Source organism: Enterobacter sp. 301B, assembly GCF_003850715.1.
GTDB lineage: Bacteria > Pseudomonadota > Gammaproteobacteria > Enterobacterales > Enterobacteriaceae > Enterobacter > Enterobacter intestinihominis.
This window is the reverse complement of the sequence record NZ_PQTC01000011.1, coordinates 1-57,671: the sequence shown is the minus strand read 5'-3', so window position 1 is coordinate 57,671 and position 57,671 is coordinate 1. Positions and strand designations below refer to the sequence as shown.

The following is a 57,671-nucleotide window of genomic DNA, read 5'->3' as shown; positions in this document are numbered from 1 at the left end:
GGCTTTTGCGATGAATTTAGAAAAAATCAATGAGTTAACCGCGCAAGATATGGCGGGTGTGAATGCAGCAATCCTGGAGCAACTCAACTCTGACGTTCAGCTGATCAATCAGTTGGGCTATTACATCGTCAGCGGCGGCGGTAAACGTATTCGTCCGATGATTGCCATTCTGGCCGCACGCGCGGTTGGCTATCAGGGAAATGCCCACGTCACGATCGCGGCGCTGATCGAATTTATCCACACCGCCACCCTGCTTCATGACGATGTTGTGGATGAATCAGACATGCGTCGTGGCAAAGCCACCGCCAATGCCGCGTTTGGTAATGCGGCAAGCGTTCTGGTAGGGGATTTTATCTATACCCGAGCCTTCCAGATGATGACCAGCCTTGGCTCGCTGAAGGTGCTGGAAGTGATGTCAGAAGCCGTAAACGTTATCGCTGAAGGCGAAGTCCTACAGTTGATGAACGTCAACGACCCGGACATCACCGAAGAAAACTATATGCGGGTGATTTACAGCAAGACCGCACGTCTGTTTGAAGCCGCCGCGCAGTGCTCCGGCATTCTGGCAGGCTGTAGCGAAGCTCAGGAAAAAGGGCTTCAGGACTACGGCCGTTACCTCGGCACCGCGTTCCAGCTGATTGATGATTTGCTGGACTACAGCGCGGATGGCGAAACGCTCGGTAAAAACGTTGGCGATGACCTGAACGAAGGCAAGCCAACGCTGCCGCTGCTCCACGCGATGCGCAATGGCACACCAGAGCAGGCGAAAATGATCCGGGAGGCTATCGAGCAGGGAAATGGTCGCCATCTTCTGGAACCGGTACTGGAAACAATGGCCATCTGTGGTTCCCTTGAATGGACGCGTCAGCGTGCTGAAGAAGAAGCAGACAAAGCCATCGCCGCAATTCAGGTCATTCCCGACAGCCCATGGCGTGATGCGCTAATCGGCCTCGCGCACATCGCCGTCCAGCGCGACCGTTAATCCCCTCCTCATCTCCCTGCGATCTCGTAGGGAGGTTCCAGTACGCACCAATAAATTACATTTACGCGTAAGCTCATCAGGTTACAGGCCGTATGTATAAAGCCGTGCCTTATTCTGAATATTGCTTCTCGTAACATGAACTTTTTAGAACAGATGTTCGAAGTGAGTATAGTAATGCTGTCTTTTCACACGAAACGACGTGGACGATAACGAACACAAGGACAGCATTATGGATACAAAATTCATCGACTGGCATTCTGCTGACATTATTGCGGCACTGCGTAAAAAAGGGACATCGCTGGCTGCCGAATCACGTCGTCATGGGCTGAGCTCGTCGACGCTGGCAAACGCCCTGACCCGCCCATGGCCGAAGGGGGAACTGATTATTGCGACGGCGCTGGATACGCATCCGTGGGTGATATGGCCGTCACGCTATCACGATCCCATTACTCATGAATTTATCGACAGAACGCGCATGATGCGCCAGAGCAAAGCGAAGAAAGCACATCAGGACTGATGCACCCGGATTTACAGGAACAGCAATCCCCCGGCCTGTTCTGGCAGGGGGGTGCCGGAACGATTACTCGCCCTTCACACGCTCGATATTCGCACCCAGCGCGCGCAGTTTGTCTTCAATACGCTCGTAACCACGATCGATGTGGTAGATACGATCGACAACGGTAGTCCCTTCCGCAATACAACCTGCCAGTACGAGGCTCGCAGACGCGCGCAGATCGGTCGCCATCACCTGCGCACCGGACAGTTTTTCAACGCCGTGGCAAATGACCGTGTTGCTTTCAATCTCAGCATGCGCACCCATACGGATCAGTTCCGGTACGTGCATGAAACGGTTTTCGAAGATAGTTTCCGTGATGAAGCCTGTGCCTTCGGCCACCAGGTTCAACAGGGTGAACTGTGCCTGCATATCCGTCGGGAATGCCGGATGTGGCGCAGTGCGCACGTTAACGGCTTTAGGACGCTGCCCGTGCATATCGAGGCTGATCCAGTCTTCACCAATTTCAATGTCCGCACCCGCATCGCGCAGTTTCGCCAGCACCGCATCCAGGGTATCCGGTTGTGCGTTACGACAAACAATCTTACCGCCAGAAATGGCAGCCGCTACCAGGAAAGTACCGGTTTCGATACGGTCTGGCAGTACGCGGTACACACCACCACCCAGACGTTCAACGCCTTCGATGGTGATACGGTCTGTGCCCTGCCCGCTGATCTTCGCCCCCAGCGCGACCAGGAAGTTCGCGGTATCCACGATTTCCGGCTCTCGGGCGGCGTTTTCGATGATGGTAGTGCCTTCTGCCAGCGTAGCAGCCGACATGATGGTTACCGTTGCGCCCACGCTCACTTTGTCCATGACAATGTGCGCGCCTTTCAGGCGACCATTGACGGACGCTTTAACGTACCCCTCTTCCAGCTTGATCTCCGCGCCCAGCTTTTCCAGACCGAAGATATGCAGGTCGACTGGACGGGCGCCGATAGCGCATCCGCCCGGCAGTGAAACCTGTCCCTGACCGAAACGCGCAACCAGCGGGCCAAGCGCCCAGATGGAAGCACGCATGGTTTTCACCAGCTCATACGGCGCTGAGAAGTTGTTCACGTTGCTGGCATCGATCCAGACGGAACCGTTACGCTCCACTTTGGTGCCCAACTGGCCGAGCAACTTCATGGTCGTGTCGATATCTTTCAGCTTCGGTACGTTCTGGATCTCTACCGGCTCTTCTGCGAGCAGCGCAGCGAAAAGAATGGGCAGCGCGGCGTTTTTAGCGCCAGAAATTGTGACTTCGCCCTGGAGACGCGTGGGTCCCTGTACACGAAATTTATCCATCGTTTGCTCTCTTATAAATTCAACCGTGCTGCGGGCGCTTCGCCCTCAGCTCAAAAACCGTTTAGTTTGCGATCGCGTGCCCACTCCTGTGGGGTGAACGCTTTAATCGACAGGGCGTGGATGCGGTTATCCGCAATGTATTCCATCAGCGGCGCGTACACAGCCTGCTGTTTCTTCACGCGACTCATTCCGTCGAACATCTCACCCACAGCAATAACCTGGAAGTGACTGCCATCGCCAGAGACGTGGGCTTCCTGAAGGGAGAGTGCATTCATCAGCACTGTCTGGATTTCATTATTTTCCATGGGGTCTACATCATCTGATAGTGAAAACAAGCTCAACATCTTAGAGCAAAGTGGCGCGGTCTTAAACAAGCAAAAAGCCCCGACGCGTAAACTGTCGGGGCTTTCGGAAGTAACGTACTGAAAAAGTTAGCGAGGTAATACGTCTTCAGGCAAATTGTAAAGCTGTGCAAGGGTTACGACATTATCGCTTACCCCCGTCAGGGTGACGCTACTCCCCTGCTTTTTGCCCGTGGCCACCAGGTGCGCCAGCAGGGCGATACCGGCGGTATCTACCCGCGTGACGCCATGGAGATCAATCAACGTCACGCCCTGCATCGCGTTATGGCGAGCGTCCCACAGCGGGTTAAGCAGATCCTGATCCAGCTCTCCCGTCAGCGTCAACGTCTCGCCGTCACGCGCCCAGCTAAGCTGCTGTGACATTACTTCTTCTCGTCCAGGGTAATTTTCTGACGAGAGATGGACTGAAGCTGAGCCGTCAGGCCATCGATGCCTTTGGTGCGCAGCAGATCGCTCCACTCGTTCTGTTTAGTGGTGATCATGCTGACGCCTTCAGCGATCATGTCGTACGCCTGCCAGTTTCCGGTCTGGCTGTTTTTACGCCACTGGAAGTCCAGGCGTACCGGTGGACGACCGTTTGGATCGATAATCGTCACGCGGATAGGAATGATGGTGGCATCGCCCAGCGGCTGTTCAGGAGCAATCTGATAGGTCTGCCCGTGGTACATCGCCAGCGCTTGGCCGTAAGCCTGTTTCAGGTATTCACGGAACGCCGCAAAGTAAGCCTCGCGCTGCGCCGGGGTCGCGTCTTTGTAGTAACGGCCCAGCACCAGTGCGCCCGCGTACTTGATCTGCACATACGGCAGCAGCTCCTGATCCACCACATCACGCAGATAATCAGGGTTAGCGCGGATTTTGGGCTGTTCGTTTTTAAGACGGTCGAAGGTTTTCTTCGCGGCCTCATCCATCAGTTTGTACGGGTTACTCTGATCCGCAGCGTGCGCCGCGGTTAGAGGGGCAATGACCAGCATGGCAACCATTAACAGTCGTTTAAACATGAATGACTTCTCCTGAAATTAATTCGTCGCGCCTGGCGTCGGTTCGACGTTGGTGTGGTCTTTACTCTGCGCAGGGGCATCGTCAGACTTTTTATCATCCCCTTTACTGTTGTAAAGGAACTGACCAATCATATCTTCCAGCACCATCGCTGACTTGGTATCCTGGATTACGCTACCGTCTTTAAGGATAGACGTTCCCAGCTCAGGATCTTCAAAACCAACGTTAAGGGCCAGATATTGCTCCCCCAGCAGGCCAGAGGTGCGGATAGAGAGCGAGCTGGTGTCAGGAATGTGGTTATAGCGTTCTTCGATATCCATTGCGACGCGCGGCAGATAGGTTTTCTCATCAAGCGTAATGTCAGCGACACGTCCAATAACGACGCCACCAATACGGACCGGTGAGCGCGCCTTCAGGCCGCCGATATTATCGAAAGTCGCGTAGACGCGATACGTCGGCTCGGTGCGAACAGAGGTGATGTCCGCCGCTCGCAGGCAGATAAACAGTGCGGCCAGCAGCGCCAGAAGCAAAAACACGCCAACCCAAATTTCATTTTTTCTCGTTTGCATGAACTCAATTCCCAAACATCAGTGCGGTGAGCACAAAATCCAGACCTAAAACGGCCAGCGACGAATGTACGACAGTACGCGTCGTTGCACGGCTAATGCCCGCCGACGTCGGAATGGCATCGTAACCATTAAACAACGCAATCCAGGTAACCGTCACAGCGAAAACCACGCTCTTGATCAGACAGTTCACCAGATCCATCCGCAGATCGATGGCGTCCTGCATGGCAGACCAGAAGAACCCGGCATCAATGCCTTTCCAGTTGACGCCAACCAGCGCGCCTCCCCAGATACCTACCGCCACAAAGAGGATAGTCAGTAACGGCAAGGAGATAACCCCGGCCCAGAAGCGCGGCGAGATCACCCGGCGCAGCGGATCGACCGCCATCATCTCCATACTGGAGAGCTGCTCTGTGGCGCGCATCAGGCCAATTTCAGCCGTCAGCGCTGATCCGGCACGCCCGGCGAACAGCAGCGCTGCTACAACCGGCCCGAGTTCACGCAGCAGCGAGAGCGCCACCAGCATGCCAAGGCTGGTTTCCGCGCTGTAGGTTGTCAGCACCAGATACCCCTGCAACCCCAGCACCATGCCAATAAACAGACCCGACACGATGATGATAAGCATCGACAGCACGCCGACGTTATAAAGCTGCCGCACCAGTAACGGCGCATGCTTGCGGAACTCCGGTTTGCCAACCAGCGCGTTGAACAACATTAATCCGGCACGCCCGAACGTACTGATGGTTTTTAGGCCACGGTGTCCAAGACCCGCCAACGCATTTAACAGCATGAGTGGATTAACTCCCTATTCCCAGTAAATCGTCATGATAGTCGCCCGCCGGATAGCGGAAAGGCACCGGCCCATCTGCGATACCGTCCAGGAACTGCCGCACGCGCGGATCGCCATTCTCCTGCAACGCCTGAGCGCTGCCGTGGGCGACGATCTTTTTGTCAGCCACAATATAGGCGTAATCAGCAATGCTCAGCACTTCCGGCACGTCGTGGGAAACCACCACGCAGGTGACGCCAAGGGCGCTGTTCAGCTCCGAGATTAACTTCACCAGCACGCCCATGGTGATAGGGTCCTGCCCAACGAACGGTTCATCGAACATGATTAAATCGGGTTCCAGGGCAATAGCACGCGCCAGCGCGGCGCGGCGCGCCATCCCACCCGAGAGTTCGGACGGCATAAGTTTCGCAGCCCCCCGCAACCCCACGGCTTCGAGCTTCATCATCACCGTGCTGTGCAACAGCGCAGGAGGAAGATGGGTATGCTCACGCAGCGGATAGGCCACGTTGTCAAATACGTTCATATCGGTGAATAGCGCACCCGACTGAAAGAGCATGCTCATCCGTTTGCGAACCGTGTAGAGGCGCGAGCGAGACATCTCCGGGACGTTTTCACCGTCGAAGAGAATTTCGCCGCTATCAGGGGGGATTTGCCCGCCGATAAGACGCAGCAACGTCGTTTTACCGATCCCTGACGGCCCCATGATGGCGGTGATTTTACCGCGCGGCACGGTCAGCGAAATATCATCAAATATCACCCGGTTGCCGCGAGAAAAACTGACGCCCCGGACATCGACTATATTCGCCATCGTTTGGCTCATTTATGGTTCCTTACTTACCTTGCTTCACTGCTGGCATGAAGCGTAAATCAGCCCTAAACCCCGCATTTTTACAGAATATTCACTATTGGGGTTAGCGAAAGCTGGCATTTGTTTTACTTTTCCGGCGCATAAAGTCAAAATTAGGAATTCGTCACGTCTCAGACTTCATCTGGCGCTAAAATTCGTGCGCAGTGGACCAGCGAGTATACCTGAAGAAAGGACTTTTGATGCTTTTAGCAACAGCACTGTTAATAATTGGTTTACTGTTGGTGGTCTACAGTGCTGACCGTTTGGTCTTTGCCGCATCCATTCTCTGTCGACTCATTGGCATGCCGCCCATCATTATTGGGATGACGGTGGTCAGTGTAGGCACATCGCTTCCTGAAATCATCGTTTCTGTTTCAGCCTCGTTGCATGGCCAGGTCGACCTCGCTATTGGCACTGCGATTGGCTCTAACATCGTCAATATCTTGCTGATTTTAGGCTTAGCCGCATTACTGCATCCATTTCGCGTACATTCCGATGTTTTGCGTCGTGAATTGCCGCTAATGTTAGTCGTCAGTCTGCTGGCAGGCTATGTGCTTTATGACGGGGTGCTGAGCGTCGGTGACGGTATATTCCTGCTCGCCCTGGCCGTGATCTGGTTGCTTTACAGCGTGAAGATCGCACGTCTGGCGGAAAAACAGGGTAATGATAGCCTCACGCGTGAGCATCTCGCCGAGCTGCCACGGGAAGGGACCTTACCCGTCGCCCTGCTGTGGCTGGGCGTCGCGCTGATTATAATGCCAATGGCCACGCGGATGGTGGTCGATAACGCGACGGTGCTGGCGAACGCGTTTGCGATGAGCGAACTGACAATCGGTCTGACGGTCATCGCCATCGGCACCAGCCTGCCAGAGATGGCTACCGCCATCGCCGGGGCGCGTAAAGGGGAAGATGATATCGCCATCGGCAATATCATTGGCTCGAATATTTTCAATATCGCGATCGTGACGGGGCTGCCGGCATTAGTCTCACCGGGGCCGTTTAACCCTATGGTCTTCACGCGCGATTACGGTGTGATGCTACTGGTCAGCGTAATTTTCGCCCTGCTCTGCTGGCGGCGAAAAGAGCAGATCGGCAAAGGCGCGGGCGCGCTGCTGACGGGTGGATTTATCGTATGGCTGGCGATGCTGTACTGGCTCTCGCCACTTCTCTCTGGGTAAACGGAAACGCATTATGTCGCAAATAGAATTGCAGCCGGGTTTTGACTTTCAGAAAGCAGGCAAAGACGTTCTGGAGATTGAACGTGAAGGTCTGGCGCAGTTAGATCAGTACATTAATCAGGATTTTAGTCTGGCCTGTGAGAAGATGTTCTACTGCGCCGGTAAAGTCGTGGTGATGGGGATGGGCAAATCCGGCCATATCGGGCGCAAAATGGCGGCGACCTTTGCCAGTACCGGCACGTCGTCATTCTTCGTTCATCCCGGTGAAGCCGCGCACGGTGACCTCGGCATGGTTACGCCGCAGGACGTGGTTATTGCGCTGTCCAACTCCGGGGAATCGAATGAAATCCTGGCGTTGATCCCGGTGCTGAAGCGTCTGCACGTACCGCTGATTTGCATGACCAGCCGCCCGGAAAGCAGCATGGCGCGTGCGGCAGATATTCACCTGTGCGTGAAGGTGCCTAAAGAAGCCTGCCCGCTGGGGCTGGCGCCGACCTCCAGCACAACCGCCGCGCTGGTGATGGGCGATGCCCTTGCCGTTGCGCTGCTGGAAGCCCGCGGTTTTACGCCTGAAGATTTCGCTCTGTCTCACCCCGGCGGCGCGCTCGGGCGCAAACTGCTGCTGCGGGTCAACGATATTATGCACACCGGGGATGAGATCCCGCACGTCAGCAAAGAGGCCTCTTTGCGCGACGCGTTACTGGAGATCACCCGTAAAAACCTGGGCATGACGGTTATCTGCGACGATCTGATGAAGATTCAGGGCATTTTCACCGACGGCGACCTGCGCCGGGTATTCGATATGGGTGTGGATGTCCGAACGCTGGGCATCGCTGATGTAATGACACCAGGCGGGATCCGCGTCCGTCCGGGCACGCTGGCGGTAGATGTACTGAACCTGATGCAGTCCCGTCATATTACCTCAGTGATGGTTGCCGATGGCGACCAACTGCTGGGTGTGGTACATATGCATGATCTGCTGCGCGCTGGCGTAGTGTAATGAAGGATAAGACAATGAGTAATGCGGGTGCATCCCTTGCAACCTGTTATGGCCCGGTGAGCGCCCACATGATGGCAAAGGCGGAAAATATCCGCCTGCTGATCCTCGATGTGGATGGTGTGCTCTCCGACGGTCTGATTTATATGGGCAATAACGGCGAAGAGCTGAAAGCCTTTAACGTTCGCGACGGTTACGGTATCCGCTGTGCGCTCACGTCCGGTATTGAAGTTGCAATCATCACCGGGCGGAAAGCTAAACTGGTAGAAGATCGGTGTGAAACGCTGGGCATTACACATCTCTATCAGGGGCAGTCTGATAAGATGGTAGCCTTCCGGGATCTGTTGGGAAAACTGGCCATTGCACCAGAGAATGTGGCATACGTCGGGGATGATTTGATCGACTGGCCAGTCATGGCGGAGGTGGGTCTGAGCATCGCCGTGGCTGACGCGCACCCGCTGCTGCTCCCGCGTGCTGATTATGTTACCCATATTCACGGTGGCCGGGGCGCCGTCCGTGAAGTCTGCGATCTGCTTCTGCTGGCGCAGGGCAAGCTTGATGAGGCGAAAGGGCAATCGATATGAGTAAAACCAGACGTTGGGTTATCATTCTGCTTGCGCTTGTCGCCCTGGTACTGATTGGCGTAAACCTCGCCGACCGCGAAGATACGCAAGCGGAAGTGGTTAACACGAGCGACCCGACCTATAAAAGCGATCACAGCGACACCGTGGTCTATAGCCCGGAAGGCGCGCTGAACTATCGCCTCGTTGCTCAGCATGTAGAATATTTTTCAGATGACGGTACTTCGTGGTTTACCCAACCGGTCATGACCACCTTTGATACGGACAAAGTGCCGACGTGGTCTATCAAGTCTGACCGGGCAAAACTGACAAATGACCGTATGCTTTACCTGTATGGTCACGTTGAAGTCAACGCCCTGACCGCTGACGCGCAACTGCGAAAAATTACGACGGATAACGCCCAGATCAACCTGGTCACCCAGGATGTCACGTCGCAGGATTTAGTCACCCTGTATGGCACAACATTTAATTCCAGCGGTTTAAGAATGCGCGGGAACTTACGCAGCAAAAACGCCGAGCTGATTGAAAAGGTTAGAACCTCCTATGAAATTCAAAACAAACAAACTCAGCCTTAAAGTTGTTATCGCCAGCGCGCTGCTGGCGGCCAGTCTTCCCGCGCTTGCTGTGACTGGCGACACCGAACAGCCGATTCATATTGAATCCGATACCCAGTCTCTGGATATGCAGGGTAACGTCGTCACCTTTACCGGCAACGTGGTCATGACCCAGGGCACCATCAAAATCAACGCCGACAAAGTGGTCGTTACCCGACCGGGCGGCGAGCAGGGCAAAGAGATTATCGATGGTTATGGCAACCCGGCCACCTTCTACCAGATGCAGGACAACGGCAAGCCGGTGAAAGGCCATGCCTCGCATATGCACTATGAACTGGCGAAGGATCTGGTCATCCTGACCGGTAATGCTTACCTGGAACAGCTGGACAGCAATATCAAAGGCGACAAAATCACTTATCTGGTGAAAGAGCAGAAAATGCAGGCCTCCAGTGAAAAAGGCAAACGCGTCACGACCGTTCTTGTGCCTTCGCAATTGCAGGACAAGAACAACGGCCAGGCTCCGGCACAGAAAAAGAGTAACTAATTCGTTATGGCAACTTTAACTGCAAAAAACCTCGCGAAAGCGTATAAGGGCCGCCGCGTCGTCGAAGATGTCAGTCTGACCGTCAACTCCGGCGAAATCGTGGGTTTGCTTGGCCCTAACGGGGCGGGTAAAACCACGACTTTCTACATGGTGGTGGGCATCGTCCCGCGTGACGCCGGCAACATCATCATCGATGATGAAGATATCAGCCTGCTGCCACTGCATGCCCGCGCGCGTCGTGGCATCGGCTATCTGCCGCAGGAAGCCTCCATCTTCCGCCGCTTAAGCGTGTTCGACAACCTGATGGCCGTGCTCCAGATCCGTGACGATCTGACCAGCGAGCAGCGCACTGACCGTGCGAACGAGCTGATGGAAGAGTTTCATATCGAACATCTGCGTGACAGCCTCGGTCAGGCGCTGTCCGGTGGTGAACGCCGCCGCGTTGAGATTGCGCGCGCGCTGGCAGCAAACCCGAAATTTATCCTCCTGGATGAACCGTTTGCGGGCGTTGACCCCATCTCCGTTATCGATATCAAACGTATTATTGAGCACCTGCGCGACAGCGGGCTTGGCGTGCTGATCACGGACCACAACGTTCGTGAAACGCTGGCCGTGTGTGAGCGCGCCTACATAGTGAGCCAGGGCCATCTGATTGCCCACGGTACGCCGCAGCAAATCCTCGAAGATGAGCATGTTAAACGCGTGTACCTTGGGGAAGACTTCAGACTCTGATAGGGTAGAGGTTAAGTCACGCCGAACCGGAGAAAAACGCTCTGAACATGAAGCAAGGTTTGCAATTACGGCTCAGCCAGCAACTGGCCATGACGCCGCAGCTACAACAGGCAATCCGTCTGTTGCAGCTGTCCACGTTAGAACTCCAGCAGGAGCTCCAGCAGGCGCTGGACAGCAATCCGCTGCTGGAGCAAACCGATCTTCATGACGAGGTAGACGCTCAGCAGACGCAGGACACAGAAACGCTCGACTCCGTAGATGCGCTCGAACAGAAAGAGATGCCGGAGGAACTGCCGCTGGATGCCAGCTGGGATGAAATCTACACCGCGGGTACCCCTTCCGGGACGCGTGCAGACTACCAGGACGATGAACTCCCGGTCTACCAGGGCGAAACCACCCAGTCGCTTCAGGACTACCTGATGTGGCAGGTGGAGCTGACGCCTTTCTCCGATACCGATCGCGCCATTGCCACCTCGATTGTCGATGCCGTTGACGACACGGGCTATTTGACCGTGACGCTGGACGAGATTCTTGAAAGCATCGGCGATGACGAGATTGAACTGGAAGAGATTGAAGCCGTCCTGAAACGCGTTCAGCGTTTCGACCCGATTGGCGTCGCCGCGAAAGATCTGCGCGACTGCCTTCTGATCCAGCTTTCGCAGTTTGCCAAAGAGACACCGTGGATTGACGAAGCCCGGCTCATCATCAGCGAGCATCTGGATTTGCTGGCAAATCACGACTTCCGCACCCTGATGCGCGTCACGCGCCTCAAAGAAGAGGTGCTGAAGGAAGCGGTGAATCTGATCCAGTCACTCGATCCGCGTCCGGGGCAATCGATCCAGACCAGCGAACCGGAATACGTTATTCCTGATGTGCTGGTGAGAAAACACAATGGCCGCTGGGTCGTTGAACTGAACGCCGACAGCATTCCTCGCCTGCAAATCAACCAGCAATACGCCTCCATGTGCACCAGCGCCCGTAACGACGCTGATAATCAATACATTCGCAGCAACCTTCAGGAAGCACGCTGGTTGATTAAGAGTCTGGAAAGCCGTAATGACACGCTGCTGCGCGTCAGCCGCTGTATTGTCGAACAGCAGCAGGCATTCTTTGAGCAGGGCGAAGAATTTATGAAACCGATGGTGCTGGCGGACATCGCCCAGGCCGTCCAGATGCATGAATCAACCATTTCCCGCGTGACCACGCAGAAGTATCTGCACAGCCCACGCGGTATTTTTGAGCTTAAGTATTTCTTCTCCAGCCACGTGAACACCGAAGGCGGCGGCGAAGCCTCGTCAACGGCTATTCGCGCACTGGTGAAGAAGTTGATCGCCGCGGAGAACCCCGCGAAGCCACTCAGTGACAGTAAGTTAACCACCATGCTGTCCGATCAGGGTATTATGGTGGCACGCCGTACTGTCGCGAAGTATCGAGAGTCTTTATCCATTCCGCCGTCTAACCAGCGTAAACAACTGGTTTGACACAACCGATAAGGAAGACACTATGCAGCTCAATATCACCGGACATAACGTCGAAATTACTGAGGCTTTACGCGATTTTGTAAACGCTAAGTTCGCGAAACTCGAGCAGTATTTCGAGAGGATCAACCAGGTCTATGTTGTGTTGAAAGTGGAGAAAGTGACGCATATCTCGGATGCGACCCTGCACGTCAACGGAGGGGAACTTCATGCCAGTGCGGAAGGGCAAGACATGTACGCGGCTATCGACGGCTTGATTGATAAGCTTGCGAGACAGCTCAATAAACATAAAGATAAACTGAAACAACACTAATTGTCCGGGCAGTTAACGGGTGCAGGACGGCCTGTTGTGAAACACAACAGGCCATTTGTACAGTTAGCGCTTAGGTGAAATTATGATAAACAACGATTCCGCTCTTCAACTGAGCAATGTCCTTAACCAGGATTGTACCCGCAGTGGCGTTCACTGCCAGAGCAAAAAACGTGCGCTGGAAATCATCAGTGAGCTGGCCGCAAAACAGCTGGGTCTGCCGCCGCAGATCGTGTTTGAAGCCATTCTGACCCGTGAAAAAATGGGCAGTACCGGCATCGGCAATGGCATTGCGATCCCGCATGGCAAGCTGGAAGAAGATACGCTGCGTGCCGTGGGGGTGTTTGTGCAACTGGAAACGCCTATCGCTTTTGACGCCATCGATAACCAGCCTGTGGATCTGCTCTTCGCGCTGCTGGTTCCTGCCGATCAGACCAAAACCCACCTGCACACGCTGTCGCTGGTTGCCAAACGTCTGGCGGATAAAACCATTTGTCGTCGACTGCGCTCAGCTCAAAGTGATGAAGAGCTTTATCAAATTATCACTGAAGCAGAAGGCAATCAGGATGAGGCATAATCGGGAAAGGGCCTTCAGAACGGCTGCCCTGAGGAGAAACGGAACATGGTGCTGATGATCGTCAGCGGTCGTTCGGGGTCCGGGAAGTCCGTGGCCCTGCGCGCGCTGGAAGACATGGGATTTTACTGCGTAGATAACCTGCCGGTAGTGCTGTTACCCGATCTGGCGCGGACGCTGGCGGACAGGCAAATCTCTGCCGCCGTCAGTATTGACGTGCGTAACATGCCGGAATCGCCGGAAATCTTCGAGCAGGCAATGAACAGCCTGCCGGAGTGCTTCTCGCCTCAGCTCTTGTTCCTGGACGCTGACCGCAACACGCTGATCCGCCGTTACAGCGATACACGTCGTTTGCATCCGCTCTCGAGTAAAAATCTTTCGCTGGAAAGCGCCATCGATAAAGAGAGCGATCTGCTTGAGCCGCTGCGTTCCCGGGCCGACCTGATTGTCGACACTTCAGAAATGTCCGTCCACGAGCTGGCGGAAATGCTGCGTACTCGCTTACTCGGCAAGCGCGAGCGCGAACTGACGATGGTGTTTGAATCCTTCGGCTTTAAGCACGGTATCCCTATCGATGCGGATTACGTTTTTGATGTGCGTTTCCTGCCGAACCCACACTGGGATCCGAAACTGCGTCCGATGACCGGTCTGGATAAGCCGGTGGCGGCGTTCCTCGACCGACACACAGAAGTACACAATTTTATCTACCAGACGCGAAGCTACCTTGAGCTATGGTTACCTATGCTGGAGACAAACAATCGTAGCTACCTGACGGTGGCGATTGGCTGTACCGGCGGTAAACATCGTTCGGTCTACATTGCCGAACAGCTGGCCGATTACTTCCGCTCACGCGGGAAGAACGTTCAGTCCCGTCATCGCACGCTGGAAAAACGCAAAACATGACCGTAAAACAGACCGTCGAAATCACCAATAAGCTGGGCATGCATGCGCGCCCGGCGATGAAGCTGTTTGAACTGATGCAGGGTTTTGATGCTGAGGTGCTGCTGCGCAACGATGAGGGAACCGAGGCAGAAGCCAACAGCGTGATTGCGCTGCTGATGCTGGATTCTGCCAAAGGCCGCCAGATTGAAGTTGAAGCCACCGGCCCGCAGGAAGAAGAAGCGCTGGCGGCAGTAATTGCCCTGTTTAACGCCGGGTTTGACGAAGATTAACGTTCGCCACGTCGGCGGGTAGCGCTGCGCTTACCCGCTTTACATAAGATTATTTCGCTCCATAAACCCTTCCCCACCCAGCTGACGCATCTGGCGCATAATCCACGCCTGGCGGCTTCGCACGTAGCCTGACGGCGCGCTGGCCTTAAAACGCAGCGGGTTCGGCAGCACGGCGGCAAGCAGTGCCGCTTCGGACATAGTCAGCCTGCTGGCGGGCTTGCCAAAATAGCGCTGCGATGCCGATTCGACGCCAAACACGCCGTCACCAAACTCCGCGATATTCAGGTAGACGGTCAAAATGCGTTTTTTGCTCCACACCGTCTCGACGCCCAGCGTCAGCCCGGCCTCCAGCCCTTTTCTCACCCAGCTGCGACCGTCCCATAAGAACAGATTTTTTACCGTCTGCTGAGAAAGCGTCGACGCACCGCGGACGCGGTTTTCATGACGTTCATTATGATCCAGCGCCTTCTCGATAGCCGCCACGTCAAAACCCCAGTGCTCCGGGAATTTCTGATCTTCTGCCGCAATGACCGCCAGCCCCATCCACGGGGAGATTTCATCCATGCCGACCCAGTCTGAGTGGGCAACATAGCCAAAATCACCCGAGAGCCAGGCGCTAATCTGCCGCTCTGCCATCACGGCCGAGAACGGGACGGGCAGGATGCTGAACAGCGCAATGCCTCCGCCCCAAAAAACGGCCAGGACCAGCACAATACGCAGCAGGATCCGTTTTAACCACCCGCCAGGGGATAATTTACGGCTCATTCGGTAAGAACCAGCACTCTGTCCACCAGCTTTTCAATGCCTGCAGCAGCCTCGGCAATGTTCTGCGCCAGCATATACGCCGGCGTGGTGACGATTTTATTGTCCTCATCCACCACAATGTCGTCTACCGGGCATGGCACGTGTTCGCCGCCCATATCTTCGACAATTTCAGCAGTATCAATGTCGGTTCCGATCGTGAGCCGCAGCGGGAAATCAAAAATTTTCGGCAGCATGGCTGGCGCAATGCAGATAAAGCCCTGCGGCTTACCCGCCGCATGCATCGCCAGCGATAGCGCTTTCAAATCGGGCTCGACCTGACACGCCGCGCCTTGCGTTGCAAACGTGCTCAGATTTTTCGCCGCGCCAAAGCCGCCCGGCACGATGAGCGCATCTAGCTCAGCCGCATCGGCCTGTACCAGCGGATGAATATCCCCGCGCACAATACGTGCCGCTTCAATCAGCACGTTACGGCTTTCCGCCATTGGCTCGCCGGTAAGATGATTAACCACGTCTGCCTGCGTTTTATCCGGAGCGAAGCAGATAACGTCGGCCCCCTGACGCGATAATGCCAGCAGCGTTAATACGGTTTCATGTATCTCTGAACCATCGTAAACGCCACATCCGCTCAGCACGACACCCACTTTCTTCATTCTGACGATCCTTCTATGCAACTGGCTGAAGCACATTAAAAATTCTGATTAAAACGCTATGCTTCACACATTTCACTGATTCATGTAACAAACTGTTTAAGATTTGCTATCTTATCTGCGTGCGGCCTTAATTTTCAGGCGGCGTCCATGCGAAAACAACCCATAAAAATCAGGCGCAGCCACGATTTCCCTGGTGTTGGCGCAGTATTCGCGCACCCCGGTATAGCCGGGGTCATTTTTTTCGGGATTCTACCCAGGCTTTCAGCACTGCCACATCGTTTTGCCACTCTTGTTTCATCTCTTCAACCCAATCACCTACGTTATCTTCCCAGGCAGGTAAATCAGGCGACTGAATCTGTTGGCCCAATTGCTGGAGATGGCGTAACCCGACTGAACCAGCTGCGCCTTTGATTTTATGTCCCTCTTCGACGATGCCCTTCTGGTCACGCGCCGTCAGGTTGGATTCGAGCACGTTCAGATAGCCCGGCATCATTTTTTCGAACACGGCCAGGCCATCGGTGATCAGTTTGGGTCCCACCAGATCGATATACTGCTCCAGCATGGCGGTATCCAGTATCGTTTGGGTTTTAGCGCTATCAACAGACGTCATGGTGCTCTCCTCTTCATCACAGGTATCCCAGAACTTCTTGATCATCGCCGTCAGGGCAGGTACTGCCAGCGGCTTGCTGAGCACATCGTCCATACCGGCCTCGAGGTACTCTTTTTTATCTTTCAGCACGTTTGCGGTCAACGCAACCAGCGGCGGCAGCTCGTCAGGAGCATATTTGCGCGTCAGCTCGCGGGAGATATCCAGCCCGGTCATGTCCGGTAGCTGAATATCGAGCAGCACCAGGTCGTACTCGCCCGGCGTGAACATCTCCAGCGCGGCTTTGCCGGTCATCGCGACATCCACGCTGTTACCGAGTTTTTCCAGTACCGACCGGGCGACAATGACGTTCAGCTCAATATCTTCAACCAGCAGGACGTGCAGGGCTGGAAGCGGCATATCGTCGTTCTCAAACGTATCTTCCACTTCTTCAGCAACAGCAGGGGCGTGGACGGTAAGCGTAAAGGTGGAGCCTTTACCCGGCTGGCTGGCAACGGTGATATCCCCACCCATACTTTTCGCCAGACGTTTCGACACCGCCAGGCCAATGCCCGTGCCGGTCGCCGGTTTACCGCCGTGGCTGTCTTTAACCTGATAATACATGGCGAAGATCTTATCCTGCTCATCCTGAGGAATGCCGATACCCGAGTCCTCAACTTCAAAGTGCAGCATGTCCCCCTCATCATAGCGAATGCGCACCGCAACCTGTCCCTTCTGGGTAAACTTCACGGCGTTGCTGATGAGATTCCACAGGATCTGACGCAGACGCGTGCCGTCCGTCACCACTTTATGCGGCAGCGGCAGCGTCGGTTCCATCACGAAGCTCAACCCTTTCTGCTGGGCCTGCAAACCTGACAGGTTCTCCAGGTCTGCGAGGAAGCCGGTAAAATCAACCGGCTGGTTGTCGAGCTGAACTTTACGGCGCTCCATCTTATCCATGTCGATAATATCATTGAAGATATTGCCAAGCGTGACCGCCGAAACGTGGATCGTTTTGAGGTATTTTTCCTGCTCACTGGTCAGGTCGGTATCCAGCAGAATGCGGCTCAGCCCCACAATACCGTTTAGCGGCGTACGAAGCTCATGGCTGATGGTGGAGATGAAGGTTGTTTTATCCCGGCTGGCGCGCTCCAGCGCATCCTGATAGCGCTTACGCTCGGTGATATCACGGCCAAAGCCCATCAGACCATGACGTTTACCCACCCGATCGTAATAAGGCACTTTGCGGATTTCAAAGCAGGCTTTGCGCCCGTCGGGATAATCCAGCCACTGCTCATAGGTCAACGAGACGTTATGGCGGAAGACCTTTTCATCCGTCTCCATCACTTTTGCCGCCGCCTCTTCGGAATAGACATCCTGAGGTTTCAGGTGGATCAGCTGCTTTTCGCTTTTCCCGGTCAACAGTTCCATGGCCCGGTTACAGCCGGAGAACTCTTTATCTTCATTACGGTAGAACACCAGATCCGGCGACGCATCGAGGAACGAGCGCAGGAAAGAGGATTGCTGTTCAAGCTGGATCTGCGTGACCTCACGCTCTTTCATCTCAATTTTCAGCTGCTCCAGCGTGGTCTGACGCTCGGCTTCCGCCTTCTCACGGTCTGAAATTTCCTGATTCAGCTGGGCAATGTTGTCCTTGAGCTGAACGTTGAGTTTAAGATCGCGCTCGCGCATCTCTTCCAGCTTATCCACCAGTTTCGATAAACGCTGTCGGGACTCTTCCAGCTGCTCAACCACCACGGAGAGGAAATAGACCGCCCATGGGGTGATCAGCAGGCCAAAGAAAATAGAGCGGATCACGTCGATGCTCTCGACCTGACCATGCAGAACCATGGTCACGGCCATTTGCACGACGATGGCCAGAACGACCAGCGCCAGCGCCAGCAGCATGGAAAAACGCACCAGCCCGAGCTTCATCATCAGGTCGACGTAGTACTGGGCCAGCATTCGAATTTGCTTCATAGAGGATCCCTTCACGACTTTATCGCTCAATAATACTCAAATTCACGGCGAGGCGTTGAAGGTTGTGAGAAAAAGTGCGGGGTGAAACAGGAGATTAGCCTCGCCCCCGGGCAAGCGGGAGCGAGGAGGAAGGTTTATCAGGAGCGTTTTAGCAGCATCCAGAGGCTGATCAGGAAGAAACTGGCGCTCGGCAACAGCGCGCCGATAATTGGCGGAATGCCATACACCAGCGTCAGCGGACCAAAAATCTGATCGAGGACGTAGAACACGAAACCAAAGCTGATACCGGTTACCACGCGAACCCCCATCGGCACGCTACGTAGCGGTCCAAAGATGAACGACAGCGCCATCAGCATCATCACCGCCACGGACAGCGGCTGGAAGATTTTGCTCCACATGTTGAGCTGGTAACGCCCCGCATCCTGCCCGCTCGATTTCAGATACTTCACGTAGTTATGCAGACCGCTGATGGAGAGCGCATCGGGGTCAAGCGCCACGACGCCGAGCTTGTCCGGCGTCAGGTCGGTTTTCCAGGTACCGCTAACGGTCTGCGAACCGGTGATCTGTTTCGGGTTAGTCAGGTCAGATTCATCAACCTGGGATAACCGCCACAGCTTGTTGTTTGCATCAAATTTAGCAGAGGCGGCATAACGCACTGACTGCAAACGACGATCGTTATTGAAAGCATAGATACTCACGCCACCCAGCTCGTCATCCCCTTTCACGCGTTCGATATAGACGAAGTTCTGGCCATCTTTCGCCCATAATCCCTGCTGCGTGGAGAGCAGAGAACCGCCGTACATCGCCTGAGCACGGTAGTTACGCGCCATCTGTTCACCCTGCGGCGCGACCCATTCGCCGATCGCCATGGTCAGCAGCACCAGCGGGATCGCGGTTTTCATCACCGACAGCGCAACCTGCATACGGGTAAAGCCCGATGCCTGCATCACCACCAGTTCGCTACGCTGAGCCAGCATCCCCAGGCCCAGCAGCGCACCCAGCAGGGCCGCCATCGGGAAGAAGATCTGCACATCTTTTGGTACGCTGAGCAGGGTGTACATCCCGGCGCCCAACGCGTCGTAACTCCCCTGCCCGGCTTTTTTCAGCTGGTCGACAAATTTGATAATGCCCGAGAGCGACACCAGCATGAAAAGGGTCATCATGATGGTGGTAAAAATTGTTTTACCGATATAGCGGTCAAGTACGCCAAACGCCTGCATTAGATGGCTCCTTTACGCGTAAACCGGGCACGAAGACGACGCACAGGCACCGTGTCCCACAAGTTGAGTCCGACTGCCAGCAGCAGATACAAACCATTCACGACCCAGGTCCAGATCATCGGGTCAATTTTACCTTTCCCGCCGTTAGACTTGATTGAGGTTTGCAGCAGGAAGAACACCAGATACAGCAGCATCGCTGGCAGCATCGACAGCACGCGGCCCTGGCGCGGGTTTACCACGCTCAACGGAACCACCATCAGCGCCATCATAAATACGGTGAATACCAGCGTGATACGCCAGTGCAGTTCAGCACGCGCACGATCGGTATCAGTATTCATTAAGGTGCGCATATCCATCTGCTCGGTATCCGTTGGATCGAGCGCGACGGCCTGGTGACCAATAATGGCCTGGTAGTTCTGGAAATCGGTGATACGGAAGTCACGCAGCATAGCCGTGCCTTCGAAACGCGTTCCTTTGTTCAGCGTGACAACCTGAGAGCCGTCTTTACGCTGCGCCAGCTGACCGGAGTCCGCCACTACCACAGAAGGGCGAGCGTTACCTTTCGGGCGCAGTTGAGCAAGAAACACGTCATTGAAGCGGCTGCCATCGACGCTTTCGATAAACAGCACGGAGTTACCGTCGGTCGCCTGCTGGAACTGCCCCTGCGCCAGCGCCGCCAGCCCCGGGTTAGCTTTTGCTTCCGCCAGCACCTCATCCTGATGACGGGACGAGGTCGGCCCCGCCCACATGACGTTAACCGCGGCAACAATGCCCGTAAACAGCGCCAGCACCATGGCTGCCTTTACCAGTACGGCCTTACTGAGGCCGCAGGCATGCATCACGGTGATTTCACTTTCGGTATAGAGCTTACCCAAGGTCATCAGCAGACCAAGGAACAGGCTTAACGGCAGGATAAGCTGCGCCATTTCCGGCACGCCAAGCCCGAGCAGGGAAAGCACCAGATTCGTTGGGATTTCGCCATCAACTGCCGCGCCGAGGATCCTGACCAGCTTCTGACAGAAAAAGATCAGAAGGAGGATAAAGAGGATCGCCAGTTGGCTCTTCAGCGTCTCCCGAACCAGATATCTTATGATTATCACTTTAAATACGCCCGTTAAAACTCGTCTTATGCAGGAATTTAGCTTGTTTCATGGCTTAAACGTCATTTATTCTCTTGAGTCGTCGAAATCATCGCTAAGATTAAAAAACCCGGCGGATTCGCGCTTCATGACATTTATTGACGTGTCGAAACCGTAGTAACGTAAGATTAACACGAAGTCACCACAACGGCGGACATGAGTTACGAAAGGTTTCAATTCTATCCGTAGCCGCCGCCGTTGTCTTTAAGATTCAGGAGCGTAGTGCATGGAGTTCAGTGTAAAAAGCGGTAGCCCGGAGAAACAGCGGAGTGCCTGCATCGTTGTGGGCGTCTTTGAACCACGCCGACTCTCCCCGATCGCCGAGCAACTCGATAAAATCAGCGACGGCTATATCAGCGCCCTGCTGCGCCGTGGCGAACTGGAAGGCAAACCAGGGCAGACCCTGTTGCTGCACCACGTTCCAAACGTCCTGTCCGAGCGTATTCTGCTGATTGGCTGCGGTAAAGAACGTGAGCTTGATGAGCGCCAGTACAAGCAGGTTATTCAGAAAACCATTAATACACTGAATGATACTGGTTCGATGGAAGCCGTCTGCTTCCTCACGGAGCTGCACGTTAAGGGCCGCAACACGTACTGGAAAGTACGCCAGGCCGTCGAAACCGCAAAAGAGAGCCTCTACAGCTTTGATCAGTTGAAGACCACCAAAAGCGAGCCGCGTCGCCCGCTGCGTAAAATGGTCTTTAACGTGCCGACCCGTCGCGAGCTGACCAGCGGCGAGCGCGCCATTCAGCACGGTCTGGCGATTGCTGCCGGTATTAAAGCGGCAAAAGATCTTGGCAATATGCCGCCAAACATCTGTAACGCCGCGTACCTGGCGTCACAGGCGCGCCAGCTGGCTGACGCCTACAGCAAGAACGTCATCACCCGCGTTATCGGCGAACAGCAGATGAAAGAGCTGGGGATGCACTCTTATCTGGCGGTCGGTAACGGCTCCCAGAACGAATCCCTGATGTCGGTCATCGAATACAAAGGCAATCCGTCTGAAGACGCGCGTCCGATCGTGCTCGTTGGCAAAGGGCTGACCTTCGACTCCGGCGGTATCTCCATCAAGCCTTCAGAAGGCATGGATGAGATGAAGTACGACATGTGTGGCGCGGCGGCGGTTTACGGCGTCATGCGCATGGTCGCGGAACTTCAGTTGCCCATCAACGTGATCGGCGTGCTGGCGGGCTGCGAAAACATGCCTGGCGGCCGCGCTTATCGCCCGGGTGATGTGCTGACTACCATGTCCGGCCAGACCGTTGAAGTGCTGAACACCGACGCCGAAGGCCGTCTGGTGCTGTGCGACGTGCTGACCTACGTTGAGCGTTTCGAACCTGAAGCGGTTATCGACGTAGCTACCCTGACCGGCGCCTGCGTGATTGCGCTGGGGCATCACATCACCGGCCTGATGTCGAACCACAATCCGCTGGCGCATGAGCTGATCGGCGCGTCCGAACAGGCTGGCGACCGCGCGTGGCGTCTGCCGCTGGGGGACGAGTTCCAGGAACAGCTGGAGTCTAACTTCGCGGACATGGCGAACATTGGTGGTCGTCCTGGCGGCGCAATTACCGCAGGCTGCTTCCTGGCGCGCTTCACCCGCAAGTACAACTGGGCGCACCTGGACATTGCGGGGACCGCATGGCGCTCCGGTAAAGCCAAAGGCGCGACCGGACGTCCGGTGGCGCTGCTGTCGCAGTTCCTGCTCAATCGCGCGGGTTTTAACGGCGACGAGTGATGAAAAACGCCGGGTAGCGGCTTCGCCTTACCCGGCCTACAACGTCACTCAACCGTAGGCCGGGTAAGCGTAGCGCCACCCGGCTTTGCATTTAAATCCACGACAAGAAACCCCATATATGAAGAATGCAACGTTCTACCTTCTGGACAATGACACCCATCAGGATGGCCTCAGCGCCGTTGAACAACTGGTGTGTGAAATTGCCGCAGAACGTTGGCGCGCAGGTAAACGCGTCCTGATTGCCTGTGAAGATGAGCAGCAGGCGATTCGTCTGGATGAAGCGCTATGGGCGCGCCCGCCGGAGAGTTTTGTTCCGCATAACCTGTCGGGCGAAGGTCCACGCGGCGGGGCACCGGTGGAGATTGCCTGGCCGCAAAAACGCAACAGCAGCGCGCGCGACATTCTCATTAGCCTGCGGACAGACTTTGCAGATTTTGCCACCGCTTTCACAGAAGTGGTAGACTTTGTCCCTTACGAAGAATCTTTGAAACAACTGGCGCGCGAACGCTACAAAGCGTACCGCCTGGCCGGTTTTAACCTGAATACGGCAACCTGGAAATAATGGAAAAGACATATAACCCACGCGATATCGAACAGCCGCTTTACGAGCACTGGGAACAGCAGGGCTATTTCAAGCCTAACGGCGACGAAAGCAAAGAGTCCTTCTGCATCATGATCCCGCCGCCGAACGTCACCGGCAGTTTGCATATGGGGCATGCTTTCCAGCAGACCATCATGGATACCATGATCCGCTACCAGCGTATGCAGGGTAAAAACACCCTGTGGCAGGCGGGGACTGACCACGCGGGTATCGCGACCCAGATGGTGGTGGAGCGTAAAATTGCCGCTGAAGAGGGTAAAACCCGCCACGACTACGGTCGCGACGCGTTTATCGACAAAATCTGGCAGTGGAAAGCGGAATCCGGCGGCACTATTACCCGTCAGATGCGCCGTCTCGGCAACTCCGTGGACTGGGAGCGTGAGCGCTTCACCATGGACGAAGGCCTGTCCAACGCCGTGAAAGAAGTCTTCGTGCGCCTGTACAAAGAAGACCTGATTTACCGTGGCAAACGCCTGGTCAACTGGGACCCGAAACTGCGTACCGCCATCTCTGACCTGGAAGTGGAAAACCGCGAGTCTAAAGGCTCCATGTGGCACATCCGCTATCCGCTGGCCGACGGTGCAAAAACCGCAGACGGTAAAGATTACCTGGTGGTGGCGACCACCCGTCCGGAAACCCTGCTGGGCGATACCGGCGTGGCCGTTAACCCGGAAGATCCGCGCTATAAAGATCTGATCGGCAAATTTGTGGTGCTGCCGCTGGTGAACCGCCGTATTCCGATTGTGGGCGACGAACACGCCGACATGGAAAAAGGCACCGGCTGCGTGAAAATCACCCCGGCGCATGACTTTAACGACTATGAAGTCGGTCGTCGCCATCAACTTCCGATGATCAACATTCTGACCTTCGACGGCGATATCCGCGAAAGCGCAGAAGTGTACGACACCAAAGGCAACGAATCCGACGTTTATTCCAGCGACATCCCGGCTGAGTTCCAGAAGCTGGAGCGCTTTGCCGCGCGTAAAGCCGTCGTAGCCGCCGTGGACGCGCTCGGCCTGCTGGAAGAGATTAAACCTCACGATCTGACCGTGCCGTACGGCGACCGTGGCGGCGTGGTTATCGAGCCAATGCTTACCGACCAGTGGTACGTGCGTGCCGACGTGCTGGCGAAACCGGCTGTGGAAGCGGTTGAGAACGGCAGCATTCAGTTCGTGCCGAAGCAGTACGAAAACATGTACTTCTCCTGGATGCGCGATATTCAGGACTGGTGTATCTCCCGTCAGCTGTGGTGGGGTCACCGTATCCCGGCGTGGTACGACAATGAAGGCAACGTCTACGTTGGCCGCACCGAAGAGGAAGTGCGTCAGGAAAACAACCTGGGCGCTGACGTTGCGCTGCGCCAGGACGAAGACGTGCTGGATACCTGGTTCTCTTCCGCGCTGTGGACCTTCTCGACCCTCGGCTGGCCGGAAAACACCGACGCGCTGCGTCAGTTCCACCCAACCAGCGTGATGGTCTCCGGCTTCGACATCATCTTCTTCTGGATCGCCCGCATGATCATGATGACCATGCACTTCATCAAAGACGAAGATGGCAAGCCGCAGGTTCCGTTCCATACCGTTTACATGACCGGCCTGATCCGCGACGACGAAGGCCAGAAGATGTCCAAATCCAAGGGTAACGTTATCGACCCGCTGGACATGGTTGATGGTATCTCTCTGGAAGAGCTGCTGGAAAAACGTACCGGCAACATGATGCAGCCGCAGCTGGCGGAGAAAATCCGCAAGCGTACCGAGAAGCAGTTCCCGAACGGGATCGAATCTCACGGTACCGACGCCCTGCGCTTCACCCTGGCGGCGCTGGCCTCCACCGGTCGTGACATCAACTGGGATATGAAGCGTCTCGAAGGTTACCGTAACTTCTGTAACAAGCTGTGGAACGCCAGCCGCTTCGTGTTGATGAACACCGAAGATCAGGATTGCGGCTTTAACGGCGGCGAAATGACCCTGTCTCTGGCAGACCGCTGGATCCTGGCGGAATTTAACCAGACGGTGAAATCGTTCCGCGACGCGCTGGACAGCTACCGCTTCGACATCGCGGCAGGCATCCTGTACGAATTCACCTGGAACCAGTTCTGTGACTGGTATCTGGAGCTGGCGAAGCCGGTCATGAACGGCGGCACTGAGGCAGAGCTGCGCGGTACGCGTAATACGCTGATTACCGTCCTGGAAGGTCTGCTGCGCCTTGCGCACCCGATCATTCCGTTCATCACCGAAACCATCTGGCAGCGCGTGAAGGTGATTGCCGGTATTAACGCCGATACCATCATGCTCCAGCCGTTCCCGGCATTCGATGCCGCGAAAGTGGATGAAGCCGCGTCTGCGGATACCGAGTGGCTGAAACAGGCGATCGTTGCGGTACGTAACATCCGCGCGGAAATGAACATCGCTCCGGGTAAACCACTGGAGCTGCTGCTGCGCGGTTGCAGCGAAGCTGCCGTTCGTCGCGTCACCGAGAACAACACCTTCCTGAAAACCATGGCGCGTCTGGAAAGCATCACCGTGCTGCCTGCCGATGATAAAGGTCCGGTTTCCGTGACCAAAATTATCGACGGCGCGGAGCTGTTGATCCCGATGGCGGGCCTGATCGACAAAGACGCTGAGCTGGCTCGTCTGGCGAAAGAAGTGGCGAAAGTCGACGTGGAAATTGGCAAAATCGAAAGCAAACTGGCGAACGAGGGCTTTGTGGCCCGCGCGCCGGAAGCGGTCATCGCCAAAGAGCGTGAGCGTCTGGTTGCCTTCGCCGATGCGAAGACCAAACTGATCGAGCAGCAGGCGGTTATTGCAGCCCTGTAATGCTTTTACCCCTTACGCTTCAGGGCGTAAGGGGTATCCTTCCTGAAAACTCCTCGCTTGCACTCCCCTTTCTGCGGTGCTATTAACAGCAGTTGTGTGTCAATTTTTGTCATGAGTAATGCTATGAGCGTGATTACCCCCGTCGCGACGACAATGCGTCGGATCACTGAGCAGGACAACCCGGCTATCGCCGCCGTTATCCGCACGGTATCGGCCGAATATGGCCTGACCGCCGACAAAGGCTACACCGTGGCCGATCCCAATCTGGACGAACTTTTTCAGCTGTACAGCCAGCCGGGCCATGCCTATTGGGTCATCGAGCAGGACGGCCAGGTCGTGGGCGGCGGCGGCATTGCCCCCCTGCTCTGCAGCGAGCCGGATATCTGTGAACTCCAGAAAATGTATTTCCTGCCAACGATACGCGGACAAGGCCTGGCGAAAAAGCTGGCGCTGGTCGCCCTGGAACATGCACGCTCACAGGGCTTTAAACGTTGCTACCTTGAAACCACCGCTTTCCTTAAAGAGGCCATTGGCCTGTATGAGCATCTGGGCTTTGAGCATATCGATGCCCCACTGGGCTGCACGGGCCACGTGGACTGCGAAGTCAGGATGCTGAAAAGTCTGTAAGTTTTGTTCCTGCCGTCTTCTGTTAAGCGTCTGTAAACTGAATGCTCTACACTCACAGTTCACACCAAAACAGGGGAAACGCGATGTCGAAGATAAAAAGCTACGCCGCACCGCAGGCGGGTGCAGAACTTGAGCTGTACGAGTACGATGCGGGCGAACTAAAAGCGGAAGACGTCGAAGTACAGGTGGATTACTGCGGGATCTGCCATTCAGACCTCTCGATGATCGACAATGAATGGGGCTTTTCCAGCTATCCGCTGGTTGCCGGGCACGAAGTCATTGGCCGCGTCGTGGCGCTCGGCAGCGCCGCGCAGGACAAAGGGCTGAAAGTGGGCCAGCGCGTGGGTATCGGCTGGACGGCACGCAGCTGCGGCCACTGCGACGCCTGTATTAGCGGTAACCAGATCAACTGCCTTGAGGGCGCTACGCCGACCATCCTGAACAAGGGTGGTTTCGCCGATAAACTACGCGCCGACTGGCAATGGGTTATCCCGCTGCCGGACAGCATTGATATTGAATCCGCAGGTCCGCTGCTGTGTGGCGGTATCACCGTATTTAAACCGCTGCTGATGCATCACGTAACTGCCACCAGCCGCGTGGGCGTGATCGGTATTGGCGGGCTGGGGCATATTGCCATCAAACTGCTGCACGCGATGGGCTGTGAAGTGACGGCGTTCAGCTCTAACCCGGCGAAAGAGCAGGAAGTGCTGGCGATGGGTGCGGATAAAGTGGTGAACAGTCGCGATCCCGAGGCGCTCACCGCTCTGGCAGGTCAGTTTGACCTGATCATCAACACCGTCAACGTCGATCTCGACTGGCAGCCGTACTTTGAGGCCCTGGCCTACGGTGGTAACTTCCACACCGTGGGTGCGGTGATGAAGCCGCTGCCGGTTCCGGCGTTTACCCTGATCGGCGGCGATCGCAGCGTATCCGGATCTGCTACCGGCACGCCATATGAGTTACGCAAGCTGATGAAGTTTGCCGGACGCACAAAAGTGGCGCCGACCACCGAACTGTATCCGATGTCAAAAATCAACGAAGCAATCCAGCACGTGCGCGACGGTAAAGCCCGCTACCGCGTAGTGTTGAAAGCGGATTTCTGATGTGAGTTTGCCGGGTGGCGGCTTCGCCTGACCCGGCCTACTTTCACTGCCGCACCAATACGTTAAGTACTTCTGCCACCGCGACCGCTCCCGGATCCATCACCCCATCCAGGTTCTCTTTATTGACATACGACGAGCGTCCCGCGCCGGCTTTCGCCATTTTTGCCGTTGCTTCGGCGCCCTGCTGCGCAGCCTGCGCCGCCGTCCGCAGATCGCTATCCCTTAACGCCTCCAGCGCCGGTTGCAGGGCGTCGATCAGCGTGCGATCCCCAAGATCTGCACCGCCATACTGCTTCATCTGCGCCAGTCCGCTCAACAATGCTTCTGGTAGCGGCTGTCCATCGTGAAGCTTTTGTCCTGCCGCCGTGAAGAAGATCGACATCAGCACCCCGCTCGACCCGCCCATTACCGTAGCCAGCCGCTCCCCCACCAGCAGGAGTAATGTCGGCACGTCGTTAAGGGGCAGGTTGTTCTCCTCAAGTCGCTGCGCAATATCCCGCGCCCCTTGCGCAAAGGTGGAGCCCGTATCGCCATCGCCTACTTTGGCATCCAGCGCGTTGAGGCGGTTTTCCAGCTGGATCAATGTCTTCGTTACCGAAGCGACGGCCTCGCTCACCTGCGGATTGTCCGATGGGGTATATTCCACGCGGTCACGAAGGGCGCTATGGGGGACGGTACGCAGGGGCGCGAACGCGACGGGCTTCTGCCAGCCCAGCGTCTCGACCTCGGCGTGAATAGCCTTCTCGAAGAAATCGTTGAGCTTCAGCAGCGTCAGAGAAAAGCCTTTCATATCCAGCGCACTCACCAGCGGCGCCGGGCCAATCAGATACGCTATGTTCTCTTTCAGCGCCGAATGCGCCAGCTCTTTGGTGAGCAGAGCCATCTCCAGCGCTGACACGCCGCCGAGGTTGTTGATCAGCACCGCAAAGCGCCCGTCCCCCGCCTGCGCGCGTAACGGCGTCACCAGCGTGTCGATAATGGCTTTGCTGTTTTGCGTATCCACGACGGAAGCTCCCGGCTCGCCGTGAATGCCCAAACCCAGCTCGACATGGCCTTGTTTTATGCGCCCCTCTTCATCATCGCTGCCCGGCAGGTTGCACGTTTGCATCGCCACGCCCAGGCTCCAGAGGTTATCGCAGGCCTGTTGCGCTATATCCCGCACGTCGTTTAGCGATTTCCCCTGCTCTGCCGCATATCCCGCAATCTTATGCACCAGCGCCGTTCCCGCGATACCACGCGGCTGCTTGTTATCCGGCAGGGCAATATCATCCGCGACGATAACCATCTCCACCTTCAGGCCGTAGCGTTTGGCTTTTTCCGCCGCCAGGCCAAAGTTAAGCCGGTCGCCGGTGTAGTTTTTCACAATCAGCAGGCAGCCACGATCGCCCGTCACCGCCACAATGGCATTGAGGACCGCATCCACGCTTGGGGAGGCGAACAAATCGCCACACACCGCTGCGGTAAGCATGCCTTTACCGACGAACCCGGCATGTGCCGGTTCATGGCCGGAGCCGCCACCGGAGATCACCGCCACGCGGCTTTTATCCCAGTCGCCGCGTGCCACCACGCGGATGGCCGGATCGATATCCAGTTTGACGAGATTACCGTGCGGCGCGGAGAGAAGTATGCCTTCAATGGCATCGTTGACAAGCTGTTTGCGGTCGTTAAAAAAGAATCTGGACATAGTTTCCCAAAATTTTGTTTACCGTATGCAAAAGCATAGTCCGCACTGGATAATGCGCCGCAAAGTGAGGAATTTACGCAGACATTTTGCCGTCAGGTTGCCTATACTCCACCCAGGACTACGAGAGGACGTGCATCATGAGTACACCATTGTTAATCGCCAGGACGCTGGAAAAAGAGCTGTTTTTACTGCCCGCGATGGCGAACCGTCATGGCCTGATCACCGGCGCGACCGGGACGGGAAAAACCGTCACCCTGCAAAAGCTGGCTGAGTCATTGTCCGAGGCTGGCGTGCCGGTTTTTATGGCTGACGTGAAGGGCGATTTAACCGGGGTGGCTCAGGAAGGCACGGCGTCAGAAAAACTGCTCGAGCGCCTGAAAAATATCGGCATCACGGACTGGACGCCGCACGGTAATCCAGTGGTGGTCTGGGATATCTTCGGCGAAAAAGGGCATCCGGTGCGCGCCACCGTCTCCGACCTCGGCCCTTTGCTGCTGGCCCGTCTGCTTAATCTTAACGACGTGCAGTCCGGGGTGCTGAACATTATCTTCCGTATCGCCGACGATCAGGGCTTACTGCTGCTCGACTTCAAAGATCTGCGCGCCATCACCCAGTACATTGGCGATAACGCCAAATCCTTCCAGAACCAGTACGGCAATATCAGCAGCGCCTCGGTGGGCGCCATTCAGCGCGGGCTCCTGACGCTGGAGCAACAGGGCGCCGAGCATTTCTTCGGCGAGCCAATGCTGGATATCAAAGACTGGATGCGCACCGACAGCAGCGGCAAAGGCATCATCAACATTCTGAGCTCAGAGAAGCTCTACCAGATGCCGAAGCTCTACGCCGCCAGCCTGCTGTGGATGCTCTCTGAACTCTACGAACAACTGCCGGAAGCAGGCGATCTGGAAAAACCCAAACTGGTGTTCTTCTTTGACGAAGCGCACCTGTTGTTTAACGACGCGCCGCAGGTGCTGCTGGATAAAATTGAACAGGTTATCCGCCTGATCCGCTCCAAAGGCGTCGGGGTCTGGTTTGTGTCGCAAAACCCGTCGGATATTCCGGACAACGTACTGGGGCAACTGGGTAACCGCGTGCAGCATGCCCTGCGCGCCTTTACGCCAAAAGATCAGAAAGCGGTGAAAGCCGCGGCGCAAACCATGCGTGCCAATCCGGCCTTTGATACCGAAACCGCCATTCAGGCGCTGGGCACCGGTGAAGCGCTGATTTCGTTCCTCGATGCAAAAGGCAGCCCGACAGTTGTCGAGCGCGCGATGGTGATTGCGCCCTGCTCGCGCATGGGGCCAGTAACGGACGATGAACGCAACGGCCTGATCAACCACTCCCCGGTGTACGGGAAGTATGAAGACGAGGTGGATCGCGAATCCGCGTTCGAGATGCTGCAAAAAGGGGTGCAGGCGACTGCCGAATCGCAGAATGCGCCTGCCGCCAAAGGGCAATCTGTAGCCGTGGACGACGGCATTCTCGGCGGGCTGAAAGATATTCTGTTCGGCAGCACCGGGCCGCGCGGCGGCAAACGCGATGGCGTGGTGCAGACCATGGCAAAAAGCGCGACGCGTCAGATTACCAACCAGATAGTGCGCGGCATGCTGGGAAGTCTGTTAGGCGGCCGTCGCCGGTAGCGGTGGAACCCACGGGCGGCCAAGCGCCGACCCCTGTACGCCGTTCTCCTGTAGATAGCGGTCGATTTCCAGCATCCCCGTCCAGCGGTTCTCACACCAGAGCGGTGCCAGAAGCGTTGGGCGGCGGGCGCTTGCCGAGATGCGGTGGTAAACAATCTCCGGCGGCGTGTGGCGAATCATCTCCCCCGCCGTCACCGTATAGTCGTCGAGTTCGATGCCACTTAACCGCCCCGCTTCCCAGGCTTTCGCCATAATGCTTCCCGTAACGATATGCAGCGGGTGCAGCTTAATGCCATCCACGCCGGTCTCGACGACTTTTTCCAGCGTTTCAAGGCCATGCTGCTGCCCTTCTCCCGGCAAGCCGACAATCAGATGCGAGCAGACTTTTAATCCACGCTCGCGGGCGAGACGCGTGGTGCGCTGGTAGCAGGCAAAATCATGCCCGCGATTGATACGGTGCAGGGTTTTGTCGTGCGCGGTCTGCAAGCCCAGCTCCAGCCAGATCTCGTAGCCCTTCTCTTTGTACTCGCTAAGTAAATCCAGCACGGCGTCCGGCACGCAGTCCGGACGCGTCCCCACGCACAGCCCGACAATGTTCGCTTGAGCAACCGCCTGTTGATACATAGCGCGCAGCACCTGCACCTCCGCCCACGTGCTGGTGTAGGCCTGGAAATAGGCCAGATATTGCTTCGCGCGGTTCACCAGACTCGCCTGATGGGCGAGCTGTTCAGCGATAGATTTATGCTGTTGAGCTTCATCAGCAAACGAGGCCACGTTACAGAAGGTGCAGCCACCACGCCCGATGGTGCCATCGCGGTTCGGACAGCTAAAGCCGCCGTGCAGCGTCAGTTTGTGAACCTTTTGTCCGTAGCGCTGCAAAAGATCCCCACCAAACATATTGACTAATTTCTGTAACTGCATAATCTGATAGACCGTCCCGAAGAAAGGGGACAAGCCTGCCATTTTTAGCCTCTGTCGGCGATGACCTGGATCAATCGCCCTGGACGGCCTTTATCTATTTGAATAAATAATCACGATTACCGAGATTTCATTCACCTTGCACGTAATTACTTTTCCTTATGTTCTGATGGTTTTTTTCATTTATAGCGCCAGGTCTGAAAAACAGTGATTTTATGCGGGTTTGAATGCCACCCCAGATTATTATTCTGCTATAAATCTGCATTTCAGCACGCTGCATTGATAATACCGCTTTCATATAGTGAGTCAGATCACACTCCCCTGCACCTTCCCGGCGCTTTAAGTGGTTGTAAAAATAGTGAAATCATCAATAAAAACAACAATATGACCACTCTTTAGCACATTTTTGTATAAATAAGATTGCCATTTGACCTGTGTACCAATTCCCGATAAGTTGGAAATCCGCTGGAAGCTTTCTGGATGAGCGGCCTGCTCATCATATTTATGCAGTAATTGAGATTCCCTCTGAAGCAAGTCCTCAAACTTGTTTACCTGCGCGAAAGGATGAAAAAGAGGGCGAATGCGAGGTCCGCGTATGAAACGCTAACCCCGTCGCCATGCTCTTTCTGCGCCTGTGCGCCACGGTAAAGTTCAGTGGGAAGCCCGACGAGCCTGGGGAGGTTCACTGATATGTTGTACGATAAATCCCTTGAGAAGGATAACTGTGGTTTCGGCCTGATCGCCCACATAGAAGGCGAACCTAGCCACAAGGTAGTGCGTACTGCTATTCACGCACTGGCCCGTATGCAGCACCGTGGCGCCATCCTTGCCGATGGTAAAACCGGCGACGGTTGCGGTCTGCTGCTGCAAAAACCGGATCGTTTCTTCCGCATCGTGGCGGAAGAGCGCGGCTGGCGTTTAGCCAAAAACTACGCTGTCGGTATGCTGTTCCTGAATCAGGATCCTGAAAAAGCTGCCGCGTCACGCCGCATCGTTGAAGAAGAACTTCAGCGTGAAACCCTGTCGATTGTCGGCTGGCGCGATGTGCCAACCAACGAAGGGGTGCTCGGTGAAATCGCCCTCTCCTCGCTGCCTCGTATTGAACAGATTTTCGTCAACGCGCCTGCGGGCTGGCGTCCGCGTGATATGGAACGCCGTCTGTTTATTGCCCGCCGCCGCATTGAAAAACGTCTTCAGGACGATAAAGAGTTCTACGTCTGTAGCCTCTCTAACCTGGTGAACATCTATAAAGGTCTATGCATGCCGGCTGACCTGCCGCGCTTCTACCTGGACCTGGCGGATCTGCGTCTGGAATCGGCCATTTGCCTGTTCCACCAGCGCTTCTCCACCAACACCGTTCCACGCTGGCCGCTGGCTCAGCCGTTCCGCTACCTGGCGCACAACGGTGAGATCAACACCATCACCGGTAACCGCCAGTGGGCCCGCGCCCGTACCTATAAGTTCCAGACCCCGCTGATCCCGGACCTGCACGATGCCGCGCCGTTCGTGAACGAAACCGGCTCGGACTCCAGCTCAATGGATAACATGCTGGAACTGCTGCTGGCGGGCGGGATGGATATCGTGCGCGCCATGCGTCTGCTTGTACCGCCGGCCTGGCAGAACAACCCGGATATGGACCCTGAGCTGCGCGCGTTCTTTGACTTTAACTCCATGCACATGGAGCCGTGGGATGGCCCGGCAGGCATCGTTATGTCCGACGGACGTTTTGCCGCCTGTAACCTGGACCGTAACGGTCTGCGTCCGGCGCGCTATGTCATTACCAAAGACAAGCTCATCACCTGTGCCTCTGAAGTGGGTATCTGGGATTACCAGCCAGACGAAGTGGTCGAGAAAGGCCGCGTCGGACCGGGCGAGCTGATGGTGATTGACACCCGCGGTGGGCGTATTCTGCACTCTGCTGAAACCGACAACGATCTGAAGAGCCGCCATCCGTACAAAGAGTGGATGGAGAAAAACGTGCGTCGTCTGGTGCCGTTTGAAGATCTGTCAGACGAAGAAGTGGGTAGACGCGAGCTGGACGATGACACCCTCGCGAGCTTCCAGAAGCAGTTTAACTACAGCGCGGAAGAGCTGGACTCGGTTATTCGCGTGCTCGGCGAAAACGGCCAGGAAGCGGTCGGCTCAATGGGTGACGATACCCCGTTTGCTGTGCTCTCCAGCCAGCCACGCATTATTTACGACTATTTCCGTCAGCAGTTTGCGCAAGTCACCAACCCGCCAATCGATCCGCTGCGCGAAGCCCACGTCATGTCGCTGGCCACCAGCATCGGCCGTGAGATGAACGTATTCTGTGAAGCCGAAGGTCAGGCGCACCGTCTGACCTTTAAATCACCGATCCTGCTGTACTCCGATTTCAAACAGCTCACCACCATGACCGAGGAGCACTATCGCGCCGACACGCTCGATATCACCTTCGACGTGACCGAAACGAGCCTCGAAGAGACGGTGAACGCGCTGTGCGACAAAGCCGAGCAGATGGTGCGTAACGGCACCGTTCTGCTGGTGCTGTCTGACCGCAACATCGCGAAAAACCGTCTGCCGGTGCCTGCACCCATGGCGGTGGGGGCTATCCAGACGCGTCTGGTGGACAAGAGCCTGCGCTGCGATGCCAACATCATCGTTGAAACTGCGAGCGCGCGCGACCCGCACCACTTTGCGGTGCTGTTAGGCTTTGGCGCCACGGCGATCTACCCGTATCTGGCCTACGAAACACTGGCCCGCCTGGTGGATACCCGCGCGATCGACAAAGACTACCGTGCTGTGATGCTGAACTACCGTAACGGCATCAACAAAGGTCTGTACAAGATCATGTCCAAAATGGGCATCTCGACCATCGCCTCTTACCGCTGCTCGAAGCTGTTTGAGGCGGTCGGTCTGCATGACGACGTTGCCAACCTCTGCTTCCAGGGCGTGATCAGCCGTATTGGTGGCGCAGGCTTTGCTGACTTCCAGCAGGATCTGGTGAACCTGTCAAAACGCGCCTGGCTGGCACGTAAGCCGCTGGAACAGGGCGGTCTGCTGAAATACGTTCACGGGGGTGAGTATCACGCTTATAACCCGGACGTGGTGCGCACACTGCAACAGGCGGTGCAAAGCGGCGAGTACAGCGATTATCAGCAGTATGCTGATCTGGTGAACAACCGTCCGGCGGCGACGCTGCGCGATCTCATTGCCCTCAATCCGGGTGAGGAAGCGGTCAGCATTGACGAGGTTGAACCCGCATCTGAACTGTTCAAACGTTTCGATACCGCGGCGATGTCCATCGGCGCGCTGAGCCCGGAAGCCCACGAAGCGCTGGCGGAAGCCATGAACAGCATCGGCGGCAACTCCAACTCCGGCGAAGGCGGTGAAGATCCTGCCCGTTACGGCACCAATAAAGTGTCCCGTATCAAGCAGGTAGCGTCCGGCCGTTTCGGCGTAACGCCTGCGTACCTGGTTAACGCCGACGTGATCCAGATTAAGGTCGCGCAGGGGGCAAAACCGGGTGAAGGCGGTCAGCTGCCGGGTGATAAAGTCACCCCGTACATCGCTAAGCTTCGCTACTCGGTGCCGGGCGTGACGCTGATCTCCCCGCCGCCGCACCACGATATTTACTCTATCGAGGATCTGGCGCAGCTGATTTTCGACCTGAAACAGGTCAACCCGAAAGCGATGATCTCCGTGAAGCTGGTTTCCGAGCCGGGCGTTGGCACCATCGCTACCGGCGTGGCGAAAGCCTATGCGGATCTGATCACCATCGCCGGCTACGACGGCGGCACCGGCGCAAGCCCGCTCTCCTCCGTAAAATACGCGGGTTGTCCGTGGGAGCTTGGCCTGGTGGAAACCCAGCAGGCGCTGGTCGCCAACGGCCTGCGTCACAAGATCCGTTTGCAGGTAGACGGCGGGCTGAAAACCGGCCTCGACATCATCAAAGCGGCGATTCTGGGTGCGGAAAGCTTCGGCTTCGGTACCGGCCCGATGGTTGCGCTCGGCTGTAAATACCTGCGTATTTGCCACCTGAATAACTGCGCAACGGGCGTTGCTACCCAGGACGAAAAGCTGCGTAAGAATCACTATCACGGCCTCCCGTTCAAAGTGACTAACTACTTTGACTTCATCGCCCGTGAAACCCGCGAGCTGATGGCGCAGCTGGGCGTGAAGCGTCTGGTGGATCTGATTGGCCGTACCGACCTGCTGAAAGAGCTTGAGGGCTTCACGGCCAAGCAGCAGAAGCTGGAGCTGTCTAAGCTGCTGGAAACCGCTCAGCCGCATCCTGGCAAAGCGGTTTACTGCACCGAGAACAACCCGCCGTTCGACAACGGCGTGCTGAACGCGCAGCTGCTGCAACAGGCGAAGCCGTACGTGGACGAGAAGCAGAGCAAAACGTTCTGGTTTGATATCCGCAACACCGATCGTTCCGTGGGTGCATCCCTCTCCGGTTACATCGCGCAAACGCACGGTGACCAGGGCCTGGCATCGGATCCGATTACCGCGCACTTCAGCGGTACCGCGGGTCAGAGCTTCGGTGTGTGGAACGCGGGCGGCGTTGAGTTATACCTGACCGGTGATGCCAACGACTACGTCGGAAAAGGCATGGCGGGCGGTCTGCTGGCGGTGCGTCCTCCGGTTGGTTCAGCCTTCCGCAGCCATGAAGCAAGCATCATCGGCAATACCTGTCTGTACGGTGCAACCGGCGGTCGTCTGTTTGCCGCGGGCCGTGCGGGCGAGCGTTTTGCGGTGCGTAACTCCGGTGCCATCACCGTGGTGGAAGGCATCGGCGATAACGGCTGTGAATACATGACGGGCGGAATTGTGTGCGTCCTGGGTAAAACCGGCGTGAACTTTGGCGCGGGCATGACGGGCGGTTTTGCCTACGTCCTGGATGAAGACGGTGAGTTCCGCAAACGCGTGAACCCGGAACTGGTGGAAGTGCTGGACGTTGATACGCTGGCCATCCACGAAGAACACCTGCGCGGCTTAATTACCGAACACGTGCAGCATACCGGTTCTTCGCGCGGCGAAGAGATCCTGGCCAACTGGCCGGCGTTCTCTGCGAAATTTGCGCTGGTTAAGCCGAAGTCCAGCGATGTTAAAGCCCTGTTGGGTCACCGTAGTCGTAGCGCAGCAGAGCTGCGCGTGCAGGCGCAGTAAGGAATTCAGATGAGCCAGAACGTTTACCAGTTTATCGACCTTCAGCGTGTTGATCCGCCAAAGAAACCGCTGAAGATCCGTAAAATTGAATTTGTTGAAATCTACGAGCCGTTTTCAGAAGGCCAGGCCAAAGCACAGGCAGACCGCTGCCTGTCCTGCGGTAACCCTTACTGCGAATGGAAGTGTCCGGTCCATAACTACATCCCGAACTGGCTGAAGCTGGCCAACGAAGGGCGTATTTTTGAAGCCGCCGAGCTGTCTCATCAGACCAACACCCTGCCGGAAGTGTGCGGCCGCGTGTGCCCTCAGGATCGTCTGTGTGAAGGCTCCTGTACGCTGAACGACGAGTTTGGCGCGGTGACCATCGGCAACATCGAACGTTATATCAACGATAAAGCGTTCGAAATGGGCTGGCGGCCGGATATGACCGGTGTGCGTCAAACCGACAAGCGCGTGGCGATTATTGGCGCGGGCCCGGCAGGCCTTGCCTGTGCGGACGTGCTGACCCGTAACGGCGTGAAAGCGGTGGTCTTTGATCGCCACCCTGAGATTGGCGGCCTGCTGACCTTCGGTATCCCGGCCTTCAAGCTGGAGAAAGAGGTGATGACCCGCCGCCGCGAAATCTTCACCGGCATGGGCATTGAGTTCAAACTGAACGTGGAAGTGGGCCGTGACGTGCAGCTCGACGACCTGCTGAAGGATTACGACGCCGTGTTCCTGGGCGTGGGTACTTATCAGTCCATGCGCGGTGGCCTGGAGAACGAAGATGCGCCGGGCGTGTACGACGCGCTGCCGTTCCTGATTGCCAACACCAAGCAGATCATGGGCTACGGTGAGACCGCCGATGAGCCGTTCGTCAGCATGGAAGGCAAACGCGTGGTGGTGCTGGGCGGCGGTGATACCGCGATGGACTGCGTGCGTACCTCCATTCGTCAGAACGCGGCGCACGTCATCTGCGCCTACCGTCGTGACGAAGAGAACATGCCGGGCTCTAAGCGCGAAGTGAAAAACGCGCGTGAAGAGGGCGTGGAGTTCCAGTTCAACATCCAGCCTCTGGGTATTGAGGTGAATGCCAACGGTAGAGTGAGCGGCGTGAAGATGGCGCGCACGGAGATGGGCGCGCCGGATGCGAAAGGCCGTCGTCGCGCGGAGATCGTGGCCGGTTCTGAACACGTGATCCCGGCTGACGCCGTGGTGATGGCGTTTGGTTTCCGTCCTCACAGCATGGAGTGGCTGGCGAAGCACAGCGTAGAGCTGGACTCTCAGGGCCGCATAATTGCGCCGGAAGGCAGCGACAACGCGTTCCAGACCAGCAACCCGAAAATCTTCGCCGGTGGCGACATCGTTCGCGGCTCTGACCTGGTGGTCACGGCGATTGCCGAAGGCCGTAAAGCGGCTGACGGGATCATGAACTTCCTGGAAGTGTAAGCCCCTCTGACTCCCCGGCAGAAGCATAAAGCGGAACGCTGGGGAGCCTGTTTTCAGTAGCCTGCCCTTAAGTTAATGATACCTTTTTAAGCAAAAAAGCAGCATGAATCCCGACGTAAACGTTTGCTTTCATGAAAAAAATGTATATTATGCGGCGGATTTTTTGGCCAAAATTCAAGGAGGCGTTGTGTCGCAAGATAACAATTATAGCCAGGGCCCCGTCCCTCTGGCGGCGCGGAAAGGCGTGATTCCACTCACTTTTGTGATGTTAGGGTTAACCTTTTTTTCCGCCAGTATGTGGACCGGAGGTACGCTCGGTACCGGTCTTTCCTATAATGATTTCTTCCTCGCAGTTCTCTTCGGCAATCTCCTCCTCGGTATCTACACTGCTTTTCTTGGCTACATTGGCGCAAAAACCGGCCTCTCAACCCATCTTCTTGCGCGTTACTCGTTCGGTATAAAAGGTTCCTGGCTTCCCTCCATGCTTTTAGGCGGTACGCAGGTAGGATGGTTTGGCGTCGGCGTAGCGATGTTTGCCATCCCGGTGAGTAAAGCCACGGGCATCGACGTCAATATCCTGATCGCGGTATCCGGTCTGTTGATGACCATGACCATCTTCTTTGGTATCTCAGCGCTGACGATTCTGTCGATCATCGCCGTTCCCGCGATAGTTATCCTCGGCAGCTACTCCGTCTGGCTGGCGGTGGACGGCGTGGGCGGGCTGGATCATTTAAAAGCGATGGTGCCACAGACCCCGCTCAATTTTTCAGGCGCGCTGGCGCTGGTCGTCGGCTCCTTCATCAGCGCCGGAACGCTGACCGCCGACTTCGTCCGCTTTGGGCGTAACGCGAAAGGCGCCGTGGTGGTGGCAATGGTGGCGTTTTTCCTTGGCAACTCGCTGATGTTTATCTTCGGTGCGGCAGGCGCCGCGGCAGTTGGACAGGCGGATATATCGGACGTGATGATCGCTCAGGGGCTACTGCTGCCCGCCATTATCGTTCTCGGCCTGAACATCTGGACAACCAACGACAACGCGCTCTATGCGTCGGGTCTGGGCTTTGCCAACGTGACCGGCCTTTCCAGCCGCACGCTGTCGGTGGTTAACGGTATTATCGGCACGCTCTGCGCGCTGTGGCTGTACAATAACTTTGTCGGCTGGCTCACCTTTCTGTCGGCGGCGATCCCTCCCGTCGGTGGGGTGATTATCGCCGACTATCTGATCAACCGCCGCCGCTACGCCAGCTTCCATAGCGCTACCTTTGTGCCGGTCAACTGGGTAGCCATTCTTTCGGTCGCGCTCGGCGTGGCTGCCGGGAATATTATTCCCGGTATAGTGCCGGTGAATGCGGTCCTCGGTGGCGTATTCAGCTACCTTCTGTTAACCCCCTTAGTCAGACGTACCTTTGCTACCGCCCCGGAGGCTCCCCATGCAGAATAATACCCTCACCATTCGTCAGGCCCGTTTACAGGGGCAAGAGGGGTTATGGCAGATCGCAATTGAAAACGGGCGCTTTAGCCGTATTGAACCGCAGGACGCGGCATCGTCACCGGTGGGCCAGGTGCTTGATGCTGAAGGCGGGCTGATCATTCCCCCTTTCGTTGAGCCGCATATCCATCTGGATACCACTCAAACGGCTGGTGAACCGAGCTGGAACCAGTCTGGTACCTTATTCGAGGGGATTGAGCGCTGGGCTGAACGTAAGGCGCTGCTCACCCACGAAGATGTTAAGACCCGCGCAATGCAGACGCTGAAATGGCAGATGGCCAACGGCATTCAGCATGTGCGTACTCACGTTGACGTCTCCGATCCCACGCTGACGGCGCTGAAAGCGATGCTGGAAGTGAAGCAGGAGGTCGCCCCGTGGGTCGATCTGCAAATCGTGGCGTTCCCCCAGGAGGGCATTCTTTCTTATCCCAACGGTGAAGCGTTGCTGGAAGAGGCGGTGCGTATGGGGGCGGACGTTATTGGCGCAATTCCGCACTTTGAATTTACCCGCGAGTATGGTGTGGAGTCGTTGCACAAAACCTTCGCACTGGCGCAGAAGTACGACAGGCTGATCGACGTACACTGCGACGAAATCGATGATGAACAGTCGCGCTTCGTGGAAACCGTCGCCGCGCTGGCGCACCGTGACGGGATGGGCGCGCGCGTTACCGCCAGCCATACCACAGCGATGCACTCCTATAATGGCGCCTACGCGTCCCGCCTGTTTCGTTTGCTGAAAATGTCGGGCATCAACTTCGTCGCCAATCCGCTGGTGAACATCCACCTTCAGGGCCGTTTCGACACCTATCCTAAGCGCCGCGGCGTAACGCGCGTGAAAGAGATGCTGGAGGCGGGGATCAACGTCTGCTTTGGGCATGATGACGTTTTCGATCCGTGGTATCCCCTGGGCACCGCCAATATGTTGCAGGTGCTGCATATGGGTTTACACGTCTGCCAGCTGATGGGGTACGGGCAGATTAACGACGGGCTGAATCTGATCACCACCCACAGCGCGAAAACGCTCAACCTGCAGGACTACGGCGTGAAGGTGGGTAATTCTGCGAACCTGGTTGTTTTACCGGCCGAAAGTGGCTTTGATGCGGTTCGTCGCCAGACGCCTGCGCGTTATTCTGTTCGTCACGGGCGGGTTATCGCCGAGACGGTACCCAGCCAGACAACGCTGCATCTGACGCAGCCGGAAGCGGTGACCTTTAAACGGTAATTATCGCTTCAGGAAATCTCATCCGGAGACGTATCAGCCTGTTTACGCTTTATCAGGTCTACAAATCGCAGCCTCTTTGCAGACCTGGTAAGCGCGGCGCCAGTGGTGAACTGGCGCGTCTATTTTCGATATTCTTTTACAGAAAAGAGATTATAAATAGACCAGCGTAATCACCGCCTCGCCGTCCAGCTTGATCTCTTGCCCGCTGCCAAGCCCGTTGGCGACAGCGGCGCTCACCTGTAGCGGAACAACCGCCGATGAGATCGGCTGCGGAATATCCGTGCCTTTTTGCACAAACGTATAGAAAAAGTCCTGCTGGGTCGGCAAGGGCAATAGCGTCGTGCGCGTCCATGGACCATTTTTGGTCGCGGCCCCGGCGATCTCCACCTGAACAGCGGCACTTTCGTCGGCTGCCGTCACGCCTGCCGCGTTAATTTGCACCCCATAACTGCCAATCGGCTTCTGCTCGCTGGTCAATCCTAAACCAAACAGGCGGGTCGTATCACGCACATAGGCACCGTTATTTATCTGGAATTTTACCCCTTCTTGCCCGGATTTATCTTTGCCAACGACCACGGAACTTGCGCGGGTATCACGCGCGGTAATCGCAACTCCCGTAGAAGATTCACACGTCACCGATAGTGTAAGATCGCGAGTACCAAGCTGTGTGAATGCGCTGGAGGAGAGCGACCCCGCATAGCGCGTGCCGAAATCTGCCACACCGCCATTGCTCAACGCCGGTGTACAGGCGGCAGCGTCAACGGTGACATCCACATCAATATTGACCGTATCAGTTGCCCATACCGCTGAAGCGGCAGACATTCCGCAGAGTAATAGCGCTATACGCTTTTTCATTGTACATCCATCCTTACGCGTAAATTTCCGCGCCACACTTCTCTGTCCGTAATATGGTTACTTTTGAAGCGCGGTTTGATGGTAAGCGTGACAGACGCCGTTTTTCCCCGCAGCTCCTGACCGTTGATAAACGCAATCCCTTCGTTAAGCGCTGGCGCGATCTCTCTCACGCCGCCATTGGTAACCCACGGGTCGCCGGCATGGATAGCCGCCAGATTGACTGTACGATCGTCCACCGTTGCCTGCGCGGCAGTAATGCGCATGACGCCGTTATCACCAAAACCAAATTCATGCCCTTTCGGTACGTTACTGCCCAGAAAGAGACGAATACGCGACGGTTCATCACATATCACGTTCAGGACAATCTGTTTCTCCGGCATCTCAATCAACGTGTTCCCTTCCGCCTGGCGCTCTGCGGCACTCATACGGCCATAGCTGAGTTTTTGCTGGCTTGATACTAACTGGCAGTCAGCCATAGCATGTAGAGAAAACGCCATTGCGCACACGGCTAAAATAAGCGCCTTCATTTACACACCTCATTGACAGTTTCATAGAATGTATCGGTATTTGCCTCTTTCGGAAGCTTCAGACCAAATGCACAGGTGCCGTTATCCAGTTTTGCCACCACCTGTTGAGCAGGTTCAACATCGTTAAAAAAGACCACGCCGTCATCCACTGAGGTCGTAAGATAATTTCCGTGCGAATCCTCAAGGGCGATCCCTTTCGGCAGCTTTTTACCGTTTGCCAGGGTAACGTTCACCAGTGCACGTCGCTGGGTTAACGCAGTAAAATCAAGATGCCCTACCGCTCCTTTGCCAAGCGTGACGACACGGGTTCCATTCCCGATATCCATATTTTTCGGCAATGTTTCCGTGTCCACTTCTACCCGCGCTGGGCGCCAGGCTCCCACTGACGGTACCACTGCCTGACCACGGAAGTCGGTCCATACCGGCCCCTGGGGCGTGTCAATCCTCACACCGGAGACGGGTTTATCCAGAGCAGCGATCGCGAACGTGTCGCGGATCGCCCATGGAGAGAACGTAACGCCTTGTCCATGAACCGCGATGCCCCCCTGTAGCGATCCTGAATAGCTGCGGCTATTCTCGTTATCCGAACTGGCGCTCAGGCCAAGCTGCGTATAGTGAAGGTTGCTGCTTATCCCACCGTTTACATTATCGCGATTCGTGGCCTGATCGTGTTCAGCTCCCAGCGACCAGGATGTGGTATCACTTACAACGCCAAGCGCAGAGGCGCCATACCGCGTTTTATGGTCATCATGACGGCTGTACAGGCTAACGCTATTGCTGGCACCAAAAGGAATACTGAGGTTGACGTAGAACAGATCGCCATCATCCTCATTCTCCTCATCTGCACTCAACTGATGTTGCCAGTTCATGGAAATCGTGGCGTACTTGAATGACTTGTTCCAACCCGCAGAGATGAAGCGGGAATCATCTGACTTATCATAACCCTGCGTTTGGTAGTAGCTGGTGCTAAGCGTGCCTAAGTAGGGCACACTCCAGGTCAGCCCGGCGGAATACTCATTTTTATTACCGCTGTCGAAATCATCATCCAGTGCTTCAAAAAGTTCGCGATAGTCTTGCGATTTATGCGTAACAGAGGCGTTAGCCCCCATGCCAAATGCGGGGTCAGAACTCCATGTTGCCGATAGCGTGTACCTCTGCCCTTTCAGTGAATCTTTCGAATCGTTGGACTGGTTCGCCTGGAGTGAAACAAGCCAGGCTGGTAGCGGCACGGTATCAAGGCTGGTGGCGACAGCCTGGTAATCTTCGCCTACGATTGAGCCTGCGTTGACATTCACCCGTTCGCTTAGTTTCCAGCCTCCAGAAAGGCTGGCTACCCATGGCGTTTCACTATAGCTATCGCTCACTCGTCCCAGCGCGAAGTGATATCCTGAAGGCGCCCCTGCGCTCTGGTTATACAGCGCTGCGGGCACCACATAGCTGTGCTGGCTGCCATCGGTTTCCACTACCGTCACGTTCAGATCGCTAACGCCGTTACGTACCGGCACATCGGTGAGATTAAACGGCCCGACCGGCACCAGTGTGCTGTACACCAGAACATTTTGCTGACGCACTTCAATACGGGCCTGAGGCGTATTGGCGATACCGGACACGCTCACTCCGCTACCGCCCTGTTGTAAGGCGCTCTCCGGTGAAAGCTCGATACCATAGATTCCCGTTCCCTGAAGAAGGGAGTTATTGATATTGACCTCGCCCGCCCTCAGGGTACTTTTCAGGGGGACAAAAGTATGCTGCAAATAGGTCGACGAGTTATTACTCTCGAATTCTCCGTCGCTCCGGCTCAGCAGTTGCTGAGTACGTAAGATCCAGTCGTCGAAATTGACCCCACCGTCCAGCATGGCCTGTGAATAGTCAGAGTGCCCGTCACCAAACTCATTGCGCGAGGAGAGAAGAGAATAATTCAACAGCGCAGCAGTGCCACCGGAAGTATAAGCTCCGATATCCGATTCGCTGTTTGCTACCCGATCCGCCGGTACAACCAGACTTAGAGATTCTTGCGCAGGCGAAGCCTCCACAATAGCGCTCGGGATATGACCGGTATAATCGTAGCAGCCGGACTCATAGTCAGAGGGAACTTTTAATCCTGCCTGCTCCATAAAAGGTTTGTCGAAACAGAGATCGCCGTTGTTGTCGAAACGAGCAATAACGTTGCCTTTATTATCACCATTCACCTTCAGGGCGACGGAAACGCTACCCGGTAAATACTTCGTCTTGCGAGAGAAATAATTTGATACGTCCGGGTTTATCCCCAGTGAACGAAGCGTTTCCTGATCAAAATTAATGGCAGCAGTCTCCATCTGCTGAGCCATCGCCTGGCCAGAACAGACCAGGCCAATGAGACAGGCGAGTAACGTTTTTTGCTGCATATCCTTTGCTGTCCTTATAGAGGCTTACTTCAAATCTGTAGTAAAGCGATCCCCTTTATAGCCGTAACGACTCGCCGGATAGAATTCAACTTTATTATCAGAGAAATTTGGTAATGTTGTTTTTATCGAGGTGTGAGGAAGGATGTAGGTCTTATCCAGCACACCCGCTTTTCCTGAGGGTAATGTTTTAAAGGATGCCGTTATACGAACAACGTAATCGCTGGGATTGTTGATAACCAGGCCATCACCCTTTTTGTTCCATGTCAAAAATTTCCATGGCTGCGTCTCCTCAGGTAGACCCGCAGGATGAATTACAACAGGAAGATCCTGGCGGATAGTCAACGCAACTTTATCTTCTCCTTTCTCCTTTGGAGGAATGCCTTCGAACGTGACGCGTTTAAGTTCTTCATACTTCATGGGTTTGCTGGTTTGCAGCAGAAAACGCATTCGCTGTGTTTCCCCGGCGTCGACACGGACTACAGGTTGAGAAACGATTAAACGAATAGATTTATCGCTATCAGGTAAATCTACAATGTTTGTATAAAGCAATGCAGGCTGCGAATCCGTATTTTTAACATTCATACTGGCTTCGCCTTTTTGTGCATCGACTAATAAAACCGATGTTTCTGGAACCATACCGGTGGCACAACACTTTGTCGCTACAGCCAACAACGCAAGATATAGAATTTTCTTCATGACTTTCCACTCACATAAATAAATAAAAATCATACCGGCATTATTTTTATTATTCTTGCGGCAGAGAAAGCTATTTTAATGCAAAAAAAGCGTGACAATGGCTTTTAAATACTCTAACCATTGCCACGTTAATTAAGCGTTAAATTATTAGAGATATACCAGACTAATGGTTGCGTTACCGTCCAGCGTAATTACGTCAGTCGTACCTAATACCGAGTTATCCTGCACTGCAGAGGTAACCAGCAACGGCACGCTAAGCTGTTTGAAGGCTTTTGGCTGCGTGGTTCCGGCTGTTGCTACGGTATTCGCTTTTTGGTAGCCCGTGCAGCCATTAAGCGAGCAGAGGTAACCCAGGCCTGGCGCAACTTTCTCCCAGGAACGCTGGCCTTCAGTGATGCTCCCTGTTACCAGGGTGTCAACATTCGCGCCATCCGCTGTGACCGCTTCAGTATTGATGGCAACGGTGTAAGCACCAATGCTCACGCCAGCGGTGGTTTTACCCAGACCAAAGGCACCAGCGGTGTTGCTGAAGTCTGATTTATCCGTACCGCTACCTGCGATAAACGCGGTTGAAGACAGGTTAACGCGACTGTCCAGGCGGTTATCGGTGGAGGTAAAAGCAACGCTCATGTTGCTTTCGCAACTGATATTTAGCGTGATGCTTTTCTGCCCCAATTGTACCAGCTTGTTTGTCGCACCGGTCGGTGCAATATTTTGGTTCAGTACCGTTCCATAATCTACAACGCCGCCATCAGGCAGGGTCGGCGTACATGCAGCCGGGTTAATCGTACCGACAACTTTCAGCGTAACATCGTTAGCGGCCTGGGCAGCAAAAGCGGATAAACCGAAGGCTACGGCGACGGTTGCTGCCGAGAGTACTTTTTTAAATTCCATTATTTTCATTTCCCGATTTATTTTCTACAGCATTTAGCAATAACGAATATCAAAGATAAACAAGGCTCAGCGTGGCATTACCGTCAAGCGTGATAGTATCGCCTGTACCCAATACAGTGTTGTCCTGAAGCGCAGTTGTAATGCGTAACGGCATATTCATAACTTTAAAAGCTTTTGGTGTGGTGGTTCCCGATGCAGCAGCCGTAAAGACACGTGTCTGGCCTGTGCCACTGTTAACTGGTGCAAAAGCACCCGTACTGGATTTTACCCAGGTATAATTTGATGTATCGGTACCTGTGGCAGCAATGAGATCAGCGACAACACCATCTGTTGTTGTATTAACGGGATCTGCTGCAATGACATAGGAGCCAATATTCACACCCGCACTCGTTTTACCCAAGCCATAGGCGTTTCCTGAAGCGTTAGCATTTACATTATCGAAAAACCCATTTTCAATATAAGCGGCGCTCCCCAGGCCCACACGAGTATCATGGCGGTTATCCGTAGAAGTCACCCCAACGCTGGTATCGCTGTCACAGGTAATAGTGAGAGTAATACTTTTAGCCCCCAACTGAACCAGTGTATTCGCCGTGCCAGTTGGATTGATGGTAGAAGCTGGCATTGTGCCATAATCTACCACTCCACCGTTTGGCAGTGAGGGTACGCAGGAACCAGGAACGATATTACCAATAACTTTCAACGTCACATCATTAGCAGCGTGTGCATTTGACATGGCGAGGGCTGCACAAATAGCAGCAGATGAAAATAATTTTTTAAAAGTGATATTCATAATTTGTCCTTAAAAGAAAATCCGTTTTTGTTAACGCACATATATATTTTCACAGGGTGATATCGGATACAATCAAATTAAAATAAAACATTATTGAAGATAAATTTAACTGTCCTACAGAAAATAACCCAACAAGATTAATCCCATGCCAATTAATAGACCGATATCTTTTGCAAAGACACAAGTTTTTTAGAGAGTAATTTTATGCAGAAAATAAAAAAACCTGCACAGCTGTGCAGGTTCGGAAAAAATATTGTGCTTTATGAAGTTTATTTGACGACACGGAGTGCCGGACGACCACCGCGCGGAGGCGGATCGTCATCAGGGTCATTGTCGTCGTGATGATCGGGTTTATCGCCATCAATCACAGACATTACCGTGTCGCTTTCACGTTCATCGGATGTCCCATCATCGTTCAGGCTGGCGACCTCTTCATCATAAGCCGCTTCCGGTTCGAACATGGTACCTGCACCGTTTTCACGGGCGTAGATAGCCAGAACCGCAGCCAGCGGAACGGAAACCTGACGCGGCACGCCGCCGAAACGCGCATTAAAGCGCACTTCGTCGTTCGCCAGTTCCAGGTTACCCACTGCACGTGGCGCAATATTCAGTACAATCTGTCCGTCGCGTGCGTATTCCATTGGAACCTGCACGCCCGGCAACGTCACATCCACAACCAGGTGCGGCGTGAGCTGGTTATCCAGCAGCCATTCATAGAAGGCGCGCAGCAGATACGGACGGCGTGGTGAAAGTTGTGACATTTCCACAGTCATTAGCCTCGGCCGAGACGCATTTCGCGCTCCGGTTCAGTTAAGGATGCCAGGAAAGAGTCGCGTTCGAATACGCGAGTCATGTAGCCTTTCAGCTCTTTCGCGCCAGGACCGCTGAATTCTACGCCCAGGGTTGGCAGGCGCCACAGCAGCGGTGCCAGGTAGCAATCTACCAGGCTGAACTCATCGCTCAGGAAGAAAGGTTTTTGACCAAATACCGGCGCAATCGCCAGCAGCTCTTCACGCAGCTGTTTACGCGCAGCATCCGCTTCTGAAGAGGAACCGTTAACGATAACGTTCATCAGCGAGTACCAGTCTTTCTCGATACGCTGCATGTACAGGCGGCTTTCACCACGCGCAACAGGGTAAACAGGCATGAGCGGCGGATGCGGGAAACGCTCATCCAGGTATTCCATAATGATACGGGATTCCCACAGGGTCAGCTCACGATCCACCAGCGTCGGTACGCTTTGGCTCGGGTTGAGATCGATCAGATCCTGAGGCGGGTTATCCTTTTCCACATGCTCGATCTCAAAACTGACACCCTTCTCGGCCAGCACGATACGAACCTGATGGCTATAAATGTCAGTAGGACCAGAAAACAGCGTCATTACCGAACGTTTGTTGGCAGCGACAGCCATGAAAACCTCCAGGTATATTCAGAATTTTTACTGCTACCAGCCCAACGGGGCCAGCCAGATGATGTATCGCCCATCCCAGAGAAAACACATTGTTCAAGAATCGAACAAAAATCGAGTATTCACCGATATTTGGGCATAAAATTGGATGATAGTTTACCAGATTTTGATGGCTTTGTGGTGAGGGGATGCCGGAAATGTGGAAAAAGAGAAGATATATGAAATGTTACTGTGGATAACCTGCGCATTATCCATAAAAAAACCCGCCGAAGCGGGTTTTTCGCCAATCGTTCTGCGTAAGCAGAATAGATTAACGTTTGGAGAACTGTGGACGACGACGTGCTTTACGCAGACCCACTTTCTTACGTTCAACCTGACGAGCGTCACGAGTAACGAAGCCAGCTTTACGCAGTTCAGAACGCAGGGATTCGTCGTACTCCATCAGCGCGCGGGTGATACCGTGACGGATCGCACCTGCCTGACCGGAGATACCACCACCTTTAACGGTGATGTACAGATCCAGTTTTTCTACCATATCAACCAGTTCCAGCGGCTGGCGAACTACCATGCGGGCAGTTTCGCGACCGAAGTATTGTTCCAGAGAACGCTGGTTAATTACGATTTTACCACTGCCCGGTTTAATGAAAACGCGAGCTGCGGAACTTTTGCGGCGACCAGTGCCGTAGTATTGATTTTCAGCCATTGCCTATAATCCCGATTAGATGTCAAGAACTTGCGGTTGCTGTGCCGCGTGGTTGTGCTCGTTGCCTGCGTAAACTTTCAGTTTACGGAACATAGCACGACCCAGCGGGCCTTTTGGCAGCATGCCTTTAACCGCGATTTCAATCACACGCTCAGGACGGCGGGCAATCATCTCTTCAAAGGTCGCTTCTTTGATACCACCGATGTGGCCGGTGTGGTGGTAGTACATTTTGTCAGTACGCTTGTTGCCGGTAACAGCAACTTTGTCAGCGTTCAGAACGATGATGTAATCACCGGTATCAACGTGCGGAGTATATTCCGCTTTATGCTTACCGCGCAGGCGACGAGCCAGTTCAGTAGCCAGACGGCCCAGAGTTTTACCGGTCGCGTCAACAACATACCAGTCGCGCTGTACGGTTTCTGGTTTAGCTGTAAAAGTTTTCATTAAAAGCTTACCCAAATAATAAGTTACACGTTGGTGAACACCCAAACGTTTAGTCAGTTGAGGTTCACACGACAAAGTCCGGCAAACCTACCCCTTCGAATAGCACATGCCGACACATAGAAAGTTTCGGGAAAAAAACCTTCTCGTAACGTGGGGTCGCAAGATTATAGAGAAGTTGAGGTCAAAGATCGACCCTTAAATGTGATTTGGGATGGGTTTTTCGGGGTTGCGTATTCTGCGGTCTGGTGCCCTCACCCCCAGCCCCTCTCCCACGGGGAGAGGGTAGCATTTATGGCATATGCTCACGCTTGAGGTACTCTTCGCTCTGCATCTCTTGCAGGCGCGACAGGCAGCGCTGGAACTCAAACTTCAGGCGCTCGCCCTGATAGATCTCATATAAAGGCACCTCGGCACTGACTACCAGCTTGACGTGGCGCTCATAAAACTCGTCCACCAGCGCGATGAAGCGGCGCGCTTCGCTCTCCATGAGTGGGGTCATGACGGGCACATCCCATAACATAACGGTATGGAACAGACGCGAAAGCGCAATGTAGTCATGCTGGCTGCGGGCGTCCACGCAGAGCGTTGCAAACGAGACGGCCAGCGTCTGGTTCTCTACGCCAAGCGTCGGCAACGGACGATGATTAATCTCCAGCGCTGGCGCGTTATCCCGCGGCGCCCCTGCCAGCGCCAGCCAGAGTTTATTCATCTCGCGGGATGTGTCGGCATTCAGCGGTGAAAGCCACAGGTGCGCCTGCGTCAGCGTGCGCAAACGATAGTCGACGCCAGCGTCGACATTCATGATGTCGCAGTACTGCTTAATGGCATCTATGGCTGGCAGGAAACGCGCCCGCTGGAGACCGTTGCGATAAAGCTCATCCGGCGGGATATTTGAGGTCGCCACCAGGGTGATCCCACGCGCAAACAGCGCTTTCATCAGCCCCCCCAGCAGCATCGCGTCCGTAATATCGGAAACAAAGAATTCGTCGAAGCAGAGTACGTCCGTTTCCGCCTTGAAGCGGTCCGCCACGATTTCCAGCGGGTCGGTTTCGCCCTGGAGCGCCGTCAACTCCTCATGAACCCGCAGCATAAAACGGTGAAAGTGCAGACGCTGCTTACGCGTGCCGGGCAGGCTCTGGTAGAACATGTCCATCAGCCAGGTCTTACCCCGCCCAACGCCGCCCCACATATATAAGCCACGAACCGGTGCGTTTACCGTGGGCTCTTTTTTGCCCAGTAAACGGCCGAATGCCGCCTTCAGCCCACTGCTCTGCACCGCATCGGCGGGTTTCGCCAGAAGCTCCTGGTAAATCGTGTCCAGGCGGTTTACCGCTTCACGCTGGACATCATCCGGCTGGTGTGTGCCCTCACTCAGGGCGAGTTGGTAACGCGATGATGGGGACAGGTTTTGCATGATGTTATTGTTATTCCTTTAGTTAAACCTCATCAGCGGTCGTGGCTGATGAAAAAAAGGCCGTTCTACACTACGCGATGATACGTCAGGATTCCACTTCTGCGGAAATAGCGGTTATAGTGGCATAATCAGGCACAGGCAGGAGCCGAGCCAACACCCTACGGAACAACAAGACAACGGGAGAAGTTCATGACCTGGGAATATGCGCTAATCGGTTTAGTCGTCGGCATCATCATTGGTGCTGTGGCCATGCGTTTCGGTAACCGCAAATTGCGTCAGCAGCAGTCACTGCAATACGAACTGGAAAAGAACAAAGCCGAACTGGAAGAATACCGCGAAGAGCTGGTCAGCCACTTTGCCCGTAGCGCTGAGCTGCTGGACAACATGGCGACAGATTATCGCCAGCTCTACCAGCACATGGCGAAAAGCTCCAGCAGCCTGCTGCCGGAAATGACCGCGGAGAGCAACCCCTTCCGCAATCGTCTGGCGGACTCTGAAGCCGGTAACGATCAGGCACCGGTTCAGATGCCACGCGACTATTCAGACGGCGCGTCCGGCCTGCTGCGCGGTGGCGTAAAACGCGATTAATCGCACAACCTGAATAAATTTTACGGGCGCACCTTATGCGCCCGTCCTTTCTTCCCGTCCCCAGCTATTATTTAGTCAAACACCTCATTGTTCAGCGGTTGAAAATTCAATAACATCAAGATGTTTTTGGGGCCGTTCTTTTTCATTCCAGGATACGAGAGTCAGCATCGATGAAGAAAAAAAACCAGCTGTTGAGCGCCTTAGCGTTAAGTGTCGGGTTATCTCTCTCGGCGTCCTTCCCCGCCAGTGCGGCACTGCCTTCGCAGGTGCCAGGACAAGAAGCCATTCCCAGCCTTGCGCCGATGCTTGAAAAAGTCCTGCCTGCGGTAGTCAGCGTTCAGGTGGAAGGGACGGCACGCCAAAGCCAGCGTATTCCCGAAGAGCTGAAGAAATATTTTGGCGAAGAGGCGCCGGATCAGCAGGCTCAGCCGTTTGAAGGCCTTGGTTCGGGCGTGATTATCGACGCGGCCAAAGGCTATATCCTGACCAATAACCACGTGATCAGCCAGGCTGATAAAATCAGCGTTCAGCTGAACGATGGCCGGGAGTTTGACGCCAAACTGATCGGCGGTGACGATCAGAGTGATATCGCCCTGCTACAGGTGCAAAACCCCAGCAACCTGACCCAGATCGCCATCGCCGATTCCGATAAGCTGCGCGTGGGTGATTTTGCCGTCGCGGTCGGTAATCCGTTCGGTTTAGGGCAGACCGCCACCTCCGGGATTGTCTCTGCCCTGGGGCGCAGCGGCCTGAATCTCGAAGGGCTGGAAAATTTCATCCAGACCGATGCCTCCATCAACCGGGGCAACTCCGGCGGTGCGCTGCTTAACCTGAACGGCGAACTGATCGGCATTAATACCGCTATCCTCGCACCAGGCGGCGGCAGCATCGGGATTGGTTTTGCCATTCCGAGTAACATGGCTAAAACCCTGTCTCAACAGCTGATACAGTTTGGCGAGGTTAAGCGCGGGCTGCTGGGCATTAAAGGCATGGAGATGAGCGCTGATATCGCCAAAGCCTTTAAGCTCAACGTCCAGCGCGGGGCGTTTGTCAGCGAAGTGCTGCCCAACTCAGGTTCTGCGAAAGCGGGCGTGAAATCCGGTGACGTTATTGTCAGCCTGAACGATAAACCGCTGAGCAGCTTCGCTGAATTACGTTCGCGTATTGCCACCACGGAGCCTGGCGCTAAAGTGAAGCTGGGCCTGATCCGCGAGGGCAAACCGCTGACCGTGGAAGTGACACTGGACAAGAGCACTTCCTCTTCCGCCAGTGCAGAACAGATCTCCCCGGCGCTACAGGGCGCAACGCTGAGCGACGGTCAGCTTAAAGACGGCACGAAAGGCATTTCTGTCACTGCCGTTGAGAAAAGCAGTCCAGCCGCGCAGGCAGGTTTACATCAGGACGACGTGATCGTGGGCGTGAACCGCACTCGCGTGCAGTCTATTGCCGAAATGCGTAAGGTGCTGGAGAGTAAACCGGCGGTCATTGCCCTGCAAATTATCCGTGGCAACGACACCCTCTACATTTTACTGCGTTAACCATTTGCGACTCCGGGCATCGCCGCTGCGTGTGATGTCCGGATAACTCATGTTATGCTGCAAACCGTTCCTTTTTTAACGACACACGCATCATGCTTTTAAAGCTCTTTCGTTCAATTGTCATTGGTTTGATCGTTGCCGGTCTGCTGCTGGTGGCTATGCCATCTTTACGCCAGTTCAACAAACTGTCGGCTCCTCAGTTCGACAGCACGGATGAAACGCCTGCAACGTACAATCAGGCGGTACGCCGTGCCGCCCCCGCCGTGGTTAACGTCTATAACCGCGGGCTTAACAGTTCCGCTCATAACCAGCTGGAGATCCGCACGCTCGGTTCCGGTGTGATCATGGATGACCGGGGTTACATCATCACCAATAAACACGTGATCAACGATGCCGACCAGATTATCGTCGCCTTGCAGGATGGCCGCGTGTTTGAAGCCCTGCTGGTGGGGTCGGACAGCCTGACCGATCTGGCGGTGCTGAAGATCAACGCCACGGGCGGTCTGCCGACTATCCCGATTAATCGCAAACGAACGCCGCATATCGGCGATGTGGTGCTGGCGATCGGTAACCCGTATAACCTGGGCCAGACCATCACTCAGGGGATCATCAGCGCGACAGGTCGAATTGGACTGAACCCGTCAGGGCGGCAGAACTTCCTGCAAACCGATGCCTCGATCAACCACGGTAACTCCGGCGGTGCGCTGGTGAACTCTCTGGGCGAACTGATGGGCATTAACACCCTCTCCTTTGACAAGAGCAACGATGGCGAAACACCGGAAGGGATTGGCTTTGCCATTCCGTTCCAGCTGGCGACCAAGATCATGGACAAGCTGATCCGCGATGGCCGCGTGATCCGTGGCTACATCGGTATTGGCGGGCGTGAAATCGCGCCGATGCATACGCAGGGCGGTGGTATCGATCAGATCCAGGGGATTGTGGTCAACGAAGTGGCACCTGGCGGCCCGGCGGCCAATGCAGGTATCCAGGTGAACGACGTTATTCTTTCCGTCAACGGCACGCCGGCGGTCTCTGCGCTGGAAACGATGGACCAGGTGGCGGAAATTCGACCCGGCTCTATCATCCCCGTAGAAGTCATGCGTAATGACAAGAAGCTCACGATTCAGGTCACCATCCAGGAATACCCGGCCACTAACTGACGGGCATAAAAAAACGGAGCTTAGCGCTCCGTTTTTTTTACCGGGACAAGATCACTTGTTAACGAACTCTTCGCCCAGCGTGATGTCTTTCTTCAGCGTATCCAGCATGCCTTCCATCGCGTTTTGCTCAAACGCGCTCAGCGTGCCGATAGACTTACGCTCTTCAACGCCGTTTTTACCCAGCAGCAGCGGCTGAGAGAAGAAGCGCGCGTGTTCACCGTCGCCTTCTACGTAAGCGCATTCAACCACGTTTTTCTCGCCCTGCAGCGCGCGAACCAGAGACAGGCCGAAACGCGCCGCCGCCTGGCCCATAGACAGGGTTGCAGAACCGCCACCCGCCTTCGCTTCCACCACTTCGGTGCCTGCATTCTGAATACGTTTGGTCAGGTCAGCCACTTCCTGCTCGGTGAAGCTCACGCCCGGGATCTGCGACAGCAGAGGCAGGATGGTCACGCCAGAGTGTCCGCCGATAACCGGCACTTCCACTTCCGTTGGCTGCTTGCCTTTCAGCTCAGCCACGAAGGTATTGGAACGGATGATATCCAGCGTAGTTACGCCGAACAGTTTGTTCTTGTCGTAAACGCCCGCTTTCTTCAGCACTTCTGCTGCGATGGCAACGGTGGTGTTCACCGGGTTGGTGATGATACCGATGCACGCTTTCGGGCAGGTTTCAGCGATCTGCTGAACCAGGTTTTTCACGATGCCCGCGTTGACGTTGAACAGGTCTGAACGATCCATACCCGGTTTACGCGCAACACCCGCGGAGATCAGCACCACATCGGCATTCTGCAACGCAGGACGCGCATCTTCACCGGAGAAGCCTTTGATTTTCACAGCTGTCGGGATGTGGCTCAGGTCAACCGCCACACCTGGGGTTACCGGAGCAATATCGTACAGGGAGAGTTCTGAGCCTGAAGGCAGTTGGGTTTTCAGTAGTAGGGCAAGCGCCTGGCCGATACCACCAGCAGCGCCGAGGACTGCGACTTTCATCCTAAACTCCTTATTATGGTTAACTTAAGTATCTGTAACTCCGTTGCGGCGACCATAATTCAGCACGTCATTAATTACAATTTTCATCGCTAAAGAATTTGAGGTCGCACGTCTTTGACCTTCACCCGAATGCTATCAGGCTGTGGGCAACAACGAATTAAGAGGGGGTTACAATACACCCTGCCACGCCACCAAAACAACATCATTTTGATAACATTTAATTTACTTTTAAGCTTATTTGCGCGGCGTGACCCAGGCATGTTTTCTGATAACGAAATCTGATAAAATCTCTCCCTTTCATAACATTATTTCAGCCTGGTGCCAGGTAGATAATTTGCATAAAAATTCATCCACATGCATAATAATGTTGTTTCTATCGTCATATTCCGGGTGACTTATGCGAAGCTCGTCTAAGCAAGAAGAATTAGTGAAAGCGTTTAAAGCGCTACTCAAAGAAGAGAAATTCAGTTCTCAGGGAGAAATTGTTCAGGCGTTGCAGGAGCAAGGCTTCGACAACATCAACCAGTCGAAGGTCTCCCGCATGTTAACCAAGTTTGGTGCAGTGCGTACGCGCAACGCCAAAATGGAGATGGTTTATTGCCTGCCTGCTGAACTTGGCGTGCCAACGACCTCCAGCCCGCTGAAAACCCTGGTTCTGGACATTGACTATAACGATGCCGTGGTCGTGATCCACACCAGCCCGGGTGCAGCCCAGCTGATTGCCCGCCTGCTGGACTCGCTGGGTAAAGCAGAGGGGATCCTCGGGACCATCGCCGGCGATGACACCATTTTTACGACCCCGGCAAATGGTTTCTCGGTGAAAGACCTCTACGAAGCGATTCTGGTCCTGTTCGAACAGGAGCTGTAATCTTCTGCCCCGTAGCGCCTGGCTGCGGGGATCATTCTGCTGCCGCCTCGTTTTACCCTGCTTTTCTCTGCCTGCTGCTTTTGCAAATAGTGCTTTTTACCGCCTGTTAACATTCATTCAGTGAATGATCTGCCGTAAAATCGCACTAAAAATCAAAGCCTCCTATCCAATTGATTTACATAAGAAAAAATCATAACGCCTGCAGAGTAACGCCCTTTTTTATTCATTCCCGTTATAAAAAATGATGTTTTTAACACATAATAACAGGCGAAACCATTAGTCTGGTATTAATTTTTTCCGTGATTAGTGTATACTTGATTTTGTGATGAGGGTCACAGAACAAAGACCCCAGTAAAATAATTGACGAGGTAAATAATCATGAAAATTAAAACCACTGTAGCTGCCCTGAGCGTACTGTCAGTCCTGTCATTCGGTGCGTTTGCAGCCGACACTATTAACGCCGAACAGGCACAATCCCGTCAGGCTATCGGGACCGTTTCTGTTGGTGCCATCGGTACTTCTCCGATGGACATGCACGAAATGCTGAACAAAAAAGCGGAAGAACAGGGTGCGTCATCTTATCGCATCATCGAAGCGCGCAGTGGCGACCACTGGCACGCTACCGCAGAACTGTACAAATAAACCCTCGTCGTATCTCATCATACGACTTGCCCCTGACCTCCCGGTCAGGGGCTTTTTTATCACTGGCGCACGTTGAAACGCAGTTGCCCTTCCAGCTCCTCCTCCGCTTCATCAAACAATAAAATCAATGCGCCAAAGCGTCTGCGCAGTTTTTCAGGCAGATGGGTAAATTCGATCTCCAGCGGTAACGGCAGCCTGTCGCCGGTAACCACATCCCACAGCATATCAAGATTGTTTACGCTGCCCCGCTCCAGGTCGAACGCCCGGATAAACTCGCGGTAGAAGTCTTCCTGACTATCAATTTCGTCAAAATCAAAGGTATAAATTTTCATTGCCAGCCACCCGGTACAGGCGGGCGGCAGATGCCGCCCTGTCTATTATAAGCCCCCGATATGCAGGGTTTTAACTTCCAGAAACTCCTCCAGCCCCAGCACGGACCCCTCGCGCCCCCGCCCGGACTCGTTTCCGCCCCCAAACGGACACAGCCCGGTCCAGACCGCCCACTCATTCATT

General features: G+C 55.0%; 55 protein-coding genes. 28 read left to right on the top strand and 27 right to left on the bottom strand.

Annotated elements, in window-relative coordinates:
* The first annotated feature begins 10 nt into the window (after positions 1-10).
* Together ispB and sfsB are read left to right on the top strand one after the other, a co-directional pair.
* A complete protein-coding gene (ispB, locus tag C3451_RS13675; RefSeq protein WP_006812126.1) occupies positions 11-982 on the top strand; it encodes an octaprenyl diphosphate synthase in 972 nt (323 codons plus the stop codon).
* Between the two features lie 229 nt (positions 983-1,211).
* Positions 1,212-1,499 (top strand): DNA-binding transcriptional regulator SfsB, encoded by a 288-nt coding sequence (gene sfsB / locus C3451_RS13670; RefSeq protein ID WP_022649524.1) that lies wholly within the window; start codon positions 1,212-1,214, stop codon positions 1,497-1,499.
* A 63-nt stretch (positions 1,500-1,562) separates the two neighbouring features.
* Here the strand turns inward: sfsB and murA are convergent, their stop codons facing one another.
* The 7 genes from murA to mlaF form a co-directional block, all read right to left on the bottom strand.
* Entirely contained in the window at positions 1,563-2,822 is a 1,260-nt protein-coding gene (gene murA, locus C3451_RS13665) for a UDP-N-acetylglucosamine 1-carboxyvinyltransferase (protein ID WP_006812128.1), read from the bottom strand.
* Positions 2,823-2,872: 50 nt separating this feature from the next.
* A complete protein-coding gene (gene ibaG / locus C3451_RS13660) occupies positions 2,873-3,127 on the bottom strand; it encodes a BolA family iron metabolism protein IbaG (protein ID WP_003861840.1) in 255 nt (84 codons plus the stop codon).
* A 126-nt stretch (positions 3,128-3,253) separates the two neighbouring features.
* The gene (gene mlaB, locus C3451_RS13655; protein ID WP_022649525.1) at positions 3,254-3,547 is read right to left on the bottom strand and encodes a lipid asymmetry maintenance protein MlaB; all 294 of its coding nucleotides are present in this window, start codon (positions 3,545-3,547) and stop codon (positions 3,254-3,256) included.
* Entirely contained in the window at positions 3,547-4,182 is a 636-nt protein-coding gene (gene mlaC, locus C3451_RS13650) for a phospholipid-binding protein MlaC (RefSeq protein WP_023307064.1), read from the bottom strand. The genes mlaB and mlaC overlap by 1 nt, the downstream gene beginning before the upstream one ends.
* Positions 4,183-4,200: 18 nt before the next feature.
* Positions 4,201-4,749 (bottom strand): outer membrane lipid asymmetry maintenance protein MlaD, encoded by a 549-nt coding sequence (mlaD, locus tag C3451_RS13645; RefSeq protein WP_045622132.1) that lies wholly within the window; start codon positions 4,747-4,749, stop codon positions 4,201-4,203.
* Positions 4,750-4,753: 4 nt separating this feature from the next.
* Entirely contained in the window at positions 4,754-5,536 is a 783-nt protein-coding gene (gene mlaE / locus C3451_RS13640; protein ID WP_003861848.1) for a lipid asymmetry maintenance ABC transporter permease subunit MlaE, read from the bottom strand.
* A gap of 7 nt (positions 5,537-5,543) precedes the next feature.
* Positions 5,544-6,356: a phospholipid ABC transporter ATP-binding protein MlaF gene (mlaF, locus tag C3451_RS13635; RefSeq protein ID WP_022649527.1), complete on the bottom strand. Its 813-nt coding sequence runs from the start codon at positions 6,354-6,356 to the stop codon at positions 5,544-5,546.
* Positions 6,357-6,583: 227 nt separating this feature from the next.
* On the opposite strand from mlaF, the gene C3451_RS13630 reads away from it, so the two are divergent.
* The 11 genes from C3451_RS13630 (at position 6,584) to npr (ending at position 14,503) form a co-directional block, all read left to right on the top strand.
* Positions 6,584-7,561 carry a calcium/sodium antiporter gene (locus C3451_RS13630; RefSeq protein WP_045622105.1) on the top strand — a complete coding sequence of 326 codons (978 nt, stop codon included), beginning with the start codon at positions 6,584-6,586 and terminating at the stop codon, positions 7,559-7,561.
* A 13-nt stretch (positions 7,562-7,574) separates the two neighbouring features.
* Positions 7,575-8,561, top strand: coding sequence for an arabinose-5-phosphate isomerase KdsD (kdsD, locus tag C3451_RS13625; RefSeq protein ID WP_003861853.1), 987 nt, complete (start codon positions 7,575-7,577; stop codon positions 8,559-8,561).
* 14 nt (positions 8,562-8,575) lie between these two features.
* Complete coding sequence (gene kdsC, locus C3451_RS13620) at positions 8,576-9,142, top strand: 3-deoxy-manno-octulosonate-8-phosphatase KdsC (protein ID WP_045622106.1); 567 nt, start codon at positions 8,576-8,578, stop codon at positions 9,140-9,142.
* Positions 9,139-9,714, top strand: coding sequence for an LPS export ABC transporter periplasmic protein LptC (lptC, locus tag C3451_RS13615; RefSeq protein ID WP_022649529.1), 576 nt, complete (start codon positions 9,139-9,141; stop codon positions 9,712-9,714). The genes kdsC and lptC overlap by 4 nt, the downstream gene beginning before the upstream one ends.
* Positions 9,683-10,237, top strand: a complete 555-nt coding sequence (gene lptA, locus C3451_RS13610) for a lipopolysaccharide ABC transporter substrate-binding protein LptA (protein ID WP_006812136.1) — start codon at positions 9,683-9,685, stop codon at positions 10,235-10,237. Before lptC ends, lptA begins: the two co-directional genes overlap by 32 nt.
* 6 nt (positions 10,238-10,243) lie before the next feature.
* On the top strand, positions 10,244-10,969 hold the full coding sequence (gene lptB / locus C3451_RS13605) for an LPS export ABC transporter ATP-binding protein (RefSeq protein WP_003861862.1): 726 nt from the start codon (positions 10,244-10,246) through the stop codon (positions 10,967-10,969).
* A gap of 47 nt (positions 10,970-11,016) precedes the next feature.
* A complete protein-coding gene (gene rpoN, locus C3451_RS13600) occupies positions 11,017-12,450 on the top strand; it encodes an RNA polymerase factor sigma-54 (RefSeq protein WP_045622108.1) in 1,434 nt (477 codons plus the stop codon).
* A 22-nt stretch (positions 12,451-12,472) separates the two neighbouring features.
* Entirely contained in the window at positions 12,473-12,760 is a 288-nt protein-coding gene (gene hpf, locus C3451_RS13595) for a ribosome hibernation promoting factor (protein WP_014171818.1), read from the top strand.
* Positions 12,761-12,842: 82 nt separating this feature from the next.
* Positions 12,843-13,334, top strand: a complete 492-nt coding sequence (gene ptsN, locus C3451_RS13590) for a PTS IIA-like nitrogen regulatory protein PtsN (RefSeq protein WP_003861869.1) — start codon at positions 12,843-12,845, stop codon at positions 13,332-13,334.
* A 45-nt stretch (positions 13,335-13,379) separates the two neighbouring features.
* The gene (rapZ, locus tag C3451_RS13585; RefSeq protein ID WP_003861870.1) at positions 13,380-14,234 is read left to right on the top strand and encodes an RNase adapter RapZ; all 855 of its coding nucleotides are present in this window, start codon (positions 13,380-13,382) and stop codon (positions 14,232-14,234) included.
* On the top strand, positions 14,231-14,503 hold the full coding sequence (gene npr / locus C3451_RS13580) for a PTS phosphocarrier protein NPr (RefSeq protein WP_003861872.1): 273 nt from the start codon (positions 14,231-14,233) through the stop codon (positions 14,501-14,503). The genes rapZ and npr overlap by 4 nt, the downstream gene beginning before the upstream one ends.
* A 39-nt stretch (positions 14,504-14,542) precedes the next feature.
* Here the strand turns inward: npr and mtgA are convergent, their stop codons facing one another.
* The 5 genes from mtgA to lptF all read right to left on the bottom strand — a co-directional run bounded on the left by mtgA (position 14,543) and on the right by lptF (position 20,804).
* Complete coding sequence (mtgA, locus tag C3451_RS13575) at positions 14,543-15,268, bottom strand: monofunctional biosynthetic peptidoglycan transglycosylase (protein ID WP_022649531.1); 726 nt, start codon at positions 15,266-15,268, stop codon at positions 14,543-14,545.
* Positions 15,265-15,918, bottom strand: coding sequence for an isoprenoid biosynthesis glyoxalase ElbB (gene elbB, locus C3451_RS13570; RefSeq protein ID WP_038416794.1), 654 nt, complete (start codon positions 15,916-15,918; stop codon positions 15,265-15,267). The genes mtgA and elbB overlap by 4 nt, the downstream gene beginning before the upstream one ends.
* Before the next feature lie 232 nt (positions 15,919-16,150).
* A complete protein-coding gene (gene arcB / locus C3451_RS13565) occupies positions 16,151-18,484 on the bottom strand; it encodes an aerobic respiration two-component sensor histidine kinase ArcB (RefSeq protein ID WP_032626426.1) in 2,334 nt (777 codons plus the stop codon).
* Positions 18,485-18,621: 137 nt separating this feature from the next.
* Positions 18,622-19,704, bottom strand: a complete 1,083-nt coding sequence (lptG, locus tag C3451_RS13560; RefSeq protein ID WP_022649534.1) for an LPS export ABC transporter permease LptG — start codon at positions 19,702-19,704, stop codon at positions 18,622-18,624.
* Positions 19,704-20,804 (bottom strand): LPS export ABC transporter permease LptF, encoded by a 1,101-nt coding sequence (lptF, locus tag C3451_RS13555; protein ID WP_023307066.1) that lies wholly within the window; start codon positions 20,802-20,804, stop codon positions 19,704-19,706. Before lptF ends, lptG begins: the two co-directional genes overlap by 1 nt.
* 265 nt (positions 20,805-21,069) lie before the next feature.
* On the opposite strand from lptF, the gene pepA reads away from it, so the two are divergent.
* The 5 genes from pepA to C3451_RS13530 all read left to right on the top strand — a co-directional run bounded on the left by pepA (position 21,070) and on the right by C3451_RS13530 (position 27,728).
* Positions 21,070-22,581, top strand: coding sequence for a leucyl aminopeptidase (gene pepA, locus C3451_RS13550; protein WP_003861882.1), 1,512 nt, complete (start codon positions 21,070-21,072; stop codon positions 22,579-22,581).
* 118 nt (positions 22,582-22,699) lie between these two features.
* Positions 22,700-23,143: a DNA polymerase III subunit chi gene (gene holC / locus C3451_RS13545; RefSeq protein ID WP_003861884.1), complete on the top strand. Its 444-nt coding sequence runs from the start codon at positions 22,700-22,702 to the stop codon at positions 23,141-23,143.
* A complete protein-coding gene (locus C3451_RS13540; RefSeq protein ID WP_023298725.1) occupies positions 23,143-25,998 on the top strand; it encodes a valine--tRNA ligase in 2,856 nt (951 codons plus the stop codon). Before holC ends, C3451_RS13540 begins: the two co-directional genes overlap by 1 nt.
* A 123-nt stretch (positions 25,999-26,121) precedes the next feature.
* Positions 26,122-26,625: a GNAT family N-acetyltransferase gene (locus C3451_RS13535; RefSeq protein ID WP_003861887.1), complete on the top strand. Its 504-nt coding sequence runs from the start codon at positions 26,122-26,124 to the stop codon at positions 26,623-26,625.
* An 83-nt stretch (positions 26,626-26,708) separates the two neighbouring features.
* Positions 26,709-27,728 carry an NAD(P)-dependent alcohol dehydrogenase gene (locus C3451_RS13530; protein ID WP_022649538.1) on the top strand — a complete coding sequence of 340 codons (1,020 nt, stop codon included), beginning with the start codon at positions 26,709-26,711 and terminating at the stop codon, positions 27,726-27,728.
* Positions 27,729-27,771: 43 nt separating this feature from the next.
* Here the strand turns inward: C3451_RS13530 and C3451_RS13525 are convergent, their stop codons facing one another.
* A complete protein-coding gene (locus C3451_RS13525; protein ID WP_045622111.1) occupies positions 27,772-29,412 on the bottom strand; it encodes a dihydroxyacetone kinase subunit DhaK in 1,641 nt (546 codons plus the stop codon).
* Positions 29,413-29,549: 137 nt separating this feature from the next.
* Here C3451_RS13525 and C3451_RS13520 point away from each other — a divergent pair, with 137 nt between their 5' ends.
* Positions 29,550-31,052 (top strand): helicase HerA-like C-terminal domain-containing protein, encoded by a 1,503-nt coding sequence (locus C3451_RS13520; protein WP_045622112.1) that lies wholly within the window; start codon positions 29,550-29,552, stop codon positions 31,050-31,052.
* Here the strand turns inward: C3451_RS13520 and C3451_RS13515 are convergent.
* Positions 31,032-31,973 (bottom strand): TIGR01212 family radical SAM protein, encoded by a 942-nt coding sequence (locus tag C3451_RS13515; protein ID WP_096147825.1) that lies wholly within the window; start codon positions 31,971-31,973, stop codon positions 31,032-31,034. The genes C3451_RS13520 and C3451_RS13515 overlap by 21 nt on opposite strands.
* Positions 31,974-32,660: 687 nt before the next feature.
* Between C3451_RS13515 and gltB the strand changes: the two genes are divergently transcribed.
* From gltB to C3451_RS13495, 4 genes are all read left to right on the top strand, one after another.
* On the top strand, positions 32,661-37,121 hold the full coding sequence (gene gltB, locus C3451_RS13510) for a glutamate synthase large subunit (RefSeq protein ID WP_023307071.1): 4,461 nt from the start codon (positions 32,661-32,663) through the stop codon (positions 37,119-37,121).
* A 9-nt stretch (positions 37,122-37,130) separates the two neighbouring features.
* A complete protein-coding gene (gltD, locus tag C3451_RS13505; RefSeq protein WP_045622114.1) occupies positions 37,131-38,549 on the top strand; it encodes a glutamate synthase subunit GltD in 1,419 nt (472 codons plus the stop codon).
* 187 nt (positions 38,550-38,736) lie between these two features.
* Positions 38,737-39,987, top strand: coding sequence for a cytosine permease (gene codB / locus C3451_RS13500; protein WP_023298730.1), 1,251 nt, complete (start codon positions 38,737-38,739; stop codon positions 39,985-39,987).
* The gene (locus tag C3451_RS13495) at positions 39,977-41,257 is read left to right on the top strand and encodes a cytosine deaminase (protein ID WP_063139194.1); all 1,281 of its coding nucleotides are present in this window, start codon (positions 39,977-39,979) and stop codon (positions 41,255-41,257) included. The genes codB and C3451_RS13495 overlap by 11 nt, the downstream gene beginning before the upstream one ends.
* 150 nt (positions 41,258-41,407) lie before the next feature.
* Here the strand turns inward: C3451_RS13495 and C3451_RS13490 are convergent, their stop codons facing one another.
* The 11 genes from C3451_RS13490 to zapE form a co-directional block, all read right to left on the bottom strand.
* Complete coding sequence (locus tag C3451_RS13490) at positions 41,408-42,112, bottom strand: DUF1120 domain-containing protein (protein WP_022649546.1); 705 nt, start codon at positions 42,110-42,112, stop codon at positions 41,408-41,410.
* On the bottom strand, positions 42,109-42,639 hold the full coding sequence (locus C3451_RS13485; RefSeq protein WP_045622117.1) for a hypothetical protein: 531 nt from the start codon (positions 42,637-42,639) through the stop codon (positions 42,109-42,111). Before C3451_RS13485 ends, C3451_RS13490 begins: the two co-directional genes overlap by 4 nt.
* Positions 42,636-45,023 (bottom strand): fimbrial biogenesis usher protein, encoded by a 2,388-nt coding sequence (locus C3451_RS13480; RefSeq protein ID WP_023298733.1) that lies wholly within the window; start codon positions 45,021-45,023, stop codon positions 42,636-42,638. Before C3451_RS13480 ends, C3451_RS13485 begins: the two co-directional genes overlap by 4 nt.
* Before the next feature lie 24 nt (positions 45,024-45,047).
* Entirely contained in the window at positions 45,048-45,719 is a 672-nt protein-coding gene (locus tag C3451_RS13475) for a fimbria/pilus chaperone family protein (protein WP_022649549.1), read from the bottom strand.
* A gap of 147 nt (positions 45,720-45,866) precedes the next feature.
* Complete coding sequence (locus tag C3451_RS13470; RefSeq protein WP_022649550.1) at positions 45,867-46,613, bottom strand: DUF1120 domain-containing protein; 747 nt, start codon at positions 46,611-46,613, stop codon at positions 45,867-45,869.
* 49 nt (positions 46,614-46,662) lie between these two features.
* On the bottom strand, positions 46,663-47,403 hold the full coding sequence (locus C3451_RS13465) for a DUF1120 domain-containing protein (RefSeq protein WP_022649551.1): 741 nt from the start codon (positions 47,401-47,403) through the stop codon (positions 46,663-46,665).
* Positions 47,404-47,672: 269 nt separating this feature from the next.
* Positions 47,673-48,170, bottom strand: coding sequence for a ClpXP protease specificity-enhancing factor (sspB, locus tag C3451_RS13460; RefSeq protein WP_032622090.1), 498 nt, complete (start codon positions 48,168-48,170; stop codon positions 47,673-47,675).
* Between the two features lie 5 nt (positions 48,171-48,175).
* Positions 48,176-48,814, bottom strand: coding sequence for a stringent starvation protein SspA (gene sspA, locus C3451_RS13455; protein ID WP_003860438.1), 639 nt, complete (start codon positions 48,812-48,814; stop codon positions 48,176-48,178).
* 307 nt (positions 48,815-49,121) lie between these two features.
* Positions 49,122-49,514, bottom strand: coding sequence for a 30S ribosomal protein S9 (gene rpsI / locus C3451_RS13445; protein ID WP_003860436.1), 393 nt, complete (start codon positions 49,512-49,514; stop codon positions 49,122-49,124).
* Between the two features lie 15 nt (positions 49,515-49,529).
* Positions 49,530-49,958, bottom strand: a complete 429-nt coding sequence (gene rplM, locus C3451_RS13440; protein ID WP_003860434.1) for a 50S ribosomal protein L13 — start codon at positions 49,956-49,958, stop codon at positions 49,530-49,532.
* Between the two features lie 289 nt (positions 49,959-50,247).
* A complete protein-coding gene (zapE, locus tag C3451_RS13435; RefSeq protein WP_045622119.1) occupies positions 50,248-51,372 on the bottom strand; it encodes a cell division protein ZapE in 1,125 nt (374 codons plus the stop codon).
* A 189-nt stretch (positions 51,373-51,561) separates the two neighbouring features.
* Between zapE and zapG the strand changes: the two genes are divergently transcribed.
* The 3 genes from zapG to degS all read left to right on the top strand — a co-directional run bounded on the left by zapG (position 51,562) and on the right by degS (position 54,658).
* Positions 51,562-51,960: a Z-ring associated protein ZapG gene (gene zapG, locus C3451_RS13430; protein WP_022649554.1), complete on the top strand. Its 399-nt coding sequence runs from the start codon at positions 51,562-51,564 to the stop codon at positions 51,958-51,960.
* Between the two features lie 170 nt (positions 51,961-52,130).
* The gene (degQ, locus tag C3451_RS13425; protein WP_022649555.1) at positions 52,131-53,498 is read left to right on the top strand and encodes a serine endoprotease DegQ; all 1,368 of its coding nucleotides are present in this window, start codon (positions 52,131-52,133) and stop codon (positions 53,496-53,498) included.
* A gap of 92 nt (positions 53,499-53,590) precedes the next feature.
* On the top strand, positions 53,591-54,658 hold the full coding sequence (degS, locus tag C3451_RS13420; RefSeq protein ID WP_003860430.1) for an outer membrane-stress sensor serine endopeptidase DegS: 1,068 nt from the start codon (positions 53,591-53,593) through the stop codon (positions 54,656-54,658).
* A gap of 51 nt (positions 54,659-54,709) precedes the next feature.
* Here the strand turns inward: degS and mdh are convergent, their stop codons facing one another.
* Entirely contained in the window at positions 54,710-55,648 is a 939-nt protein-coding gene (gene mdh / locus C3451_RS13415) for a malate dehydrogenase (RefSeq protein ID WP_022649556.1), read from the bottom strand.
* A 397-nt stretch (positions 55,649-56,045) separates the two neighbouring features.
* Between mdh and argR the strand changes: the two genes are divergently transcribed.
* Both argR and yhcN read left to right on the top strand, forming a co-directional pair.
* The gene (gene argR / locus C3451_RS13410) at positions 56,046-56,516 is read left to right on the top strand and encodes a transcriptional regulator ArgR (RefSeq protein ID WP_124304331.1); all 471 of its coding nucleotides are present in this window, start codon (positions 56,046-56,048) and stop codon (positions 56,514-56,516) included.
* A 378-nt stretch (positions 56,517-56,894) separates the two neighbouring features.
* Positions 56,895-57,158 (top strand): peroxide/acid stress response protein YhcN, encoded by a 264-nt coding sequence (gene yhcN, locus C3451_RS13405; protein ID WP_006812160.1) that lies wholly within the window; start codon positions 56,895-56,897, stop codon positions 57,156-57,158.
* A gap of 59 nt (positions 57,159-57,217) precedes the next feature.
* Here the strand turns inward: yhcN and C3451_RS13400 are convergent, their stop codons facing one another.
* The gene (locus C3451_RS13400) at positions 57,218-57,490 is read right to left on the bottom strand and encodes a barstar family protein (RefSeq protein ID WP_022649557.1); all 273 of its coding nucleotides are present in this window, start codon (positions 57,488-57,490) and stop codon (positions 57,218-57,220) included.
* Between the last annotated feature and the right edge of the window lie 181 nt (positions 57,491-57,671).

Excerpts from the sequence above, each read along its gene's own strand:
- yhcN (WP_006812160.1), top strand. The coding sequence starts at position 56,895 with ATGAAAATTAAAACCACTGTAGCTGCCCTGAGCGTACTGTCAGTCCTG.
- C3451_RS13485 (WP_045622117.1), bottom strand. The coding sequence starts at position 42,639 with ATGAAGGCGCTTATTTTAGCCGTGTGCGCAATGGCGTTTTCTCTACAT.
- hpf (WP_014171818.1), top strand. The coding sequence starts at position 12,473 with ATGCAGCTCAATATCACCGGACATAACGTCGAAATTACTGAGGCTTTA.
- C3451_RS13465 (WP_022649551.1), bottom strand. The coding sequence starts at position 47,403 with ATGAATATCACTTTTAAAAAATTATTTTCATCTGCTGCTATTTGTGCA.
- lptG (WP_022649534.1), bottom strand. The coding sequence starts at position 19,704 with ATGCAGGCGTTTGGCGTACTTGACCGCTATATCGGTAAAACAATTTTT.
- C3451_RS13525 (WP_045622111.1), bottom strand. The coding sequence starts at position 29,412 with ATGTCCAGATTCTTTTTTAACGACCGCAAACAGCTTGTCAACGATGCC.
- mlaC (WP_023307064.1), bottom strand. The coding sequence starts at position 4,182 with ATGTTTAAACGACTGTTAATGGTTGCCATGCTGGTCATTGCCCCTCTA.
- mlaE (WP_003861848.1), bottom strand. The coding sequence starts at position 5,536 with ATGCTGTTAAATGCGTTGGCGGGTCTTGGACACCGTGGCCTAAAAACC.
- arcB (WP_032626426.1), bottom strand. The coding sequence starts at position 18,484 with ATGAAGCAAATTCGAATGCTGGCCCAGTACTACGTCGACCTGATGATG.
- mlaD (WP_045622132.1), bottom strand. The coding sequence starts at position 4,749 with ATGCAAACGAGAAAAAATGAAATTTGGGTTGGCGTGTTTTTGCTTCTG.
- pepA (WP_003861882.1), top strand. The coding sequence starts at position 21,070 with ATGGAGTTCAGTGTAAAAAGCGGTAGCCCGGAGAAACAGCGGAGTGCC.
- zapE (WP_045622119.1), bottom strand. The coding sequence starts at position 51,372 with ATGCAAAACCTGTCCCCATCATCGCGTTACCAACTCGCCCTGAGTGAG.
- mlaB (WP_022649525.1), bottom strand. The coding sequence starts at position 3,547 with ATGTCACAGCAGCTTAGCTGGGCGCGTGACGGCGAGACGTTGACGCTG.
- degQ (WP_022649555.1), top strand. The coding sequence starts at position 52,131 with ATGAAGAAAAAAAACCAGCTGTTGAGCGCCTTAGCGTTAAGTGTCGGG.
- rplM (WP_003860434.1), bottom strand. The coding sequence starts at position 49,958 with ATGAAAACTTTTACAGCTAAACCAGAAACCGTACAGCGCGACTGGTAT.
- gltD (WP_045622114.1), top strand. The coding sequence starts at position 37,131 with ATGAGCCAGAACGTTTACCAGTTTATCGACCTTCAGCGTGTTGATCCG.
- lptB (WP_003861862.1), top strand. The coding sequence starts at position 10,244 with ATGGCAACTTTAACTGCAAAAAACCTCGCGAAAGCGTATAAGGGCCGC.
- npr (WP_003861872.1), top strand. The coding sequence starts at position 14,231 with ATGACCGTAAAACAGACCGTCGAAATCACCAATAAGCTGGGCATGCAT.
- holC (WP_003861884.1), top strand. The coding sequence starts at position 22,700 with ATGAAGAATGCAACGTTCTACCTTCTGGACAATGACACCCATCAGGAT.
- mdh (WP_022649556.1), bottom strand. The coding sequence starts at position 55,648 with ATGAAAGTCGCAGTCCTCGGCGCTGCTGGTGGTATCGGCCAGGCGCTT.
- C3451_RS13470 (WP_022649550.1), bottom strand. The coding sequence starts at position 46,613 with ATGGAATTTAAAAAAGTACTCTCGGCAGCAACCGTCGCCGTAGCCTTC.
- rpoN (WP_045622108.1), top strand. The coding sequence starts at position 11,017 with ATGAAGCAAGGTTTGCAATTACGGCTCAGCCAGCAACTGGCCATGACG.
- rapZ (WP_003861870.1), top strand. The coding sequence starts at position 13,380 with ATGGTGCTGATGATCGTCAGCGGTCGTTCGGGGTCCGGGAAGTCCGTG.
- C3451_RS13535 (WP_003861887.1), top strand. The coding sequence starts at position 26,122 with ATGAGCGTGATTACCCCCGTCGCGACGACAATGCGTCGGATCACTGAG.
- C3451_RS13520 (WP_045622112.1), top strand. The coding sequence starts at position 29,550 with ATGAGTACACCATTGTTAATCGCCAGGACGCTGGAAAAAGAGCTGTTT.
- C3451_RS13515 (WP_096147825.1), bottom strand. The coding sequence starts at position 31,973 with ATGCAGTTACAGAAATTAGTCAATATGTTTGGTGGGGATCTTTTGCAG.
- zapG (WP_022649554.1), top strand. The coding sequence starts at position 51,562 with ATGACCTGGGAATATGCGCTAATCGGTTTAGTCGTCGGCATCATCATT.
- elbB (WP_038416794.1), bottom strand. The coding sequence starts at position 15,918 with ATGAAGAAAGTGGGTGTCGTGCTGAGCGGATGTGGCGTTTACGATGGT.
- ibaG (WP_003861840.1), bottom strand. The coding sequence starts at position 3,127 with ATGGAAAATAATGAAATCCAGACAGTGCTGATGAATGCACTCTCCCTT.
- C3451_RS13475 (WP_022649549.1), bottom strand. The coding sequence starts at position 45,719 with ATGAAGAAAATTCTATATCTTGCGTTGTTGGCTGTAGCGACAAAGTGT.
- mtgA (WP_022649531.1), bottom strand. The coding sequence starts at position 15,268 with ATGAGCCGTAAATTATCCCCTGGCGGGTGGTTAAAACGGATCCTGCTG.
- murA (WP_006812128.1), bottom strand. The coding sequence starts at position 2,822 with ATGGATAAATTTCGTGTACAGGGACCCACGCGTCTCCAGGGCGAAGTC.
- rpsI (WP_003860436.1), bottom strand. The coding sequence starts at position 49,514 with ATGGCTGAAAATCAATACTACGGCACTGGTCGCCGCAAAAGTTCCGCA.
- argR (WP_124304331.1), top strand. The coding sequence starts at position 56,046 with ATGCGAAGCTCGTCTAAGCAAGAAGAATTAGTGAAAGCGTTTAAAGCG.
- C3451_RS13400 (WP_022649557.1), bottom strand. The coding sequence starts at position 57,490 with ATGAAAATTTATACCTTTGATTTTGACGAAATTGATAGTCAGGAAGAC.
- ispB (WP_006812126.1), top strand. The coding sequence starts at position 11 with ATGAATTTAGAAAAAATCAATGAGTTAACCGCGCAAGATATGGCGGGT.
- C3451_RS13490 (WP_022649546.1), bottom strand. The coding sequence starts at position 42,112 with ATGAAAAAGCGTATAGCGCTATTACTCTGCGGAATGTCTGCCGCTTCA.
- sspA (WP_003860438.1), bottom strand. The coding sequence starts at position 48,814 with ATGGCTGTCGCTGCCAACAAACGTTCGGTAATGACGCTGTTTTCTGGT.
- sfsB (WP_022649524.1), top strand. The coding sequence starts at position 1,212 with ATGGATACAAAATTCATCGACTGGCATTCTGCTGACATTATTGCGGCA.
- C3451_RS13630 (WP_045622105.1), top strand. The coding sequence starts at position 6,584 with ATGCTTTTAGCAACAGCACTGTTAATAATTGGTTTACTGTTGGTGGTC.
- kdsC (WP_045622106.1), top strand. The coding sequence starts at position 8,576 with ATGAGTAATGCGGGTGCATCCCTTGCAACCTGTTATGGCCCGGTGAGC.
- C3451_RS13530 (WP_022649538.1), top strand. The coding sequence starts at position 26,709 with ATGTCGAAGATAAAAAGCTACGCCGCACCGCAGGCGGGTGCAGAACTT.
- gltB (WP_023307071.1), top strand. The coding sequence starts at position 32,661 with ATGTTGTACGATAAATCCCTTGAGAAGGATAACTGTGGTTTCGGCCTG.
- degS (WP_003860430.1), top strand. The coding sequence starts at position 53,591 with ATGCTTTTAAAGCTCTTTCGTTCAATTGTCATTGGTTTGATCGTTGCC.
- ptsN (WP_003861869.1), top strand. The coding sequence starts at position 12,843 with ATGATAAACAACGATTCCGCTCTTCAACTGAGCAATGTCCTTAACCAG.
- C3451_RS13480 (WP_023298733.1), bottom strand. The coding sequence starts at position 45,023 with ATGCAGCAAAAAACGTTACTCGCCTGTCTCATTGGCCTGGTCTGTTCT.
- C3451_RS13495 (WP_063139194.1), top strand. The coding sequence starts at position 39,977 with ATGCAGAATAATACCCTCACCATTCGTCAGGCCCGTTTACAGGGGCAA.
- lptA (WP_006812136.1), top strand. The coding sequence starts at position 9,683 with ATGAAATTCAAAACAAACAAACTCAGCCTTAAAGTTGTTATCGCCAGC.
- lptC (WP_022649529.1), top strand. The coding sequence starts at position 9,139 with ATGAGTAAAACCAGACGTTGGGTTATCATTCTGCTTGCGCTTGTCGCC.
- C3451_RS13540 (WP_023298725.1), top strand. The coding sequence starts at position 23,143 with ATGGAAAAGACATATAACCCACGCGATATCGAACAGCCGCTTTACGAG.
- kdsD (WP_003861853.1), top strand. The coding sequence starts at position 7,575 with ATGTCGCAAATAGAATTGCAGCCGGGTTTTGACTTTCAGAAAGCAGGC.
- mlaF (WP_022649527.1), bottom strand. The coding sequence starts at position 6,356 with ATGAGCCAAACGATGGCGAATATAGTCGATGTCCGGGGCGTCAGTTTT.